The sequence below is a fragment of the Phenylobacterium ferrooxidans genome, from assembly GCF_042714595.1.
Taxonomy (GTDB): domain Bacteria; phylum Pseudomonadota; class Alphaproteobacteria; order Caulobacterales; family Caulobacteraceae; genus Phenylobacterium; species Phenylobacterium ferrooxidans.
The window spans coordinates 1-55,988 of the sequence record NZ_JAOTJD010000025.1; the positions used below are offsets into that span (position 1 = coordinate 1).

At 68.7% G+C, this 55,988-nt stretch carries 54 protein-coding genes and 1 pseudogene (1 of these 55 running past the window's edge); 34 read left to right on the plus strand and 21 right to left on the minus strand.

The features are described from left to right. Positions 1-192 precede the first annotated feature (192 nt). A complete protein-coding gene (locus OCL97_RS13495) occupies positions 193-933 on the plus strand; it encodes a TlyA family RNA methyltransferase (RefSeq protein ID WP_377370487.1) in 741 nt (246 codons plus the stop codon). A gap of 33 nt (positions 934-966) precedes the next feature. Here OCL97_RS13495 and OCL97_RS13500 read toward each other — a convergent pair whose 3' ends face one another. After that, positions 967-1,602, minus strand: a complete 636-nt coding sequence (locus tag OCL97_RS13500; protein ID WP_377370488.1) for a glycine zipper 2TM domain-containing protein — start codon at positions 1,600-1,602, stop codon at positions 967-969. 42 nt (positions 1,603-1,644) lie between these two features. Then, a complete protein-coding gene (locus tag OCL97_RS13505; RefSeq protein WP_377370489.1) occupies positions 1,645-2,073 on the minus strand; it encodes a glycine zipper 2TM domain-containing protein in 429 nt (142 codons plus the stop codon). Between the two features lie 169 nt (positions 2,074-2,242). Here OCL97_RS13505 and OCL97_RS13510 point away from each other — a divergent pair, with 169 nt between their 5' ends. After that, complete coding sequence (locus OCL97_RS13510) at positions 2,243-3,523, plus strand: class I SAM-dependent RNA methyltransferase (protein WP_377370490.1); 1,281 nt, start codon at positions 2,243-2,245, stop codon at positions 3,521-3,523. A 73-nt stretch (positions 3,524-3,596) separates the two neighbouring features. On the opposite strand, the gene OCL97_RS13515 is transcribed toward OCL97_RS13510, so the two are convergent. Next, positions 3,597-4,691: a PA0069 family radical SAM protein gene (locus OCL97_RS13515; RefSeq protein ID WP_377370491.1), complete on the minus strand. Its 1,095-nt coding sequence runs from the start codon at positions 4,689-4,691 to the stop codon at positions 3,597-3,599. 111 nt (positions 4,692-4,802) lie between these two features. Here OCL97_RS13515 and OCL97_RS13520 point away from each other — a divergent pair, with 111 nt between their 5' ends. Then, on the plus strand, positions 4,803-5,261 hold the full coding sequence (locus tag OCL97_RS13520; RefSeq protein WP_304776611.1) for a glycosyltransferase: 459 nt from the start codon (positions 4,803-4,805) through the stop codon (positions 5,259-5,261). A 2-nt stretch (positions 5,262-5,263) separates the two neighbouring features. On the opposite strand, the gene OCL97_RS13525 is transcribed toward OCL97_RS13520, so the two are convergent. The 4 genes from OCL97_RS13525 to OCL97_RS13540 all read right to left on the minus strand — a co-directional run bounded on the left by OCL97_RS13525 (position 5,264) and on the right by OCL97_RS13540 (position 9,053). Continuing rightward, complete coding sequence (locus OCL97_RS13525; RefSeq protein WP_377370492.1) at positions 5,264-5,707, minus strand: glutathione S-transferase family protein; 444 nt, start codon at positions 5,705-5,707, stop codon at positions 5,264-5,266. Between the two features lie 38 nt (positions 5,708-5,745). Continuing rightward, the gene (locus OCL97_RS13530) at positions 5,746-6,342 is read right to left on the minus strand and encodes a hypothetical protein (RefSeq protein ID WP_377370493.1); all 597 of its coding nucleotides are present in this window, start codon (positions 6,340-6,342) and stop codon (positions 5,746-5,748) included. An 87-nt stretch (positions 6,343-6,429) separates the two neighbouring features. Beyond that, positions 6,430-8,118: a lytic transglycosylase domain-containing protein gene (locus OCL97_RS13535; protein WP_377370494.1), complete on the minus strand. Its 1,689-nt coding sequence runs from the start codon at positions 8,116-8,118 to the stop codon at positions 6,430-6,432. 119 nt (positions 8,119-8,237) lie between these two features. After that, a complete protein-coding gene (locus OCL97_RS13540) occupies positions 8,238-9,053 on the minus strand; it encodes a uracil-DNA glycosylase (protein ID WP_377370495.1) in 816 nt (271 codons plus the stop codon). 143 nt (positions 9,054-9,196) lie between these two features. On the opposite strand from OCL97_RS13540, the gene OCL97_RS13545 reads away from it, so the two are divergent. The 4 genes from OCL97_RS13545 to OCL97_RS13560 all read left to right on the plus strand — a co-directional run bounded on the left by OCL97_RS13545 (position 9,197) and on the right by OCL97_RS13560 (position 14,015). Then, the gene (locus tag OCL97_RS13545; RefSeq protein WP_377370496.1) at positions 9,197-10,870 is read left to right on the plus strand and encodes an electron transfer flavoprotein-ubiquinone oxidoreductase; all 1,674 of its coding nucleotides are present in this window, start codon (positions 9,197-9,199) and stop codon (positions 10,868-10,870) included. A 66-nt stretch (positions 10,871-10,936) separates the two neighbouring features. Further along, positions 10,937-12,628 (plus strand): tetratricopeptide repeat protein, encoded by a 1,692-nt coding sequence (locus OCL97_RS13550; protein ID WP_377370497.1) that lies wholly within the window; start codon positions 10,937-10,939, stop codon positions 12,626-12,628. 4 nt (positions 12,629-12,632) lie between these two features. Continuing rightward, on the plus strand, positions 12,633-13,514 hold the full coding sequence (locus OCL97_RS13555) for a 4-(cytidine 5'-diphospho)-2-C-methyl-D-erythritol kinase (protein ID WP_377370498.1): 882 nt from the start codon (positions 12,633-12,635) through the stop codon (positions 13,512-13,514). Positions 13,515-13,517: 3 nt separating this feature from the next. Continuing rightward, on the plus strand, positions 13,518-14,015 hold the full coding sequence (locus tag OCL97_RS13560; protein WP_377370499.1) for a GNAT family N-acetyltransferase: 498 nt from the start codon (positions 13,518-13,520) through the stop codon (positions 14,013-14,015). A 60-nt stretch (positions 14,016-14,075) separates the two neighbouring features. On the opposite strand, the gene OCL97_RS13565 is transcribed toward OCL97_RS13560, so the two are convergent. Both OCL97_RS13565 and OCL97_RS13570 read right to left on the minus strand, forming a co-directional pair. Continuing rightward, complete coding sequence (locus tag OCL97_RS13565; RefSeq protein ID WP_377370500.1) at positions 14,076-15,518, minus strand: ammonium transporter; 1,443 nt, start codon at positions 15,516-15,518, stop codon at positions 14,076-14,078. A 37-nt stretch (positions 15,519-15,555) separates the two neighbouring features. Further along, entirely contained in the window at positions 15,556-15,894 is a 339-nt protein-coding gene (locus OCL97_RS13570) for a P-II family nitrogen regulator (protein ID WP_215339866.1), read from the minus strand. 384 nt (positions 15,895-16,278) lie between these two features. Between OCL97_RS13570 and OCL97_RS13575 the strand changes: the two genes are divergently transcribed. The 9 genes and pseudogenes from OCL97_RS13575 (at position 16,279) to OCL97_RS13615 (ending at position 24,468) form a co-directional block, all read left to right on the plus strand. Continuing rightward, the gene (locus OCL97_RS13575; protein ID WP_377370501.1) at positions 16,279-17,001 is read left to right on the plus strand and encodes a fasciclin domain-containing protein; all 723 of its coding nucleotides are present in this window, start codon (positions 16,279-16,281) and stop codon (positions 16,999-17,001) included. A 59-nt stretch (positions 17,002-17,060) separates the two neighbouring features. Beyond that, complete coding sequence (locus tag OCL97_RS13580) at positions 17,061-17,411, plus strand: hypothetical protein (protein ID WP_377370502.1); 351 nt, start codon at positions 17,061-17,063, stop codon at positions 17,409-17,411. 81 nt (positions 17,412-17,492) lie between these two features. Beyond that, positions 17,493-18,422, plus strand: a complete 930-nt coding sequence (locus OCL97_RS13585) for a glycine--tRNA ligase subunit alpha (RefSeq protein ID WP_377370503.1) — start codon at positions 17,493-17,495, stop codon at positions 18,420-18,422. 4 nt (positions 18,423-18,426) lie between these two features. Further along, the gene (glyS, locus tag OCL97_RS13590; protein ID WP_377370504.1) at positions 18,427-20,703 is read left to right on the plus strand and encodes a glycine--tRNA ligase subunit beta; all 2,277 of its coding nucleotides are present in this window, start codon (positions 18,427-18,429) and stop codon (positions 20,701-20,703) included. 12 nt (positions 20,704-20,715) lie between these two features. After that, the gene (ppdK, locus tag OCL97_RS13595) at positions 20,716-23,412 is read left to right on the plus strand and encodes a pyruvate, phosphate dikinase (RefSeq protein WP_377370505.1); all 2,697 of its coding nucleotides are present in this window, start codon (positions 20,716-20,718) and stop codon (positions 23,410-23,412) included. An 83-nt stretch (positions 23,413-23,495) separates the two neighbouring features. Next, positions 23,496-23,693 (plus strand): hypothetical protein, encoded by a 198-nt coding sequence (locus tag OCL97_RS13600; RefSeq protein WP_305703694.1) that lies wholly within the window; start codon positions 23,496-23,498, stop codon positions 23,691-23,693. After that, positions 23,690-23,917 carry a hypothetical protein gene (locus OCL97_RS13605; RefSeq protein ID WP_377370506.1) on the plus strand — a complete coding sequence of 76 codons (228 nt, stop codon included), beginning with the start codon at positions 23,690-23,692 and terminating at the stop codon, positions 23,915-23,917. Before OCL97_RS13600 ends, OCL97_RS13605 begins: the two co-directional genes overlap by 4 nt. A gap of 114 nt (positions 23,918-24,031) precedes the next feature. Beyond that, positions 24,032-24,211 (plus strand): annotated as a pseudogene (locus tag OCL97_RS13610) (DUF488 family protein); the annotation flags it as partial. A gap of 92 nt (positions 24,212-24,303) precedes the next feature. Next, positions 24,304-24,468 carry a DUF488 family protein, N3 subclade gene (locus tag OCL97_RS13615; protein WP_377370507.1) on the plus strand — a complete coding sequence of 55 codons (165 nt, stop codon included), beginning with the start codon at positions 24,304-24,306 and terminating at the stop codon, positions 24,466-24,468. A gap of 98 nt (positions 24,469-24,566) precedes the next feature. Here the strand turns inward: OCL97_RS13615 and OCL97_RS13620 are convergent, their stop codons facing one another. Both OCL97_RS13620 and OCL97_RS13625 read right to left on the minus strand, forming a co-directional pair. Further along, on the minus strand, positions 24,567-25,211 hold the full coding sequence (locus OCL97_RS13620; protein WP_377370508.1) for a YceI family protein: 645 nt from the start codon (positions 25,209-25,211) through the stop codon (positions 24,567-24,569). 82 nt (positions 25,212-25,293) lie between these two features. Then, a complete protein-coding gene (locus tag OCL97_RS13625) occupies positions 25,294-26,055 on the minus strand; it encodes a PIG-L deacetylase family protein (RefSeq protein ID WP_377370509.1) in 762 nt (253 codons plus the stop codon). A 108-nt stretch (positions 26,056-26,163) separates the two neighbouring features. On the opposite strand from OCL97_RS13625, the gene OCL97_RS13630 reads away from it, so the two are divergent. Next, positions 26,164-27,357: a M48 family metalloprotease gene (locus OCL97_RS13630; RefSeq protein WP_377370510.1), complete on the plus strand. Its 1,194-nt coding sequence runs from the start codon at positions 26,164-26,166 to the stop codon at positions 27,355-27,357. Positions 27,358-27,422: 65 nt separating this feature from the next. Continuing rightward, on the plus strand, positions 27,423-28,520 hold the full coding sequence (locus OCL97_RS13635) for a 2OG-Fe(II) oxygenase (RefSeq protein ID WP_377370511.1): 1,098 nt from the start codon (positions 27,423-27,425) through the stop codon (positions 28,518-28,520). Here the strand turns inward: OCL97_RS13635 and OCL97_RS13640 are convergent. Continuing rightward, the gene (locus OCL97_RS13640) at positions 28,507-29,628 is read right to left on the minus strand and encodes a beta-ketoacyl-ACP synthase III (protein WP_377370512.1); all 1,122 of its coding nucleotides are present in this window, start codon (positions 29,626-29,628) and stop codon (positions 28,507-28,509) included. The genes OCL97_RS13635 and OCL97_RS13640 overlap by 14 nt on opposite strands. Before the next feature lie 222 nt (positions 29,629-29,850). Here OCL97_RS13640 and OCL97_RS13645 point away from each other — a divergent pair, with 222 nt between their 5' ends. From OCL97_RS13645 to OCL97_RS13685, 9 genes are all read left to right on the plus strand, one after another. Beyond that, a complete protein-coding gene (locus tag OCL97_RS13645; RefSeq protein ID WP_305337141.1) occupies positions 29,851-30,387 on the plus strand; it encodes a porin family protein in 537 nt (178 codons plus the stop codon). A gap of 89 nt (positions 30,388-30,476) precedes the next feature. Beyond that, on the plus strand, positions 30,477-30,911 hold the full coding sequence (locus OCL97_RS13650; protein WP_377370513.1) for a glycine zipper domain-containing protein: 435 nt from the start codon (positions 30,477-30,479) through the stop codon (positions 30,909-30,911). A 178-nt stretch (positions 30,912-31,089) separates the two neighbouring features. Further along, positions 31,090-31,386, plus strand: a complete 297-nt coding sequence (locus OCL97_RS13655; RefSeq protein WP_304776681.1) for an HU family DNA-binding protein — start codon at positions 31,090-31,092, stop codon at positions 31,384-31,386. A 197-nt stretch (positions 31,387-31,583) separates the two neighbouring features. After that, on the plus strand, positions 31,584-31,763 hold the full coding sequence (locus OCL97_RS13660) for a hypothetical protein (protein ID WP_377370514.1): 180 nt from the start codon (positions 31,584-31,586) through the stop codon (positions 31,761-31,763). A gap of 130 nt (positions 31,764-31,893) precedes the next feature. Further along, positions 31,894-32,163: a response regulator gene (locus OCL97_RS13665; RefSeq protein ID WP_377370533.1), complete on the plus strand. Its 270-nt coding sequence runs from the start codon at positions 31,894-31,896 to the stop codon at positions 32,161-32,163. Positions 32,164-32,231: 68 nt separating this feature from the next. Next, the gene (locus OCL97_RS13670) at positions 32,232-32,618 is read left to right on the plus strand and encodes a hypothetical protein (RefSeq protein ID WP_377370515.1); all 387 of its coding nucleotides are present in this window, start codon (positions 32,232-32,234) and stop codon (positions 32,616-32,618) included. Continuing rightward, a complete protein-coding gene (locus tag OCL97_RS13675) occupies positions 32,618-33,547 on the plus strand; it encodes a sterol desaturase family protein (RefSeq protein WP_377370516.1) in 930 nt (309 codons plus the stop codon). Before OCL97_RS13670 ends, OCL97_RS13675 begins: the two co-directional genes overlap by 1 nt. Before the next feature lie 62 nt (positions 33,548-33,609). Continuing rightward, entirely contained in the window at positions 33,610-33,789 is a 180-nt protein-coding gene (locus OCL97_RS13680) for a hypothetical protein (protein WP_377370517.1), read from the plus strand. A 116-nt stretch (positions 33,790-33,905) separates the two neighbouring features. Continuing rightward, complete coding sequence (locus OCL97_RS13685) at positions 33,906-34,361, plus strand: hypothetical protein (RefSeq protein WP_377370518.1); 456 nt, start codon at positions 33,906-33,908, stop codon at positions 34,359-34,361. A gap of 7 nt (positions 34,362-34,368) precedes the next feature. Here OCL97_RS13685 and OCL97_RS13690 read toward each other — a convergent pair whose 3' ends face one another. From OCL97_RS13690 to OCL97_RS13700, 3 genes are read right to left on the minus strand one after another with little or no spacing between them, the layout of a single operon-like run. After that, on the minus strand, positions 34,369-35,334 hold the full coding sequence (locus OCL97_RS13690) for an NUDIX hydrolase (protein WP_304776698.1): 966 nt from the start codon (positions 35,332-35,334) through the stop codon (positions 34,369-34,371). Between the two features lies 1 nt (position 35,335). Next, a complete protein-coding gene (locus tag OCL97_RS13695; RefSeq protein ID WP_377370519.1) occupies positions 35,336-35,845 on the minus strand; it encodes a tyrosine phosphatase family protein in 510 nt (169 codons plus the stop codon). A gap of 2 nt (positions 35,846-35,847) precedes the next feature. Beyond that, positions 35,848-36,492, minus strand: coding sequence for a YfbR-like 5'-deoxynucleotidase (locus OCL97_RS13700; RefSeq protein ID WP_377370520.1), 645 nt, complete (start codon positions 36,490-36,492; stop codon positions 35,848-35,850). A gap of 109 nt (positions 36,493-36,601) precedes the next feature. Between OCL97_RS13700 and OCL97_RS13705 the strand changes: the two genes are divergently transcribed. Together OCL97_RS13705 and OCL97_RS13710 are read left to right on the plus strand one after the other, a co-directional pair. Then, positions 36,602-37,414, plus strand: coding sequence for a universal stress protein (locus OCL97_RS13705; RefSeq protein WP_305337132.1), 813 nt, complete (start codon positions 36,602-36,604; stop codon positions 37,412-37,414). 17 nt (positions 37,415-37,431) lie between these two features. After that, the gene (locus OCL97_RS13710; RefSeq protein WP_304776707.1) at positions 37,432-37,803 is read left to right on the plus strand and encodes a hypothetical protein; all 372 of its coding nucleotides are present in this window, start codon (positions 37,432-37,434) and stop codon (positions 37,801-37,803) included. Positions 37,804-37,818: 15 nt separating this feature from the next. On the opposite strand, the gene OCL97_RS13715 is transcribed toward OCL97_RS13710, so the two are convergent. From OCL97_RS13715 to OCL97_RS13740, 6 genes are all read right to left on the minus strand, one after another. Continuing rightward, on the minus strand, positions 37,819-38,595 hold the full coding sequence (locus tag OCL97_RS13715) for a hypothetical protein (protein WP_377370521.1): 777 nt from the start codon (positions 38,593-38,595) through the stop codon (positions 37,819-37,821). Positions 38,596-38,673: 78 nt separating this feature from the next. Continuing rightward, complete coding sequence (locus OCL97_RS13720; RefSeq protein ID WP_304698282.1) at positions 38,674-39,549, minus strand: AAA family ATPase; 876 nt, start codon at positions 39,547-39,549, stop codon at positions 38,674-38,676. Between the two features lie 135 nt (positions 39,550-39,684). Further along, positions 39,685-40,014: a hypothetical protein gene (locus OCL97_RS13725; RefSeq protein WP_305337131.1), complete on the minus strand. Its 330-nt coding sequence runs from the start codon at positions 40,012-40,014 to the stop codon at positions 39,685-39,687. A gap of 84 nt (positions 40,015-40,098) precedes the next feature. Continuing rightward, a complete protein-coding gene (locus tag OCL97_RS13730; protein ID WP_377370522.1) occupies positions 40,099-40,827 on the minus strand; it encodes an SDR family NAD(P)-dependent oxidoreductase in 729 nt (242 codons plus the stop codon). 1 nt (position 40,828) lies between these two features. Beyond that, entirely contained in the window at positions 40,829-41,290 is a 462-nt protein-coding gene (locus tag OCL97_RS13735; protein ID WP_377370523.1) for a DUF3429 domain-containing protein, read from the minus strand. Beyond that, positions 41,287-43,077 carry a tetratricopeptide repeat protein gene (locus OCL97_RS13740; RefSeq protein ID WP_377370524.1) on the minus strand — a complete coding sequence of 597 codons (1,791 nt, stop codon included), beginning with the start codon at positions 43,075-43,077 and terminating at the stop codon, positions 41,287-41,289. The genes OCL97_RS13735 and OCL97_RS13740 overlap by 4 nt, the downstream gene beginning before the upstream one ends. 242 nt (positions 43,078-43,319) lie before the next feature. On the opposite strand from OCL97_RS13740, the gene flbT reads away from it, so the two are divergent. The 5 genes from flbT to OCL97_RS13765 all read left to right on the plus strand — a co-directional run. Continuing rightward, positions 43,320-43,742, plus strand: a complete 423-nt coding sequence (gene flbT, locus OCL97_RS13745) for a flagellar biosynthesis repressor FlbT (RefSeq protein WP_304776721.1) — start codon at positions 43,320-43,322, stop codon at positions 43,740-43,742. After that, complete coding sequence (gene flaF, locus OCL97_RS13750) at positions 43,708-44,073, plus strand: flagellar biosynthesis regulator FlaF (RefSeq protein ID WP_377370525.1); 366 nt, start codon at positions 43,708-43,710, stop codon at positions 44,071-44,073. The genes flbT and flaF overlap by 35 nt, the downstream gene beginning before the upstream one ends. Positions 44,074-44,715: 642 nt before the next feature. Then, the gene (locus OCL97_RS13755; protein ID WP_377370526.1) at positions 44,716-52,206 is read left to right on the plus strand and encodes an ice nucleation protein; all 7,491 of its coding nucleotides are present in this window, start codon (positions 44,716-44,718) and stop codon (positions 52,204-52,206) included. Positions 52,207-52,382: 176 nt separating this feature from the next. After that, positions 52,383-54,467 (plus strand): O-linked N-acetylglucosamine transferase, SPINDLY family protein, encoded by a 2,085-nt coding sequence (locus OCL97_RS13760; RefSeq protein ID WP_377370527.1) that lies wholly within the window; start codon positions 52,383-52,385, stop codon positions 54,465-54,467. 37 nt (positions 54,468-54,504) lie between these two features. Then, positions 54,505-55,988 carry the 5' portion of an FkbM family methyltransferase gene (locus OCL97_RS13765; protein ID WP_377370528.1) on the plus strand. 808 nt of this gene lie beyond the right edge of the window, so only the first 1,484 of its 2,292 coding nucleotides appear in the window; the start codon lies at positions 54,505-54,507; its stop codon lies beyond the right edge, outside the window.

Below are 55,988 nucleotides of genomic sequence, written 5' to 3' on the forward strand. Positions count from 1 at the left end.
ACTGAGCTGCTCGTAGAGCCGTCCCATGACAACACCTCCGCCAATGCAGGGTGTTGCACTTCGTTTGAGAACTCAGGGGACCCAGGTCGCAGAGCGCCTGATGTTTCAAGCAGAGGATCGGGTGACCTCTTCGGGATTCCGGAGCCTTATGATCTGGGCCCCGGCCTTCGCCGGGGTGAGCGGGGTTTTGTAGTGGCCAAGGTCCGCGCCGACCTGCTGCTGGTCTCACGCGGTCTCGCGGAGAGCCGCGCCAAGGCCCAGGCGGCTATCGCGGCGGGCGGGGTCACCGCCGATGGTCGGGTGGTGGCCAAGGCCTCCGAGGCGCTCGACGAGGCCTGCGACCTGAAGGCGGAGGCGGCCCACCCCTATGTGGGGCGAGGGGCTCTGAAGCTGAGCCATGCCCTGGATCTCTGGCCGGTCGCGGTCACCGGCGCGGTGGTGCTGGACGTTGGAGCCTCCACGGGCGGCTTCACCGAGGTCTGCCTGCGGCGCGGCGCGTCGCGGGTCTATGCGGTCGATGTGGGCCGGGGCCAGCTGCACGCCCGGCTCGCCGGCGACCCGCGGGTGGTGGCCCTGGAGGGGCTTGATGCGCGCGCCCTGACGGCCGATCTGATCCCGCTACCGCCCAGCCTGGTGGTCTGTGACGCCAGCTTCATCGGCCTGGCCAAGGTGCTGCCGGCCGCCCTCTCGCTGGCAGCGCGCGACGCCGAGCTCATCGCCCTGGTGAAGCCGCAGTTCGAAGTGGGCCCCGATCTGGTGGGGAAGGGCGGCTTGGTTCGCGACCCGGAGGCCCGGGCTCGGGCCTTGGCCGACGTCTGCAGCTTCCTGACCGCCTCAGGCTGGGCACTGCTGGCCACCGCTGACAGCCCGATCCTGGGCGGCGACGGGAACGCCGAGTATCTGCTGCGCGCACGAAAAAGCCGCCCGGACTGACCGGGCGGCTTTCTCAATTCTCAAGCTCAGGTCTTAGTCGACGACCTGATAGCGGCCCTGGTTGTCGCGGCAGACGCGGACGAAACGCTTCTGCACCTGACCGTCAGGCAGATAGATCGGGCTCTCGGCCAGGGTGCAGCCGTCCGAACCGACGCTGCCCTGGGTCGACACGGCGTAGCTGGCGCCCCGACGATCATAGGCCTGATCGTAATAGCCGGACCGGTCATAGTCGTAGGTGCGGTCGGCGTAGCCGCCGCCATAGTTGCTGCCGTAGTAGCCGCTGTCGCCGTTGTAATAGCCGTTCGATCCGTACTGGCTGCCGCCGTTGTAGTAGCCGCTCTGGCGGCTGGGGGTGCAGGCTGCGGAGTCCTTGCCGATCTTGGAGCCGGCCACCGCGCCCACCAGGCCGCCCAGCACCGCGCCCTCGGTCCGCGCATTGCGGGCCGCGACGTTGGAGCCGATGGCGGCGCCGGCCAGCGCACCGAGCAGGCCGCCGGTGGTGCTGCGGTTCGAGGACGAACGGCGGCAGGGATCGTAGTAGCCGCTGTCATAACTCTGGCCGTAATAGCCGGACTGAGCCGAGGCGAAACTCGGGATCGCGGCGGCGGCGCTGAGCGCCATGATGCCGGCGGCGCAGGCCAGGGCGGTCTTGGCGAAGATCTTGGTCATGGGAACTCTCCCCCTCGGGATTTGATGAAAGACGTGCCGGCCTTAGGCGCGGCCGCTCGGCCGCCAGACGCCATCGCGCCCACGGCAAACTTCGAAGTTGTGATTGCGGCCGCCGTAGTACTCGCTGACCCACTGGCAGTTCTTGCGGCTGTAGTTGGTTTGGGCGACGCGCTTGGGATAGCCCTTGCAGTTGATGCGATTGCGGCCGACCTGGTTGCCGGCGGCGGCGCCCACGACGCCGCCGAGCACGGCGCCTTCGGTCTTCGCGCCCTTGCCGGCGACCTGCGAGCCAAGCACAGCGCCCAGCACACCGCCGACGACCGCACCCTTGTGGCCGGACTCCCGGCGAGCTTCGCGGCAGATGTCACCGCTGCCATAGGACCGGTTCGCCTGAGCCGCGGCGAATTGGGGAACCGCCATGCCCGTCATCAGGACGGCGGTGGCGGCGGCGATGGCGAATGTACGCTTCATGGTCTCTTCCTTCGCAGGCTCAAGCGGCGCCATGGCCCCGCTTTCGGAGATGAGGTTTGACGGATCGAACCTGAACGGGTCTTGAACAGACCCAGAAACGTTCTTTCCCGACTCCGGGGCGTGAATGGTGAAGCTACCATCCGCCTCCAAACCGTAAATGATCCCGACCATGCGAAGTTCCAACCGCCGTCCCGAGCCCCCCAAGCCTTCGGGTCCGCCCATCGAGGTGGTCATCGAGACCATCGGCGGCGAGGGGGATGGTGTGGCGCCCGGGCCCATCTACGTGCCCTTCACCCTGCCAGGTGAGACCGTCCGGGCGACCGGGGCCGGCGAGCGGCGGGACCTGGACGCGGTGCTCGTCGCCAGTCCCGAACGCGTGACCCCGCCGTGTCCGCACTTCGGCGTGTGCGGCGGCTGCGCCCTGCAGCACTGGGAACACGCCGCCTATCTCGCCTGGAAGGTCGAGCGCCTGCGCAAGACGCTCGGCCTGCAGCACATCGAAACCGAGATCCTCGCCCCCTTCGCCTCGCCCCCGGCGTCGCGCCGGCGCCTGGCCCTGCACGCGCGTCCCGGCAAACGGGGCGAGGCCCGGCTGGGCTACAAGACCCGCAAGTCCTGGGACGTCATCGACATCGCCGTCTGCCCTATCGCCGATCCGCGGCTGGAGGCGGCCCTGCCGGCCCTGCGCCGCCTGGCCGCCCCCTTGCTGCAGCATCCCAAGTCCGCGCCGACCCTGCATGTCACCCTGACGACCGAGGGCCTCGACGTTGAGATCACGGGCGTGGAACGCAAGAGCGGCGGCCTCAGCGCCGACGCCCGCATGCAACTGGGCCAGATCGCCGCCGAGGCCGGCTTCGCCCGCGTGACCATGGACGGGGAGGTTCAATACGGCGCGCGCCAGCCGCTGATCCGGGTGGGACCAGCCGTGGTCGCCCTGCCGGCCGGGGCCTTCCTGCAGGCCGTGCCCGCCGCCGAGGCGATGATGGCGGCCTTCGCGGTCGAGCAGGTGGCCGGCGCCGAGCGGATCGCCGACCTCTATTGCGGCGTAGGGACCTTCACCTTCCGCCTGGCCCAGGTCGCTCCGGTCTACGCCGCCGACGGCCATGCGCCCGCCATCCGGGCCCTGACCCAAGCCATCGCGACGGCGCCGGGGCTGAAGGGGGTGACCGCCGAGACCCGCGACCTGGCGCGGCGTCCGGTCCTGGCGGTTGAGTTCAAGAAGATCGACACCGTGCTCTTCGACCCGCCCCGCGCCGGCGCCTTGGAACAGACCGCCGAGATCGCGGCCTCCAAGGTGGCCAAGGTGATCGGCGTATCCTGCAACCCGGCCACCTTCGCCCGCGACGCACGCGTGCTGATCGACGCGGGCTTCAGCCTGGATCGGGTCCTGCCGGTGGATCAGTTCCTGTGGTCGCCCCACGTGGAGCTGGTGGGGGTGTTCACGCGCTGAGGCGCACCTCAGCCTCGGCCGGCGTCGCCAGGCGGCCAGTTAAGCTTTGTCGGACCCGACGATTCACCGCACCTCAGCCGAACAGGTCGCCTTGATCTCCGGCCCTGGTGGGGACCTTGAACTTCTCCAGGTCCAGCCCGTCGAAGGAAAAATCCAGGCAGTAACGCCGCCGCGCCGCCTGGAAGCGCACGCGCATCAGGTCGGCAAGCGGCCCCTGGCCCTTCATGCGGGTCCCCCAGTCGGCGTCATAGTCCTTGCCGCCCCGCATCTGCCGGACCAGGGACATCACCCGGCTGGCGCGGTCGGGGTGGTCGGTGGCGAGCCACTCGCGAAACAGGTCCTTGATCTCCAGGGGCAGGCGCAGGGCGACATAGCCGGCGCCTCGCGCGCCTGCCTGGCTCGCGCGCTCCAGCACGGCCTCCATCTCATGATCGTTGAGGCCGGGAATGATGGGCGCGAACATGACGATGACCGGCACGCCGGCGTTGGCCAGGCCCTTGACGGCGGCGATGCGTTTTTCCGGGGTGGCGGCGCGGGGCTCCATGCTGCGGGCGAGCTTGCGGTCCAGGGTGGTGATCGAGATGGCCACCCGCACCAGGTTGGCCTGCGCCAGGGGCGCCAGCAGGTCCAGGTCCCGCAGGATCAGGGCCGACTTGGTGATGATGGAAAAGGGGTGCTGGAACCGGCCCATGACCTCGATGATCGACCGGGTGATGCGGAGGGTCTTTTCCTGTGGCTGGTAGGGGTCGGTGTTGCCGCCGATATGGATGGCGATGGGCTGGTAGCGCGGCTTGGAAAGCTCGGCTTCCAGCAGGCGCGCCGCCTCCGGCTTGAAGAACAGCTTGCTCTCGAAATCCAGGCCCGGGGACAGGCCCATATAGGCGTGCGCAGGCCGCGCGTAGCAGTAGATGCAGCCGTGCTCGCAGCCTCGGTAGGGGTTGATCGAGCGGCTGAAGCCCACGTCCGGACTGGTGTTCTTGGAGATGATCACCCGCGCCTTCTCAGCCGTAAGGGTGGTCTTCAGCTTCACCGGCTCGAGATCGTCGGGCGTCCAGCCGTCATCGAAGGCCTCCCGCCCTTGCGCTTCATAACGTCCCGAGGCGTTGGACCGCGCGCCGCGCCCGCGGACCTGGGGCTGCGGGTGGACTTGCTGGGTGAAGGTGGCCATGGCTCATCCAAGCCGGCGCGGGAGAACAAAGCAAGAACTATTCGTCGCGATCGCTGCGCAGGGAGAGCAGGGCAGCTTGACCACCACGCCCGACGCGTCGCTTGTGGCGCCATGCTCAGCGTGATCATTCCGACCTTCAATTCGTCGACCGAACTGCAGGATCTGCTGCCGGTCCTGGTGCCGGCCGCGGTCGATGGGCTTGTGCGGGAGGTGATGGCGGCCGACGAGGGCTCCACCGACCCCACCCTGATGATCTGTGACGACGCGGGGGTGGAGGTGGTCACTGACGGCATCGCCCAGGCCATGAAGCGGGCGAAACAGGACTGGATCCTGCTGTTGCCCCCCGACATCCGCCTGACCCACGACTGGGCCGATCGCGTGGCGCGTGGGATCAAGCAGGGGCGATCGGCGGGCCTGAAGGGCCAGAGCGATGGCGGCTCGCTGCTGGACCGGCTGAAGCCCGGACCCTGGGGCCTGCTGGTGCGCAAGAGCGAGCTGGGCAACCTTGCGCCCAACGCCGACCTCGCGGGCCTGCGCCGGCAGTTCGGGCGCCTCGCGACCCTGAAATAGGCTCAGTCGCGGTCGGGGGCGCCGAGCGGGAAGTGGGGCCGGAAGTAGCGCGCTTCGTCCACCGCTCGGGCGAAGGACGGCCGGGCCAGCAGGCGGGCGCGGTAGGCGCGCAGGTTGGGATAGGCCTGCGGAATCGGGTGGACCCAGTCAGCATAGAACAGGGACGGGGAGGCCGCGGCGTCGGCCAGGCTATAGGTCTCGCCCGCCGCCCAGGTCTTGCCGGCCAGATGACCTTCGAGCCAGGAATAGGCGCGGTCCAGCCGCTCACCGGCCAAGGCCAGGCCGTCCTCACTCTTCATCGGGATCCGACCCAGCTTGCTGCTGACCGCCACCTGCATGGCGTCCATCACGTGCAGGTCGAAGAAGCGGTCGAGGAAGCGGACATTCAGGGCGTCCAGCGGGGCACCGGCAGCCTCCGGATCGGGCGCTGGATCTTGTAGGTTCAAGCCTACCCAGACCAATTGCATAATGCAACCGGTAAGCTCTAGCGGGCCGCCCACAGATTGTCGGCTGCGGCCTGCAGGTCCCCGGTGACGCCGCGCCGGGCCAGGGACAGGCCGTCCAGGTCCACCTCGTCTGGCCGAAGGGTCCGGCCGTGCAGGCTGTAGCCCACCTGGTAGACAGCCCGGTCGGTCTTGGTGACGCCGTCCTCGATGAACACGGTCAGCACGCCGACGGGGACCCTTCCGGTCTCGGCCTTGGTCTTGCGCAGACCGTCCTCGACCCAGCTCACCTCCAGGCGCGGATTGCCGGTGGTCTCGACGCTGCTGGCGCGCACCTGCCTGGGAAACCAGATGGTCTGGGTCTGGATCACCTGCTCGGGCCGCTGGGAGGCCAGGCGGATGCGGTCGCCCGAGCCTTCCAGGGTTCCGGTCATCAGGAAGGTCTGCTTCAGCGCATTGGCGCGGGCCTCCACCTGGCGCTCACGCGCGGCGAGGGCCTTTTCCCGGGAGGTCTGGGTCCGTTCCCGATGGCTGTCCCAGTAGCCGAGGACGGCCACGACCACGGCCACCACGCCAACGATCTCCGCCAGGCTCAGCCAGCGCAGGGGCAGGCGCTTCTTGCGGGGTGCGTCGCTCAATCTGGTCTCCATTGGCCGCATGCGTCGGATCCGGCCGCTCGAGCCGGTCGCAAGGAGCTAAAGGCGGATTGAGGACGAAGCGAGGCGTCAGCCGCGTTTTGAGCGCCTGGCCTTCTTGTCGGACTTGCCGGAGTCTTTGACGTCCTCGTCTTCCGCCACCTCGACCTTGGCCGCGGCCAAGGGCGCGTCCCAGCGGGCGTCGATGTATTTCTGGCCGGTGGCCAGGGCGTCCAGGGTGCGGGACTCCTGGCCGAACTTCTTCTGGTAGGTCCAGTAGGCGGCCATGACGTGTTCGACGTAGTTGCGGGTCTCCGGCGCCGGCATGCACTCGATGACCATCAGGCTCTCATCGTCGTCGCCGAGCATCCGGGCGGTCTTCTGCAGGGTGGCCGGCCCGCCGTTATAGGCGGCCACCGTGCGCAGGATGTCGTAGCCGACCCCTTCGCCCATCAGCCAGGTGACATAGTCCTGGCCGACCTTGAGGTTGTAGCTTGCGTCGAACAACGGGCTCATGTCGTCGCGCAGCCGGGCGTTGCCAGTGGCGTGGGCCGCGGTGTCGGGCATCAGCTGCATCAGGCCGACCGCGCCGGCCGGCGATACGACGCCGGGATTGAAGCGGCTCTCCTGGCGCACGATGGCGTAGACCAGCGCCTTGCTGATCTTGAAGCCCTCGCGCGGGTTCAGGTTCGGGGTCGGATAGTCGGGCTGGACCCGGCGGCGCGCGGGTCCGGCGGCGGCCATGTCCTGGGCCAGGCCCTCGTTGATGACGGCCGCCAGTTGCATCCAGCGCGCCCGGTCTTCCGGGGTGCGGGCCAGCGCCAGGCCGGCGCGGAGCTCCTGGCCGGCCTCGGGCACGCGCCCGATCTGGGCCAGGGCGGCGGCGCGGTGAGCCCGGGCGTCGTCCCGCATCATCCTGGTCACGTCGGCGGTGGGGCCGCCGTAGGAGGCCTTGAGAACATTGCGGGCTCGCGGCTGATAGGCCCGGGCCTCCGACAGCGGCGTTGCGGGACCGAGGCCGCGCAGGGCCACCTGACGCTCGGCGATCATGCCGTAGAAGGTGTGGGGCGACCCGGCCGCCTGGCGCAGATGGGTCGCGGCCCGGTCGGAATGGCCGCCGGCCTCGGCGGCGCGGGCCGCCCAATAGGCGCCGCCGGCGCGGACCCAGATATCTTCCTCGGTGTCCTGGGCCAGCTGCGACAGATAGGTCTCGGCATGGTCGTAGCGGCGCAGGCGATAGGCGGCCATGCCGGCGATCCAGCGTTCGCCGACCGCCCGGGCCAGCTCCAGGGCGCGCTTGGAGTCGCCGGAATAGAAGGCCTCGCGGGCAAGGCGGGCGTTGTCGGCGTCGAAGGGGCCGCCGGAGCCCGGAGGCACCAGTTCGATCTTGCTCCAGTCGGTCCCGATCAGGCCGGGCACGGCGGGGGCGGCCAGGTCCGGCGTCTTGCGCTTGCTGGCCAGGGTGTAGATGCGCTCAGCCACCGGCAGGTCGGCGTAGCGCGACAGCCAGCCCGACAGCTCGTCGAAGTTCGACTTGTGCGCCGTCGGGTGCATCAGGCCGCGATAGGTGACGTAGCCCGAGAGCGACGGGTCGCTGATCTCGATGGCCTGCATGGTGGCGTCGATGAAGTCGCCGCGGTCGACCGCCTCGAAGGCCCGGGCGTAGGCCTGGGCGTCGGCTGGCGTCAGGACTTGCGGGCTGCCGGCCAGCGCCTTTCCCGCGATCGTGGCGCAGATCAGGGCCAGGGCCGCGATCCGCACGCGCTTGGTCTGCGTCATGCCCACTCTCACGCCGCCGCGTCTTCGCTGGTCTGGCGTGACCCTTTTTCTCAACGACCTGGGAGGTTTAGAGCCCTTATTGATGAAGAGAAAGTGCGTTCGCGCCGCAGGAGGCGCCGTTAAGGACGTTCCGGCCGATTCAGGCGCTCGGTGAGCGTCAGCAGATCACTCCACGCCTTCTTCTTGGCCGCCGGTTGGCGCAGCAGGAAGGCGGGGTGCAGGGTGGGCATGGCCGGCAGCTCGATGGCGCCGTCGGCGGACTTCCATTCAAACCAGCGGCCGCGCAGGGAAAGGATGCCTTCCTCCCGCTTGAGCATGGACTTCGCCGACGGCCCGCCCACCAGCAGCAGCATGCGCGGCTTCAGCAGTTCGATGGCCCGCTCGAGGAACGGCGCGCAGACCAGCTGCTCCCCGGGGGAGGGATTGCGGTTGCCGGGCGGGCGCCAGAACACCGAATTGGTGATGAAGACCTGGTCGGTCAGGCCGGCGGCGGCGAACATCCGGTCCAGGAGCTGGCCGGCGCGGCCCACGAAGGGCTGACCCTGGATGTCCTCCTCCTGTCCCGGTCCCTCGCCGATCACCATCAGGGGTGCGGTGAGCGAGCCGCGATAGAAGACCGACTGGCGCGCGGCGCCTTCGAACTTCAGCGGACAGCCATCGAAGGCCTCGATGGCGGCCTTCAGGGCCTCCAGGTCCGGCGCGGCGGCGGCCAGGCGTTTCGCCTCGGCGACGGCGCTGGAAACGTCGGGACCGGCGACCGGGGCTGCGCGGGCGGCGATCGGGGCGGCCACCGGCTTCTCCGGCAGGCGGATCGGGGCGATCTTGCCGGCCTCGATGCGGTCGTAGGGCTCGTCCAGCAGCATGGCGTCGACGCCGGCCTCGGCCCAGAAGGCGAGCAGGCTTTCGGCGGCGATGTCACGGGAGGCGGGGATCATGCGTCCTTGTAATCGTTGTTGCGACGGAGTTCACCCTTGACCGGCGACCGGCAAGCTTCCGATAAGTCGGCGAACGGATCAACGCCGCGCGGCGTAAGGGGAGGGGAACCCCTGACGCGTGGCCCAGAGGAGTTGAGGGGATCATGAGCGACGTCATCGAACGCGAGGCCATGGAGTACGACGTGGTGATCGTCGGCGCCGGCCCCTCGGGGCTCTCGGCCGCCATCCGCCTCAAGCAACTGGCCGAGAAGGCGGGCGTGGAGCTCACCGTGGCCGTTCTCGAAAAGGGCTCCGAGGTCGGCGCCCATATCCTGTCCGGTGCGGTCATCGATCCCAGCGGCATCAACGAACTGCTGCCGAACTGGCAAGAGCTGGGCGTTCCGCTGGAGACCAAGGTCACCCGCGACAAGTTCGTGATGCTCGGCCCGCAGGGCGAGCTGGACATCAGCTTCCTGCCCTTCCCCAAGTGGATGCTGAACCACGGCAACTACATCGCCAGCCTTGGCAACGTCTGCCGCTGGCTGGGCCAGCACGCTGAGAGCCTTGGCGTCGAGATCTATCCCGGCATGGCCGCCTCCGAGGTGGTCTATAACGAGGACGGCTCGGTGAAGGGCGTCGTCGCGGGCGTCTTCGGCGTCGGCAAGGACGGCCAGCCCGGCCCGGACTACCAGCCCGGCATTGAACTGCACGCCAAGTACACCTTCATCGGCGAGGGCGTCCGCGGCTCCCTGGCCAAGCAGCTGCAGGCCAAGTTCGGCCTGACCGAGGGCCGCGATCCGCAGAAGTTCGGCATCGGCATCAAGGAACTCTGGCAGGTCCCAGACGACAAGTTCGAGGCGGGCCTGACCCAGCACACCTTCGGCTGGCCGCTGGACAACGCCACCGGTGGCGGGTCCTTCATGTACCACTTCGGGGACAACTACGTGGCCATCGGCTTCGTGCTGCACCTGAACTACAAGAACCCCTGGCTCTCGCCCTTCGACGAGTTCCAGCGCTTCAAGACCCACCCGACGATCCGTGGTTATCTGGAAGGCGGCAAGCGCATCTCGTACGGCGCGCGCGCCATCACCGAGGGCGGTTCGCAGTCGCTGCCGCAGCTCTACTTCCCGGGCGGCGTGCTGCTGGGCTGCTCGGCCGGCATGGTCAATGTCCCGCGCATCAAGGGCAGCCACAACGCGGTCAAGAGCGGCATGCTGGCCGCCGAGGCCGCCTTCGCCGCCATCAGCGAGGGCCGTTCGGGCGACGCGCTCACCAGCTACGAAGAGGCCTACAAGAAGTCCTCGATCCACAAGGAGCTGTGGAACGTCCGCAACTTCAAGCCGCTGTGGTCGAAGTTCGGCACCATCCCGGGCCTGGTCCTGGGCGGCGCTGACGCCATGATCGCCACCATCTTCGGCGGCTGGTCGCCCTGGGGCACGCTGAAGCACGGCAAGTCGGACGCCGAATCCACCGGCCTGGCCAAGGACTACAAGCCGATCGTCTATCCCAAGCCCGACAACGAGTTCAGCTTCGACAAGCTCTCGAGCGTGTTCCTGTCGGCGACCAACCACGACGAGAACCAGCCCGCCCACCTGAAGCTGAAGGACCCCAGCGTCCCGATCGAGGTGAACCTGCCCCGGTTCGCCGAGCCGGCGCGCCTCTACTGCCCGGCGGGCGTCTACGAGGTGCTCTACGACGAGGCCGGCCAGAACCCGAAGTTCCAGATCAACTTCCAGAACTGCGTCCACTGCAAGACCTGCGACATCAAGGATCCGTCGCAGAACATCGTCTGGACCACGCCGCAGGGCGGGGACGGCCCCAACTACCCGAACATGTAGGGCAAAAGGGCGCTGAGGCGCCTGCCAAGCTTGCGGCGCGGACGGAAAGCGGTGAGGTTCTGCCCCATGCGTAAACTGCTCGTCTGTGCCGCCCCGCTCCTCCTGCTGGCCGCCTGCGCCACGCAGCCAGCCGATGATCTCGCCAGTCTCTCCGATCCGGGCGGGTCCTCCTATGGCCTGTTCCTGGCCGGCCAGAGCGCCCTGAACGACGGACGCGGCGCTCAAGCCGCGGCCTATTTCGAACAGGCCCAGGCCGGCGGCGCGGAAGACGAACTGATCTCCGAGCGGGCGTTCACCGCCGCCATCCTGGCCGGGGACATCACCAAGGCCGCGGCGCTTGCGCCCTCCGGCGAGGGGTCTTCTGAATCCGGCAAACGGCTGGGCCGCGTGGTCGAGGCCGTGGAGGCCATGTCCACCAACCAGGGCAAGGCGGCCAGGGCGCTGTTGGCGCCCGAAGGCATGGGGTTCCCGCACAAGGGCGCCGCGGCTCTGCTAGGCCCCTGGGCCTCGGCGATGGCGGGTGACGCCACCGGCGCGGTGGTGCGGCCCGAACTGCGTAACGACAAGGTTGTGGAGTATTTCGGCCTGCTGGGGCAGGCCTTCCTCTATGAGCGCGCCAAGCGCTACGACGAGGCCGAGACCGACTTCAAGGCGCTCACCGGCGGCGAAAATCCCGGCGACCTGGTCCTGCTGGCCTATGGCGGCTTCCTGGAACGGCGCGGCAAGCGCCTCGACGCGATCGCGGTGTACGACAAGGGGCTGGCCGACGAGCCGTCCAACTCCACCCTGCTGGCCGCCAAGGCGCGCGCCGCGGCGGGCAAGTCGGCCCCGCCGGCGCCGACCCTGCGCCAGGGCGCGGCCCAGGCGCTGATGCCCCCGGCGGCCACCATGCTGGCCGCCAAACAGGAACAGATCGGCCTGGCCTATCTGCGCCTGGTCCTGCGGCTGGATCCCAACCGCAACGACGCCTGGCTGATGGTGGGGGACCTGATGGAGACCGCGGGCGACCTCGACGCCGCCCGCGAGGCCTATGCCAAACCCAAGCCTGGTTCTCCGGAATACGCGGCAGGCCGAGCCAAGCTGGCCTGGAGCTACCTCAAGGCCAAGGACAACGAGACAGCCCTGAAGATGGCCCGCGAGGCCGCCGCCTCGGGCGATCTTGACTCCAAGGTCACCCTGGCCGACATGCTGCGGGTCAATGAGCAGTATCCCGAGGCCATCCAGATCCTGACCGAGGTGATGGCGGCCCGGCCCGGCGACTGGCGGCTGCTCTATTCGCGCGGGGTGAACTATGACCGCGCGGGGCGCCCGAAGGAGGGTGAGGCCGATCTGCGCGCCGCCCTCAAGATCCGCCCCGACGACAGCGAGATGCTGAACTATCTCGGCTACACCTGGATCGACCGCGGCGAGCACCTGTCCGAGGCCCTGGGCATGGTCCAGCGGGCCGCGGCCTCGAACCCCAAGTCGGGCGCCATCATCGACAGCCTCGGCTGGGCCTACTACCGGCTCGGCGACTACAAGAAGGCCGTCGAGAAGCTTGAGGAAGCCATTGAGCTGGAGGCCGGCGATCCGGACATCAACAATCACCTGGGCGACGCCTACTGGCGTGTCGGCCGCCGCGACGAGGCGGAATTCCAGTGGAAACGGGTCCTGACCCTCGACCCTGACGCCAAGATGAAGGCCGAGGTGTCGGCCAAGCTGGCCTCTGGTCTGGGCCCCATGGGGCCGGCCCAGAGCCCCCGCGTCGCCGGACCCTAGGCCGATGGCTGGCGACACCCTGGCGCCCGCCAAGATCAATCTCTTCCTGCACGTCGGCGCGCCGGGCGCCGACGGCTATCACCCCATCTGCAGCCTGATGGTCTTCGCCGACGCCGGCGACCGGGTGACCCTGCATGAGGGCGACGCCCTGGCCGTGAAGGTGCGGGGCCCCTTCGCCGGCCAGCTGACGGGGGAGGGCGACAATCTGGTCCTGCGCGCGGCCCGCGCCCTGCTGGCCGAGGCCAGGGGACCGCAGGTCCCAAAGGCCTTCATTCTGGACAAGCGCCTGCCGGTGGCGGCGGGTTTGGGAGGCGGATCCAGCGACGCCGGCGCGGCCCTGCGCCTGATGCGCGAGGACATGACCCCGCGTCTGGATGACGCCGAGCTGGAGGCCGTCGCCGCCCGCCTCGGCGCCGATGGCGCGGCCTGTCTCTGGGGCCGGCCGGTCGTGGCGGAGGGACGGGGCGAGCGGCTGTCACCGGCTCCCGGTCTGCCGATCCTGGAAGCCGTGCTGGTCAATCCTGGCGTCTCGGTCTCGACACCCGCGGTCTACGGCGCCTTCGACGCCGCCAGCGTCTTCGGCGACGTTGAGCCTCCGACCCTGCCCGAGGCCTTCGAGAGCGTCGAGGAGGTGGCGGGCTGGCTCGCCACCACCCGCAATGACCTGGAGGCGGCCGCCGTGGCCCTGGCCCCGGAGATCGGCGATGTGCTGGCCACGCTCTCCGACGAGCCGGAGGCCCTGATCGCCCGCATGTCGGGCTCCGGCGCCACCTGTTTCGCCCTCTGCCAGAGCGAGGTCGAGGCCGAGACCCTGGCCGAGCGGATCATGGCCATGAAGCCCGACTGGTGGGTCCAGCGCTGCCGCCTCGGCGGCCCCTGGACCTGAGTCGTGGAGACCACCCGGCTGCGCCTGCGCCAGCTGACGCCGGATGACCTCGAACACCTGGTCGCTCTACATGGCGACCCAGAGGTCATGGCCTTCATCACTGGTGCGGGCGAGACCCGGGAGATTGTCGAGACACGGAGCCTGCCCGACCTGCTGAGCCGCCGCACCTGGCTCCTGTTCGAGGCGGAGACCTTCCTCGGTTGGGCCTCGTTGCGGCTTGAGGGGGACGAGGCGGAGCTAGGCTATCGGCTGATCCGCGCCGCCTGGGGGCGTGGCTACGCCAGCGAAGTGGCCCGCGCCCTTGTCGATCTGGGTTTCCGCCAACTGGGGCTCGCCCGCATCTGGGGGCAGACCATGGCGGTCAATCTGGGCTCCCGGCGGGTGATGGAGAAGGCGGGCCTGACCTATGTCCGCACCTTCCACCTGGCCTGGGACGATCCCCTGCCGGGCGCGGAGCAGGGCGAGGTGGAGTACGCGCTGCTGCGCGCCGACTGGCGGTAGCCCAAACGAAAACGGGGGCCCCGAAGGACCCCCGTTCCCAACGCTCTGGGTTGACGTGGACTATTCGTGCAGGGCTTCGCCGTGCAGCGAGAGGTCCAGACCCTCGACTTCGCCCTCTTCCGAGACGCGCAGTCCAGTGGTGAACTTGACCACGAACAGGATGATCAGGGTGACCACGCCGGACCAGGCGATGGTCGCGACGATGCCCAGGGCCTGCTTGGCGACGCTGGCGCCTTCACCCAGGCTGTTGATGGCCGGGTCGGCCAGGGCGCCGGTGAGCAGGGCGCCGACGATGCCGGCGATCCCGTGCACGCCGAAGGCGTCGAGGCTGTCGTCATACTTCAGCAGGCGCTTGAGCCAGACCGCGCCGACATAGGCCGCGCCGCCGCCGATGATACCGATGATCAAGGCGCCTTGCGGGTTCACGAAGCCGGCGGCCGGGGTGATGGCGACGAGACCCGCCACCGCACCGGAGGCCAGGCCCAGCATGCCGGGCTTCTTGCGCTCGACCCATTCCACGATCATCCAGGCCAGGGCGGCCGCGGCGGCCGCGATCTGGGTGTTGAGCATGGCGGCGGAAGCGATGCCGTCCGCGGCCCATTCCGAACCGGCGTTGAAGCCGAACCAGCCGACCCACAGCAGGCTGGCGCCGATCATGGTGTAGACTAGGTTGGAAGGCGCCATGTTTTCCGCGCCGTAGCCCCTACGCTTGCCGAGAACCAGGGCGCACATCAGGCCGGCGACGCCCGCATTGATGTGAACGACGGTGCCGCCGGCGAAGTCCAGGACGCCCTCGCCCGAGAGCCAGCCGCCGCCCCAGACCCAGTGACAGACCGGCGCGTAGACGAAGATCGCCCACAGGGCGGTGAAGAGCAGCAGGGCCGAGAACTTCATGCGCTCAGCGAAGGCGCCGGCGATCAGGGCCGGCGTGATGATGGCGAAGGTCATCTGATAGACGATCCACAGCATCTCCGGCAGACCCTTGGCGGCCGAGAAGGCCGTCTCGGTGGTGACGCCGTTGAGGAACAGCACGTCGAAGGAGCCGACGTACTTGTTCAGGTTCTCATCGGGGTTCACGCCGAAGGCCATGCTGTAGGTGATGGCCATCCAGACGATCGTCACCACGCAGGTGACGGCGAAGGACTGGGCCACCGTTGCGATGACATTCTTGCGGCGGACCATGCCGCCGTAGAACAGCGCCAGGCCCGGAATGGTCATCATCAGGACCAGGGCCGTGGAGGTCAGGATCCAGGCCGTGCCGGAGCCGTCCAGTTCGAGCTTGACCTGGTGAGCCAGCAGGGCCGGAGCCGCCTCGGCGGCGGCCGGAGCCTCGGCGGCCGGGGCTTCTTCAGGCGCGGGCGCAGCGGCTTCCGGCGCGGGCGCGGCGGCCTCGGCGGCGGGCGGCGCGGCGTCCTGTGCGAAGGCCGGGAACGCCAAGGGCGCTCCGACCAGGGTGGCGGCGGCCAACAGGCCCGCCAGCCGCTTAAATCCGAGTGTTTTCATTTGCTATCCCCTTGTCCCGATGAGTTCGCGCTGCGCTCTAGAGCGCCGCAGTGCCGGACTCGCCGGTCCGAATGCGAACCGCGTCCTCGACATTGAGGACGAAGATCTTCCCGTCTCCGATCTTGCCGGTGGCGGCGGCGGCCTTGACGGCTTCCACGGCCTTGGCCGCGGCGCTGTCGTCGACGACCGCTTCCAGCTTCACCTTGGGGACGAAGTTCACCTGGTACTCAGCGCCCCGGTAGATCTCCGTCTGCCCCTTCTGCCGGCCGTAGCCCTTAACTTCCGAGACCGTCAGCCCCTCGACGCCGGCGGCGACGAGCGCTTCGCGCACATCGTCCAGCTTGAAGGGTTTGACGATCGCCATGATCAGTTTCATCGCTCGCTCCTGCGCAGCCCCAAAGATCGGCACGCCCGTGGTGAATTCCCGACCCGTCGCGAGTTCAGCCCCCTCGACGGCATGACGACGCTATCGAGACACGCCGGTGACGGCGGACGCCCGGTAACTATTGATCAAGGAAAAGTCGTCGGGCGCCTTATCGGCAGGCACATCGCCCAGGGGGTGATCAATTGTTGCGCAGAAAGCGCCTCCACGCCGCGCTCCGCCCTGGTCAAGCTGCAGGGGACCACCCTTCGCGCGCGGTTCACGAACCCGTGATCTGAGCAACCGCAGGCGGCGCCGTGCGCTGTTTGCCGCGACAGGCCGAGCTTTCCTGCAGGCTCGGTGAGTGGGGGCATCCATTCACCCCGTCATGAGAACCCGATGTATTTGAACCGTATCCTGACCACGACCGCCGCCCTGGCCCTGATGGCCAGCGCCGCGCAGGCGCAAACCGCCACCAAGCCCGCCAAGGCGCCGGCCGCCGCCGTATCGACCGCGAAATCGACAGCCGCTCCCGCAGCCGCGCCGCCGGCCGGCGCGACCGCTGAAACGGCCGCCGCGGGCTCCGCCCAGGTTGTCGCCGCCGGAGACATCGTGGCCACCGCCAAGGCCTCGGGCCAGTTCACGACCTTCCTGAAAGCCGCCGAGGCCACGAACCTCACCAGCCTGCTCAGGGACAACAAGAACCTGACTGTGTTCGCCCCGACCGACGCCGCCTTCGCGGCGCTGCCGGCCGGCGAACTCGACAAGCTGATGCTGCCCGAGAACAAGGCCCAGCTTCAGAAGGTGCTGATCTACCACGTCATCAACGCCAAGGTGCCCGCGAGCGAGTTCAAGGGCGCCACCCGCAAGGCGGCGACCGTCGCCGGCCCCTCCGTCGAACTGGCGGGCGGCGCGACGCTCAAGGTCAATGACGCCGAAATCGTCCAGGCCGACGTGAGGGCCACCAACGGCATCATCCACGTCGTGGACAAGGTCCTGATGCCGCCGGGCGCCATGGCTGCCGTCAATTCCGCCGTCTCCGCCTCGGCCACCACGACGGCGCCGCCGACCAGGGAGCCGAGCACCCTGCCGGCCACCCAGGTGATGCCGAAAACCAAATAGTCGGGGCTACCCGGCGCGTATCGCGCCGGGTTCTTCAGGAACCACCAGGAGCAACGATCATGACTTTCAAGACTCTTCTCGCCGCCGCGGCCGCCACCGCACTGATGGCCGGCGCCGCCCAGGCTCAGACCATGACTCAGCCGGCCGACTCCTCCATGCCGCCCATGACGACGCCGGCCGGTGACCCCGCGCCGACAATGGACAGCGCCACCACCGAAACCTCGGTGGAGGGCACGTCCTCCACCAGCGTCACGACGCCGATGGCAAGCACGGGTGCGACCGCCGATGCATCTGCCACTCTGACCACCACGACGGTGACCAATGGCCCCGTGGCCGACACGCCGGAGAACCGCGCGCTCTACAAGCCCCTGTCGCGCGCCGGCAATCGTACGGCCGCCAAGGGTAACTAAAGACTCCCCTACGTGGGTTGAAGCAGAGGTCGGCGGGCCCTATGGTCCGCCGACTTTTTTTGCGCCTGCGAAACAGCCCATATGCCCACCGACAAGCCGCTTTCATTTCAGGGTCTTATCCTGAAATTGCACGACTATTGGAGCCGTCAGGGCTGCGTGATTCTGCAGCCGCACGACGTGGAGGTCGGCGCTGGGACCCTGCACCCGGCCACGGTCCTGCGCGCGCTCGGTCCCAAGTCCTGGCGGGCGGCCTATGTGCAGCCCTCGCGCCGCCCCGGCGACGGCCGCTATGGCGAGAACCCCAACCGCCTGCAGCACTACTACCAGTACCAGGTGATCCTGAAGCCGAACCCCGACAACCTGCAGGAGCTCTATCTGGGCAGCCTGGAGGCCATCGGGCTGAACACCCGCCTGCACGACATTCGCTTCGTCGAGGACGACTGGGAGAACCCCACGGTCGGGGCCTGGGGCCTGGGCTGGGAGGTCTGGTGCGACGGCATGGAGGTGAGCCAGTACACCTACATGCAGCAGGTGGGCGGCCTGGACGTCTTCCCGGTGGCCGGCGAACTGACCTACGGGCTCGAGCGCCTGGCCATGTACATCCAGGGCGTGGACAACTTCGCCGACCTGGCCTTCAACGATCCCGACGGCCCCGAGCCCAAGACCTATGGCGACGTTTTCCTGGAAAATGAGCGCCAACATTCCGAGGCCAATTTCCACGGCTATGACGTGGAAACCCTGAAGCGCCAGTTCGAGGACATGGAGATCCAGGTCCCGCGCCTGCTGGCCATGACCGGTCCCCAGGGCCAGGCCATCGTCCTGCCGGCCTATGACCACGTGCTGAAAGCCAGCCACCTGTTCAACCTGATGGACGCGCGTGGCGCCATCGCCGTGGCCGAACGCCAGAGCTACATCGGCCGCATCCGCGACCTGACCAAGATGTGCGCCCTGGCCTGGGTGAAGAATGAGGGGGGCAACGGCCTCCCCGACGCCGAGCAGGTTGCGAAGTAGGACCATGCCCCAGCTTCTGATCGAACTGTTCTCCGAAGAGATCCCCGCGCGCATGCAGGCCCAGGCCGCGCGCGACTTCGAACGTCTGGCCCGCGAGCACCTAGCGGGCGAGGGCCTGATCCCGGAGGCCGTGAAGTCCTTCGGCGGCCCCCGCCGCCTGACCCTGGTGGCCGAGGGCCTGCCGGCCACGCAAGGCGACCGCCATGAGGACCGCAAGGGCCCCCGCGTCGGGTCCCCGGACCAGGCCATGGAAGGCTTCCTGCGCTCTACCGGCCTGACCCGCGAGCAACTGGTGGAGAAGGACGGCGTCTGGTTCGCCCACATCCACCGCCAGGGTCGCCCGACGCCTGAGATCATCGCCGAGATGGTCGAGAAGATCGTCCGCGACTTCCCCTGGCCCAAGTCCATGACCTGGGGCCGCGGAACCCTGCGCTGGGTGCGGCCGCTGAAGCGCATCGTCTGCGTCTTCGACGGCGAGGTCGTGCCCTTCACCGTCGACGGCGTCGAGGCCGGCAATATCACCGAGGGCCACCGCTTCATGGGCTCGGGTCAGCCCTTCAAGGTGCGCGACTTCGACGAATACGCCGAGAAGCTGGCCAAGCACTTCGTGATCCTGGATCCCGAGGAACGCAAGGACCGCATCCTGGACGGCGCCAAGACCCTCTGCTTCGCGCGCAATCTGGACCTGGTGGACGACGAGGGCCTGCTGGACGAGGTGGCGGGCCTGGCCGAGTGGCCGACCCCGGTGCTGGGCGACATGGAGCCGGCGTTCCTGGACCTGCCGCCGGAGGTCATCCGCACCTCCATGCGCACCCACCAGAAGTATTTCGCGGTCCGCGATCCCTCCACCGGCAAGCTGGCGCCGCACTTCCTGACCGTGGCCAATATCGAGGCCGCCGACGGTGGCAAGGTGATCGCGGCGGGCAACGCCAAGGTGCTGTCGGCGCGCCTGTCGGACGCCCGCTTCTTCTGGGATGAGGACCGCAAGACCGCCCTGGAAGACCGCCTGGAGAAGCTGAAGGGCGTCACCTTCCACGCCAAGCTGGGCAGCCTCTATGAGCGGGTCGAGCGGCTGGAGCTGCTTTCCAAGGCCATTGCGCCCCGGGTAGGCGCCGATGTCGCCAAGGCCGTGCTGGCCGCGCGCCTGGCCAAGGCCGACCTCGGCACAGGCATGGTCGGCGAGTTCCCCGAACTGCAGGGCCTGATGGGCGGCTACTACGCCCGTGAGGAAAAGATCAGCGGCGTCGTCGCCGACGCCATCCGCGATCACTACCGCCCGGTCGGCGCCAATGACGAGGCGCCCGACACGCCGGTCACCATGGCCGTGGCCCTGGCCGAAAAGCTCGACACGCTGACGGCCTTCTTCGCCATCAACGAGAAGCCCACCGGCTCCCGCGACCCCTACGCCCTGCGCCGCGCGGCGCTAGGCGTGATCCGCATCCTGCTGGGCTCCGAAGCCCGCGCCCCGGTCCGTGAGCTGGTGGGGGACTGGTACCGGTCCCTGCGCTGCTTCGTCGATCCGGGCCGCGCCCTCTACGTCTCCACCAAGCGCACCACCGGTTATCTGGGTCCGCTGTCGCGCAGTCCCTCGGAGGTCTTCGAGACCTATGTCGAGGAGTTCGAGGACGCCCTGCTTGAGGGCAAGCCCTATGTCGTGGTCACCGAGGAAGACTTCGACATCCGCTTTGATCGTTCGGCCGCGGCCGGCGACGCGCCCGAGGGCGAGGTGATCTACGAATTCCGCCCCTACGGCGTGGTGGCCGACGAGGTCATGGCCTTCTTCGCCGACCGCCTGAAGGTGGTGCTTCGCGACCAGGGCAAGCGCCACGACCTGGTGGACACGGTCTTCGCCCTCGGCGACGACGACCTGGTGCGGATCGTGGCCCGTGTCGAGGCCCTCGACGGCTTCCTCAAGACCGAGGACGGCAAGAACCTGCTGGCCGGCGAGAAGCGGGCCCGCCAGCTGCTGCAGGCCGAGGAAAAGAAGGGCCCGCTGCCAGCTGGGCCGGCGGTCGGCATGGCCGGCGCCTCGCCCGAGGAGACCGCCCTGGTCGGGGCGATTTCCCTTGCGGAACCCGCGGTGGCGCGTGCATTGCACAACGAAGATTTCGCGGGCGCGATGCGTGCTCTGTCGGGACTTCGCGGGCCTGTGGACGCCTTCTTCGAGAAGGTTCTGGTGAACTCTGAAGTCGCGGCGGAACGTGAGAACCGTCTACGGCTTCTGGCACAGGTGCGGGACGCGATGGGTCGCGTCGCGGACTTCTCTTTGGTGACGGGTTAGGAGACCTCAAGGATGCCGACCGATACGCTGACGAAGTCGCGCTGGGTCTATTCCTTCGGCGGAGGCGGCGCCGATGGCGACGCGTCCATGAAGAACCTGCTGGGCGGGAAGGGGGCCAATCTCGCCGAGATGTCCTCCCTGGGCCTGCCTGTCCCTCCCGGCTTCACCATCACCACCGAAGCCTGCGTCCACTACTATTCCAACGACAAGACCTATCCCGAGGGCTTGAAGGAACAGGTGATCGCGGGCCTGGCCAAGGTGGAGACGATCACCGGCAAGGTGTTCGGCGACGCCGCCAACCCGCTGCTGGTTTCGGTGCGCTCGGGCGCCCGGGCCTCCATGCCCGGCATGATGGACACCGTCCTCAACCTGGGCCTCAACGACCAGACTGTGGAGGGGCTGGCCAAGCTGGCCGGTGACCGCCGCTTCGCCTTCGACAGCTACCGCCGCTTCATCCAGATGTACTCGGCCGTGGTCCTGGACCTGGACCACCACATGTTCGAGGACATCCTCGACGAGCAGAAGGAGCGCCTCGACGTCACCGTCGACACCGCCCTTTCCGCCGAGGACTGGGAAAAGGTCGTCGGCGCCTACAAGGCCGCCGTCGAGCGCGAGCTGGGCCACCCGTTCCCGCAGGATCCGCAGGCCCAGCTCTGGGGCGCCATCAGCGCGGTGTTCGCCAGCTGGATGAACGATCGGGCCAAGTTCTATCGCCGCATGCACGACATCCCCGAAAGCTGGGGAACCGCCGTCAATGTCCAGTCGATGGTGTTCGGCAATATGGGCGACTCTTCGGCCACCGGCGTCGCCTTCACCCGCAACCCCTCCACCGGCGAGGCCCGCCTCTACGGCGAGTTCCTCATCAACGCCCAGGGTGAGGACGTCGTGGCCGGCATCCGCACGCCCCAGGCCCTGACGCGGGCCGCCCGCGAGGAGATGGGCGAGAAGTCGCCGTCCATGGAGGAAGCCCTCCCGGACGTCTTCAAGGAGTTCAAGTCCGTCGTCGAGAAGCTGGAACAGCACTATCGCGACATGCAGGACATCGAGTTCACCGTGGAGAAGGGGCGCCTCTACATGCTCCAGACCCGCAACGGCAAGCGCACCGCCAAGGCGGCGCTGAAGGTCGCGGTGGATCTGGCCAACGAGGGCCTGATCACCAAGGAAGAGGCGGTGATGCGCATCGAGCCTGGTTCGCTCGACCAGCTGCTGCACCCCACCATCGATCCCGCGAGCCCGCGCGACGTCATCACCTCGGGCCTGCCGGCCTCGCCGGGCGCGGCCACCGGCAAGGTGGTCTTCGACGCCGACGAGGCCGAGAAGATGGCCGCCGCCGGCGAGTCCGTGATCCTGGTCCGCGAGGAAACCTCGCCGGAAGACATCCACGGCATGCATGCCGCCAAGGCGATCCTGACGGCCCGGGGCGGCATGACCAGCCACGCCGCCGTGGTGGCGCGCGGCATGGGCCGGCCCTGCGTCTCCGGCGCCAGCGAGCTCTATATCGACGATGCGGCCCAGACCTTCCGGGCCCGCAACCGCACCTTCAAGGCCGGTGACATCATCACCATCGACGGCTCCAAGGGCGAGGTGCTCTCAGGCGCCGTGCAGATGATCGAGCCGGAGCTGACGGGCGACTTCGCCGCCCTGATGGTCTGGGCCGACGCGATCCGCCGCCTGAAGGTCCGCGCCAACGCCGAGACCGCCACCGACGCCGCCGCCGCCCGCCAGTTCGGCGCCGAGGGCATCGGCCTGGTCCGCTCCGAGCACATGTTCTTCGACGCCGTGCGCATCGCCGCGGTGCGCGAGATGATCCTGGCCGACGACCGGGCCGGGCGGGAACAGGCCCTGGCCAAGATGCTGGTCATGCAGCGCGAGGACTTCGTCCAGCTGTTCTCCATCATGGAGGGCCTGCCGGTCACCTTCCGCCTGCTCGACCCGCCCCTGCACGAGTTCCTGCCCCACACCGCCGAGGATGTGGAGGCCGTTTCCAAGGCCACCGGCCTGGACGCCGCCAAGCTGCTGGCGCGCGCCAAGGAGCTGCACGAGGTGAACCCGATGCTGGGCCACCGCGGCTGCCGCCTGGGCGTGGCTTACCCTGAGATCTACGAGATGCAGGTCCGCGCCATCCTGGAGGCCGCCATCGAGGTGGTCGCCTCCGGCAAGGCCGCCCCGATCCCGGAGATCATGCACCCCCTGGTCTCCAAGGGCCTGGAGATGAAGTTCCTGCGCGAGCTCACCGACCGGGTCGCGAAACAGGTGATGGCCGAGAAAGGCGTCACCATCGACTACCGCGTCGGCACCATGGTGGAGCTGCCCCGCGCCGCCATCCGCGCCGACGACCTGGCCGAGCACGCCGAATTCTTCTCCTTCGGCACCAACGACCTGACCCAGACGACCTTCGGCATCAGCCGTGACGACTCCGGCCGCTTCCTGGGCGCCTATATCGACAAGGGCATCTTCGAGCGCGATCCCTTCGTGACCCTCGACCAGGAAGGCGTCGGCGACCTGATCCGCATCGCCGTGGAGCGCGGCCGCAAGACCCGCCCCGACATCAAGCTCGGCATCTGCGGCGAGCACGGCGGCGACCCGGCCTCCATCGACTTCTGCGAAAAGGTCGGCCTGGACTACGTCAGCTGCTCGCCGTTCCGGGTGCCGATCGCCCGTCTCGCGGCGGCCCAGGCCGCCATTGGCGAGCGCGAGAAAGACCGGTGAGGCGAGACCCCTCCGCAGCCCGGGCGCGCCTCGCCAGGGCCGCCCCCAAGGCGCTGCCGGCCGGGGCGATGGGAGCTGGCGCGATGGGCGCCGGAGCCGTGGGCGCGGTGGCCTTCGGCGCCTTCGCGGTCGGGGCCCTGGCCCTGGGCGTGTTGTCCATCGGCTACCTGGCCGTCGGCGGCCTGGCGCTGGGCCGCGGCCGCATCAAGCATCTCGAGATCGACGACCTCGTCGTCCGCAAACTGACCATAGTCGACGGCAAGCCTGGGGACCCGACATGACCGCACGCATTCACGGCGCGCTCTATCCCGCCCCCTCCGAGGGCCTGCCGCTGATCATCGCCATCTTCAAGGACGGCGAACTGGCCGGCTGCAACATCGCCGCCGACGAGGCCCAGGGCGAGGCGATGATCAAGACCGCCGTCGCCGAGCTGCAGCGCCTGGAAGTGATGTCCAACCTGCCCACCAACACCATCACCGTGCGCCGGCCGGTGCAGCCAAGGTAGGGATGGCCTCGCCGCGGCCTTGCCGCAGCGCCTGCCCGACCAGACAAGCCGAGCAGGGCCTGCCTCGATCACGGCCGCGCTGGTTATTTGATGACCCGCGCCTATCTTGCGGAAATGCCTAGTCTAATCCCGCTGGCCACCATCGGCTACGAGAGCCAGACTCAGGACGCGGTGATCGCCCGCCTGAAAGCCGCGAAGGTGTCAGTGCTGATCGACGTTCGGGCGGTGGCGGCGTCCCGTCGCGCCGGCTTCTCAAAGACCCTGCTGGCCGCCAGCCTCGCCGAGGCCGGGATCGAATACCTCCACCTGCGCCAGCTGGGCGCCCCCAAGCCCGGCCGCGACGCCGCGCGCATGGGGCGGGTGGCGGAGAGATCTTCGAGGCGCACATGGCCGAACCGGCCGCCCAGCTCGAACTCGCCCGGGCAACCGCCATCGCCGCCGAGCGAAAGACGGCGCTGCTCTGTTACGAGGCCGATCATTGCGGGTGCCATCGCAAGATCTTGGCCGACACGATCGCCGAGGACCTAGGCTGCGAGATCGAGAATCTGTAGCGCGCTGGTCGTTGATGCTCGGAGGGCGCTGGTCCAGACGCCCGTGAACACCTTCGGCGGTTCGGGCGAGTCCATGTGGCGCCCAGTCGCGCCAGGGCTCACTGGCTTTCGAACTCGGCGTCGATCACCAGCTCGATGGGGTCGGCGAACACGGGCGGCATGCCGAAGTCGGCCGGCTTGATCCTGGTGGTGGCGGTCATCCCGATGCGCGGTTTGCCGAAGCCCTTGCCGGCCCCCACCAGCACCACATCAAAGGTGATCGGCCTGGTCTTGCCCATCAGGGTGAGATCGCCGTCGACCTGGCCGTGGGTCGCGTCGGTCTTGCGGAAGGCTGTGGAGACGAAGGTCGCCGTCGGATTGATCTTGGCGCCCAGGTACTTGCTGGAGATGTCGGCGCCGAAGCCCGCGACATTGGTGACCACGGTTCCGGTCTCCACCGTTGCGGTGACCGAGGACTTGGCCGGCGAGGCGGGATCCCAGACCAGGGAGCCTGCCACCTTGTCGAAGCGGAAGACGCTGATCGAGTAGCCCATGTGAGGCACGCGGGCGAGAACCGACGCGTGGTCCTTGTCCAGCTTGTAGGTCCCGACAGGCGCCAGGCTGGCGTCGGGCTCACCGCAGAAAATTCCCGCCGGCACGCCGGGCGGGCAGGCGCCGTTGGCCGCCAGGGCCTGGCCGGCGAAGGCCTGGGAGATCGCCAGACTGGCGCTCACGGCCAGCAACGACTTCAGAAGATTGGTCATACCCAAGCACCCTTGTTTCCGGTGGTCCTGCCTCAAGGACGAACCGCCGAACGCACGCCCGACAATGGGCCTGACCCTTTTGTCAGGCGCCCGGGACCAGGACCAGGGACTCTCCGAGCAGCTCCTGCAGCAGCGCCGTCCGCGGATAGGGATGGTGCCGGTACTGGCGGAACCCCTCGGCCAGGGCCACGCCGAAATCGCGGCCCCGCCTGCGGGTCCAGGCCTCCATCGAAGCCTGGTGATCGCTGATGTCGTGCTGCTTGGAGACCCAGCTGTCCTGGCTCTTGTGGGCCGCGAGCATGGCCTGCTTGGTGGCGAAGTGGCTGCCCACGTCGACGCCGAAATCGGGGATCACCTTCACCCCCTCGCGGTCGCGGCCGCCGATGGGGTCCATGAAATAGAGGTGCGGGATGCCTGCGAGGATGGGCGCGTCGCCGGTCCTGTAGTTGGGGACTGAGGCGGCGAAACAGGCGTCGCGGACCAGCACGCTCACCGCCTCGTGGTCGGGGTGGTAGTCGGCCGGTGAGGCCGTCAGCACGATGTCCGGCGCGGCCCAGCGGATCATCTCGGTCACCCGACGCCGGCAGGGATCGTCGTTGAAGACGCAGAGGTCGGGGATGTCCGCGCAGCGATAGGCCGCCCCGATCAGCCCGGCCGCCGTGGCGGCCTCGGCCTTGCGGATCCGGGCGGTCTCGGCGGGCTCGGTCTCGTTGGAGCCGCAGTCCCCCGCCGTCACCGTGACGATCTTCAGGTCATGCCCACGGGCGGCCAGGACCGCCATCGTGCCTGCGGCCAAGGTCTCGATGTCATCGGGATGAGCGTGGATGGCGAGGATCGTGGTCATGGCGCACTTATCTCCCGACATCCGCCGCGCGGAAAGCCTGGACAAAAATCACCTGACAAGCCCGGGGTTATCTGGCTTTTTCCACCCCATATTCGGGAGGGTAGGGGCATGGCCCAATTCGATGCGGCCGCGGCGACGCAGGCCTATCTCGCCACATTGCCGCCGGAGGCCCACGCCAAGGCCACGGCCTATACGCAGGGCGGGCACTGGGTGCTGCTGTGGGCCGCCGTGGTGGCGGTGGTGGTCGCCTGGCTGGTGCTGAAGTCCGGCGTCCTGGTGAAGGTCCGCAACGGCGTGGAGGCCGGAAGGAGCCGCCCCTGGCTGGCGGTGGTCGCGGTCGTCGTCGTCGACATGGTGATCGAGGGCCTGCTGACCCTGCCCTGGGCGGCCTATGAGGACTGGTGGCGGCAGAAGTCCTACGGCCTCACCGACCAGGCCTTCGGCGGCTGGGCCGGCGAGACCCTGCTCATGCTGGCGATCTCCCTGGTCATGACCGTGGCCCTGGCATCCGGCGTCTACGCCTTGATGCGCAAGGCCCCCAAGACCTGGTGGGCCTGGGGCGGCGGCCTGGTGGCCGTGGCCTTCATGGTGATCATGGTGGTGTCCCCGGTGTTCATCGAGCCGCTGTTCAACACCTACACGCCCGCGCCTCCCGGTCCGGTTCGCGACACGGTGGTGACGATGGCCAACGCCAACGGCGTGCCCTCCGACAAGATCTATGTCTATGACGGCTCCAAGCAGTCCAACCGCTACACCGCCAATGTCTCGGGACTGTTCGGCACCGCCCGGATCGCCATGAGCGACACGATGTTCAAGCAGGGCGCCGACCTCGCCGAGGTTAAGGGCGTGGTGGGGCACGAGATGGGCCACTACGTCCACATGCACTCCATCTGGCTGGCCTCGGCCTTCGGCGCCCTTGCCCTGGTGCTGTTCTTCCTGGTGGACCGGTTGTTCGCGCCGGTCGCGCGGCTGCTGGGCGCCAGGGACATCAGCGGGGTTTCCGACCCCGCCGGCCTGCCGGTGGTCTGGATCATCATGGCCGTGCTGGGCCTGCTGGCGACGCCCATCACCTCGTCCCTGATCCGGGTGGCCGAGACCGACGCCGACCGGTTCTCGCTGGAACGCTTCAACGAGCCGGACGGACTGGCCAAGGCCCTGGTAAAGACGATCGAATATCGCGCCGCCACCCCGTCGAAGCTGGAGGAGGTGCTGTTCTACGACCATCCTTCCGTCGGCAGCCGTGTCCGCATGGCGATGGACTGGAAGGCCGCCCATCCCCCCAAGAGTGAGCCGATCTACTGACCCAGCGCATCCTTTCCTACGACGAGGCCAGCCGCGCGGCGCTGGCTGGCGACACCGAGGCCCAGATGGCCCTGGCCGAGGCCCTGGACAGCCAGGGCCAGGGCAAGGCCGCCCTCGACTGGATGGTCCGCGCCGCCCAGGGCGGCTGGATGCCGGCGGTCTCACGGCTGGGACTGTGGCAGTTGGTGGGGCATATCACCCCCCAGGCCCCGGCGCTTGGCGTCGGCCGCATCATCCAGGCCGCCCAGGCCGGCGATCCCTTCGGCCTGCACCTTGCCGCCATCGTCGATTCCGGCGCCATCGGCACGCCGCGCAATATCGGCCGCGCCCTCTATTGGCTGGCCCGCGCCGCGGCGCTTGGGGACGGCCGCGCCGCCTGCCAGCTTGGCCTGCTTTGCGGTGACGAGCCCTTGGCCCACGCCGCCCTGTCGGCCGCCGCCATCACCGGCTTCGAGCCGGCCATCGCCGCCCTGGGCGCCCGGGGCGTCGTGCCCGCGCCCACCGACTGGGACGCCGTGGCTGCGGCCGCCGACCTTTCCGATTTCGCCGCGCCGGTCAGTCGCGTGGTGGAGAGCGAGAGCCCGCGCATCCTGTCGGTCCCCGGCCTGCTGCCGCTCTGGATGTGCGACTACGCCATGGCTCTGGCCGAGCCGGCCCTGGGCCGCGCCCTGGTGCTCACCGACGACGGGTCTGAACAGGAGCGTGGCGAGCGCTCCAACCGGGTCATGCACTTTGGCCTGGTGGACTCAGACGTCGTCCTGGAGCTGATGAACCTGCGCATCAGCCAGGCCGCCGAGATGCCGCCGGAGAACGCCGAGGGGCTGGGCGTGCTGCACTACGCGCCCGGCGAACGCTACCGGCCGCACATGGACTACATTCCCGACACGCCGGAGAACGCGCGCCAACTGGCGGTGATGGGACAGCGGGTCCGCACCCTGCTGGTCTATCTCAACGACGGCTATGAGGGCGGGGCGACCCTGTTCCCGCGCCTGGAGGCGGCTTTCCGGCCGGCGCCTGGCGGGGCGCTGATCTTCGACAGCGTCACCGACGAGGGCGAGATGGACCCCCGCACCCTGCACGAGGGCTCCCCCACCACCTCCGGCGAGAAGTGGATCATCTCCAAGTGGTTCCGGACCAAGGCCCTGCGGCCTACCGCTTCCTGACGAAGACCGTGCCGGCGGAGTAGCCCGCGCCGAAGGAGCAGATCAGGCCGGTCTCGCCGGCCTTGAAATCCTCATTGGCGCTGTGGAAGGCGATGATCGAACCGGCCGACGAGGTGTTGGCGTAGGTGTCGAGGATAATGACGTTCTCGCCCGGTGCGGGATCGCGGCCCAGCACCCGCTTGCCGATCATGACGTTCATGTTGATGTTGGCCTGGTGCAGCCACAGGCGCTTCAGCCCCGTGGGATCCACCCCCAGGTCGCCGGCGTGCTGGACGATCATTTCGGAGACCATCGGCACCACCTCGCGGAACACCTTGCGGCCCTCCTGGACGAAGAGTTTGTCCGCCGCCCCGACGCCCTCGGGCGCCGCGCGGTTCAGGAAGCCGAAGTTGTTGCGGATATTGTTGGAGAACTCGGTCTTCAGCCGGGTGCCCAGGATTTCCCAGCCCTGACCGGGCTTGGCGAGGTCTTCCCGTTCGACGATCACGGCGGTGGCCACGTCGCCGAAGATGAAGTGGCTGTCGCGGTCGCGGAAGTTCAGGTGGCCCGAGGTGATCTCCGGATTGACCACCAGCACCGCTCGGGCCGAGCCCGTGGCGATGTAGTCGGCTGCCGTCTTGATGCCGAAGGTGGCCGAGGAGCAGGCGACGTTCATGTCGAAGCCGAAGCCCTCGATGCCCAGGGCCTGCTGGATCTCGATGGCCATGGCCGGATAGGCGCGCTGCATGTTCGAGGCCGCGCAGATCACCGCGTCGATCTGGCTGGCGTCCTTGCCCCAGCGCGCGATGGCGTCGCGGGCCGCGGCCACGCCGATCTCGGCCATCACGGAAAGCTCGTCGTTGGAGCGCTCGGGGATGGAGGGCGTCATCACGGCCGGGTCGATGACGCCGGCCTTGTCCACCACGAACCGCGACTTGATTCCCGAGGCCTTCTCGATGAACTCGACGGAGGAGGGGGTCAGGGCCTCCACCTCGCCGGCCTCGATGGCCGCGGCGTGCTCGGTGTTGAAGTTGGCGACGTAGGTATTGAAGGCCTCCACCAGCTCGGCGTTCGAGACGCTCTGAGGCGGGGTGTAGAGGCCGGTGGCCGCGATCACGGCTGAGTGCAAGGCGTCGTCTCCCGGTACGCGCGTTCGGCGAACCGGCCAACGCATTTGAGGGCACACTGATAGCACGTCGAGCCTGTTCGTCAGCCGTCTTGTGTCTTCGCCGTCACAGACGAGGCCCGCCACATTGTTTCCGCCGAATGTCGAGGAACCGACCTAGGTCCGCCGTGTTTGGGGTCGACTTGGGCGCGGCTGGGGAGCTGAACCAACGAGTTGGAGTAACCTATGAAGTCTCTCATCACCCTGGCGGCCGCGGCCGCCATGACCCTCGCCGTCCCCGCCATCGCCTCGGCCCAGTCGCTCTCTCCCACCACCGTCTACGGCTCGCTTGGCTATGCGAACGCCAACATCGACGACGTGAACCTGGGCGCGGTCCAGGGCCGCGTCGGCGCCCGCTTTGGCCAATACCTCGGTGTCGAGGGTGAACTGGCCGCCGGCGTCAAGGAAGACAGCGTCAATGTCGCCGGGACCTCGGTGGACGTGAAGCTGCAGCACCAGGCCGCCATCTACGGCGTGGGCTACCTGCCAGTCTCGCCCCAGGCCGACCTCTTCGCCCGCGTCGGCTACGGCACGTCCAAGATCAAGGCGTCCGCGGCCGGGGCCTCGGCGGCCGATGACGGCGAGAGCTGGAACTACGGCGTCGGGGGCCAGTACTTCCTGGACGACAAGAACGGTGTCCGCCTCGACTACACCCGCCATGACTTCAAGGACGCCAGCGAGAACGCCGACGTCTGGGCCATCGGCTACACGCGCAAGTTCTAGGTTCGGAACCTTGGCCGGGCCGACATCGTTGATGTCGCGCCCGGCTCCCCGCCCTTGGGGGCCTGATCCCCTATCCGAAGAGAAAAATCATGGCCGACCCGATGACCTCCTCCGCCAACGGAACCACGGCTAACGCTACAGCCGCCAATCTGGCGGACGCCACCGCCGCCCTCGATCCGGTCGCCGCCTCGGCCAGGAACGCCAAGGTCAGCGCCGCCGACTCCCTCAACGAGGCCGCCGACGCCGTTGGCAAGGCGCCCGCCGCCCTCAACGAAGCCGCCCACAGCCTGCTGAGCGCCGCCCGCACCTTGCTGGAAGGCAAGACCGAGGTGGTCGTCGCCAAGGGCCAGGAGGTCTATGGCAAGGTGAAGGAACGCGCCGTCGAACGCTTCGGCGACACCGACGTCCTGGTGCGTGAGAAGCCCTATGTGGCCCTCGGCATCGCGGCCGCCGCCGGCTTCCTGCTGGGTCACCTGATCAGCTCAGGTCGCAGCCAGGTGGTGTACCTGCGCGACGACCGCTGACGTCCTGGAGGGGTTCATACGCCTCTCCTCCGCGACGAATGCGCGCTATTTTGCCCAAAAACGGGGTCTCTAGGCCCCGTTTCCCTTGCGTCAAGGTCGCCATAGCCTGCGAATCTGCGCAAACCCTTGCCTCCCTTGCGTCGATACGCGAGGCGCAACAAAGACAACCGGAGGTCACATGACCCAATCTGAATTTATCGAACAGGTCGCCACTGCCGCCGGGACCACTCAGGCCGAAGTCGGCCGCGTGCTGGAAGCCATGGTCGCCACCGTCTCGGGCGCTCTGACCGGCGGCGGCGATGTCCGTCTGTCGGGTCTCGGCGTGTTCGACGTCGGCGCCCGCGCCGCCCGTGAAGGCCGCAACCCCTCCACCGGCGAAGCGATCAAGATCCCGGCCTCCAAGGCCGTGCGCTTCCGCGCCGCCAAGGGCCTCAAGGACGCCGTCAACGGCGTCGCGCCCGCCAAGAAGAAGTAAGTCCCGCGCGGGTCACCCGCGCGACCGATTGCAGGCAGGGCCGTCCCCATGGGGCGGCCCTGTTCTGTTTCCGCCGCCTGTCACGGGCAAGGCCAGGTGAACCTGAACGCCAGCCAACGGGCCGCTTCCATGCCCGTTCAGGCGGGCAGGCGCTTCATGCCGGCCATCGCGGCGAAAGCCGCAACAGAGGTGACGCCATGCTGACCGAGGTCCCCGACACCACCCCCGCCGAAGCTCTTGAGCCAAGCGCCGAGATCATCACCTACGCCCAGTTCCTCAGCGCCAAGGCGCGCCGCGACCTGGACCGGATCGCGGCGGGCGAAACCGCGCCGCATGGCTATCCGTGGGCCCATCTGTTCGAACCGCCTGCGGACTGATCGCAAAAGGCGGGACCTCCGCCAATCCTGCAAGTTGCTCCACCATGTCGCCCTTGGTGCTCTTGGTTGAAGACGAAATCCTGGTCCGGCTCACGGTCGCTGTTGGGTTAGAGGAGGCGGGTTCACGGTCATCGAGGCCGATGACGCCGAGCAGGCCCTGGAACTTCTCAGCAATCACGATGACATCTGCGCGGTGTTCACCGATGTGGACATGCCCGGCTCCATGGACGGGATCGACCTGGCGCAGCTCGTCCACACCCGTTGGCCGGACGTCCGCATCCTGGTGACAACGGGGGGCGCGGACCTCTCGGGCGGCCTGCCCGACGGCCGCGAGTTCGTGGCCAAGCCGTGTCACGCCGAGCAGATCGTCAGCTATCTGCGGCGCGCCCTGGCGGCTTAGCTTGCGGCGTCCGCCCCTCTTGACGCTGGTCCGCCCACGGCGGACTTTCCCGTCAGGGAGAACACGCCTTGGACAAACAATTCGCGATCCAGTTCGCTGGATCCTTCGCGGCGGTGGCCCTCCTGGTGGCCCTGGCCGCCTGGGCCAAGATCGCCAAGCCGATGTCGCCGCTCAGCGAGGCCCGCGCCCGGGCCCTGTTCGCCGATGAGTTCCCGGGCAGGGCCCTCGACGCTCTCTGGGTCACCAATGACGGTCGCGGCGCCCTGGCCCGCTCCGGCGCCTCGGCCCTGGTGCTCTGCGAGGTGGGCGACGGCTACGCCGCCCGCCACATCCCCTGGGCCCAGGCCGTGGCCGCCAGCTTCCGCGACGGGGTGTTGAAGCTCGACCTGAAGGACGTCTCGGCGCCCAGGGCTCGCCTGGCCTTTGACTCCTGGCCTCCCGCGGGCGCGGCGTGATGGATCCGCTCAAGGCGCCCTTCGACCCGGTCACCCTGGCGGTCCCTTTCTTCGTCCTGACCATCATTCTCGAGATCGCGCTCACCCGCTTCAAGGCGGTGAAGAGCCACTACGAGACCAAGGACACCATGGCCTCGCTGGGCATGGGCCTGGGGAGCAATGTGGCGGGCCTGCTCACCGGCGGCGCGGCCGTGGCCGCCACGGTCTGGGTCTGGCAGCACCGGGTCTTCGACATCCCCATGACCGCCATCTGGGCCTGGGTGGCGATCTTCTTCCTGGAGGACCTGACCTACTACTGGTTCCACCGCCTCAGCCATGAGCGGCGGTTCTGGTGGGCGGCCCACGTCAATCACCACTCGTCCCAGCACTACAACCTGTCCACCGCCCTGCGTCAGACCTGGACCGGCGGCCTGGCCGGCACCTGGGCGCTCTGGCTGCCCCTGGCCTTCCTGGGCTTCCCGCCCGCCATGTTGGCGATCCAGAAGGGGATCAGCCTCGTCTACCAGTTCTGGATTCACACGGAGGCCATCGGCCGGATGCCGAAATGGTTCGAGGCGGTGTTCAACACGCCCTCGCACCACCGGGTCCACCACGCCCGCAATCCCCGCTACCTCGACAGCAACTACGCCGGCATCCTGATCATCTGGGACAGGCTGTTTGGCACCTTCCAGCCGGAGCTGGACGAGGAGACGCCGCGTTACGGCATCGTCAAGAACCTCAGCAGCTTCAATATCTTGCGCGTCGCGTTTCATGAATGGGCTGGAATCGCCAGGGACCTGGCAGGGTCGCGCTCCCTTCGTGAGGTCGCGGGCTACCTGTTCGGGCCCCCCGGCTGGAGCCCCGATGGCTCCCGCGACACCTCGGCCACCCTGAAGGCCCGGTGGGCCGCCGACCAGGCCAAGCCCAACTCCCCCGACGTCGCCGCCTAGGCTCGAGGCAGCCCGTTCGCGCCAAGCGGGAACCTTCGCCATGGCGTCCCCGTTGATGGTGCATGGAGCTTCACCCAAGCGACAAGATCGTGCTCATCGACGACGATCCGATGGTGCGCCTGCTGCAGGTCCTGGCGGAATTCGCCGAGGAGCGCCGGCTCGGCGAGACTCCGGACCGCCAGTACGCCCGCTGCGCCTTCCCCGGCTCGCGCTTCTCCTCGATTTTCGACCCGCGCCACTGACCCCCGCGGACCCCCGCCCGCGCGCGCGCCGATTCGGCCTCCGCGCCGGACAGGCGTATCCTTTCCCGTGGGCGGAGGCCGCGTTCGGCGCGCCTTCGCCAAACGGGGGGTGCGTGATGAGCATGAGAGTTCCGATCCTGTCGGCCCTTGCGGCGAGCGCCTTCCTGGCGGCTGGTCCGCCGGCCTCGGCCCAGCCGGTGACCCAACACGTGGAGGACGCCAGGCTCCACTACCTGCGCAAGGACCATCTTTGCGAGCTGCGTCTGGGGGGCTTCATTGGGCTCACCAAGCCCGAGAACAATCCGACCCAGGCCGACCTCGACCTGATGCGCGAAATCTACGCGGTCGCCGACCGCATCATCTATGACGCCGAGATCCTGGCCAAACAGGTGGGGCCGGAGGCGGACAAACGCGTCATCGACGAACTGCTGCCGGGCTGGTACGCGGCCCTGAAACACGGTGACGGCCAGCCCGACAAGGCCGCTATCCTGCGCGCCGACCTGACGCCGGGCCTGCGGGACTGCGTCGAACACGCCCAGACCCTGCCCAAGCCGCCCGCGTCCTGGTATTAGCGGCTGCCTAGTCGCGCAGCAGCAGCGGCAGGCTGAGGCCCGAGACTGGCCGCGCGCCCAGGATCTCACGGCGGAAGCGGAACAATTCGGCGGGCCGCCCGCCCGTGTCGGTATCCATCCGGCCCAGTCCTTCCACCATGTCGGCGCGCTCCAGCGCCCGGCGGAAGTTCTGCTTGTGGAGCGGCACGCCGGCGATGGCCTCCACCGCCCTTTGCAGGAAGGACAGGGTGAAGGCCTCGGGCATCAGTTCGAACACCACCGGCCGATACTTCAGCTTCCCCCGCAGGCGCGACAGGGCCGTCGCCAGGATCCGCCTGTGGTCGGAGAACATCGGCTCGCCCATGGCCGCCGCCAGGGCGGGGGAGGGCGCCCCTTCGCCCCGGTCGCGGGCGGCTTCCGGCGCCAGGCCCGCCTCATAGAGAAGTTCGTAGCGCTCCAGCACCCGCTCCTCGTTCCAGGGCGCGTCGTCCAGGGCGAACAGCAGGCGGGCGGCCGAGCGGCGGCGGCTGGCCTCCGGGCCCGGCGCCGCGCCCGCCCACTGCCGCAGGGCGGGTTCGAGGGCCGACAGGGCGGCGGGGCGGCCCTCGCGCCAGTCCTCATAGGGGAAGAACCGGCTCCAGTCGGCCCAGGTGGTGTCGGGGGCGTGGGTGTCCACCGCCTGGGGGGTCAGGGCGAGATAGCCAACCGAGATCACCCGCGCGGCCCCTGTCCCGACGCCCATGTCGGCCAGGGGCGCGTCACGGCCCTTGTCGCCGAAGGTGTAGAGCTGTTCGACATAGCCGAGATCGAACCGGGTCTGGGCCGTCACGAAGGCGCGCAGGGCCAGCTCGAAGGTCCGGTGGCCGTCAGGGTCAAAGGGGCCGAAGGGCAGGCCGGCATGCTGCCCCCGGGGCCGGACCGTCAGCACCACGGCCTGGCCGTCGCGGATGGCCACCACCACCGCCGACAGCCCGATGATCACCGCGCGATCCATCCTAGTGCCGGGCCGGGAAATCGAAGGGCTGGGCGCGCTGGTAGTCGTAGTCGCCCATCGCCGCCACGGCGTCGGCCATCCGGCCCCGCCGGCCCATGATGTCGTCGGCGAGCGCGATGATCCGGCGGTTGGGGGAAGCGTGGCCGGCGGCGCGGCGCATGACCAGCGCGATCGCCCGCTCATCGGCCTCGGGGTTGCGTTCGCAGGCCAGGACGAAGGCGCTGGCGGTGGACCGGCTGATGCCGGCCCAGCAGTGGATCAGCATGGGGGCGTCCCCCTTCCAACGGCTTCCGAAGGCCAGCAGGTCATGGACCAGCTGCTCGTCGGGCGGGATCATGCCCTCCATGGGCTCGGCGATGTCGTTGACCCCCAGGCGCAGATGGTTGGCGGCCTCGATCCCCGCCGGCGTGGCGATCATGCTGGCCGGATCCAGCAGGGTCACCATGTGCGAAGGCCGTCGCGCCTTGATCACGGCGGGAACCTCGGCCAGCCCGCAGATGATGAAGGGCACGCTCACTCCGTATCGAACGCGGCTGGGCCGACGGAGAAGCCAGCCGCCTCCGACAGCACCTGGTATCGCTGCACGTAGCGGAGCTGGGCCTGGGCGGCCGACAACGGCTCGATGTGCAGGTCGTAGCCCTCCGGCGGCGGGTCGAAGAACTCAACGGATTCGTCGAACCCGAAACCGGCCAGCTGGGTCGCTTCGAAGAAGGCGCAGGCCCGGTCGGCCCGCTTGATCAGCTTCTTCACGCTCAGCGGGACCTTGGCCGGCAAGCCGAAGCGCGTGTGGATCGCATGCTCCAGCCGTTCCTCAAACAGCTTGTAGTCGTAGCCGAGCGCCGCCTTGAACGGGCTGATCATGTCCCCGATGACGTATTCCGAGGCGTCGTGCAGCAGGGCCGCCAGCCGCCAGCGCGGTTCCAGATCGGGCTGGATGTGGGCGCAGATCTCCTCCACCACCACAGAGTGCTGGGCCACGGAAAAGGCGTGCTCGCCGATCGTCTGGCCGTTCCAGCGCGCGACGCGGGCCAGTCCGTGGGCGATGTCCTCGATCTCGATATCCATCGGCGAGGGGTCAAGCAGGTCCAATCGCCGACCCGAAAGCATCCGTTGCCACGCCCGGGGTTCTTTGGCGGTCTTATGCAGCCCTTTCCTCACCGACGCGTTCCTCTCACACTCAAGCTCGTGACCTGAACCAGGACTTGAGAAAGATCAATGTGCTGGTCCATCGTCGTCACCACTGTGCACCAACGTGAAGGGGAAACACATGAGCTGGGCTAGAATCATGACGCCGCTGTCCGGCGGCGAGGGCGACAAGGCCGCCGTAAAGGCCGCCGCCCTGCTGGCCGAACCGTTCGGCGCCGAGCTTGCCTGTGTCTACACCCCCGCCGATGTCGCCGATGTGATGCCCTGGATGGGCGAGGGCTTTCTGGGCGGGGTTCAGTCCACCGCCCTGGAATCCCTGAAGGAGGCCGCGGCCGCCGGCGAGATCAAGGCCCGCGCCGCCGTGGACGCCTGCGCCTATGCCAAGGCCGAGTTCATCTCCCTGCAGACCCCGGTCTGGGCGGGGCTCTCCGCCGAGAGCCGCCTTTCCGACGTGGTGGTCTTCACCAATGATCCGCCGCGCGGGCGTGGCCCCCTGGCCGAGGCCTTCCAGCAGATGGTGGCCGACGAGCAGCGCCCGGTGCTGATCGCGCGCGAGGGCTTCAAGACCGGCGGCGTCATCGCCGTGGCCTGGGATGGCGGCAAGGAAGCCTCCCGCGCCGCGCGCCTAGCCATGCCGCTTTTGGAAAAGGCCTCCCGCGTGGTGATCCTCGCCGCGCCCAAAGCCAGCTCCCGCAGCTTTGATCCCGCGCGTCTGCAGGCCTATTTCGCCGCCCGCAACGTCGTGGCCGATGTCGATATCCTGCCGGACTCCGGCGACGCCGCCCCGCTGCTGCTCTACGCCACCAAGAAGGCCGGCGCCGACATCCTGGTGGCCGGCGCCTTCGGGCACCCGCGCCTGCAGGAGTTCATCTTCGGCGGCACGACCCGTTCGCTGCTGGCGGCCGACCAGCCGTCCCTGTTCCTTTCCCACTAGACCGAAAGCGTACCGTCATGAGCCTCTCGCGCATCGTCATGCGGCTTGCCCGCAATCCGGGCACCGAGTTTGCGGGAGGCGACGACCACCGTGGCTACTCGCTGACCGCGCCGCTCACCTCCGACGGCCACATCGACGAAGCGGCCTACGCCAAGGCCAAGGCGCAGTGCACCGTGCGCCGCTTCACGCCCGATGAGGAGGCCACCGACGGTCGCCTGGCCAAGCGTGGCGCCCGCTGGTTCTTCGACTATGAGGCCGACGACACCGCCGACGACGAGCCGGTCCACCGCCTGGGCGACCATCGGTTCGCCGTGGGCGAATATGTCACCGTCGCCGACGAGGACGGCCGGCCCCTGACCTACAAGGTCGTGGAAGTCCAGCCGGCCTAGAGCGGTTCTGGGCGATCAGGTCCCGCCATTGCGGCGGACCAGGGTCTTGACGTCGTCGTACATGTCGTCGTGCCGGCTGTTGGCGGTCGACTTCACCACCGCGACGACGATCGGGCCCTTCTTTGGGCCAGACGCCTCATAGCCCAGGTACTTGTACCCGCCGGTGAGGTCGTCGCCGGCGTAGATGAAGGTGGCGCGCAGGCCGCGCTTCTCCCGCGACAACGCCTCGCCGCGCATGCGGACGTCCCGGTACATCTTGATCGTGGCCGTCGAGCTGTCGCCGTCGGCCTTGATGTGGATCGGGCCGACCTGGACGTTGGCCTTGTCGCCCTCGGCCTTGATGTGCAGGCCCGGCAGGTCGACCTGGGTGTGTTCCTCGCCGGTCTCGGTGTCGACCTTGGCCTGAATCCTGGGGCGACCCTCAACGGCCTCGTCGACCGCGGGGTCGATGGCCGCGTCGATCTTGGCGTCCGCCCGGGCCTCGGCCACGACGCGCGCGGCTTCGGCGGCCGTGTCGGCGCCGGAGGCGACAGGCGAGCCGCCAAGGGTCTTGAGTTCAGCCTCGAGCGTGGCCAGCGTCGCCACGGCGTCGCCCTTCACCGGCATGCGGGTCAGGGTGATCTCCGCGCCGTCGCTCTCGCGATAGACGCAGCTCTGCCCATCGGAGGCGGCGCTGACCCGGGTCAGGCTGCCTTCGGTCGGGGGGCATTCCAGCTTGGCCTTCAGGGTGGCGGGCCTCTGGCAGGCGGTGAGCGCCAGGGCCGAGGCGGCCAGCAACAGCAGGGTCTTCATAAGAAAAAGGGCTCCGATCCCGTTCGTATCAACGGTGACCGGAGCCCTCGATCAGGTCGAGTGAATTCGTCGTAAGCGTTATTGACCGGGACGCGAGCCCGCGCCTTCGCGGCGGGCCAGGAAGGCCAGGCGTTCAAACAGGTGCACGTCCTGCTCGTTCTTCAGCAGGGCGCCGTGCAGCGGCGGGATCAGCTTGGTGGGATCCTTCTCGGCCAGAGACGCGGCGTCGATGTCCTCGACCATCAGCAGCTTCAGCCAGTCCAGCAGTTCCGAGGTGGAGGGCTTCTTCTTCAGGCCCGGCACCTTGCGCATGTCGTAGAAGATGCGCAGCGCCTCGGCGACCAGCTTCTGCTTGATGCCGGGATAGTGGACTTCAACGATCTCGTTCATCGTCTCGGCTTCCGGGAAGCGGATGTAGTGGAAGAAGCAGCGGCGCAGGAAGGCGTCCGGCAGTTCCTTCTCGTTGTTGGAGGTGATGATCACGATCGGGCGGACCTCGGCCTTGATCGTCTCATTGGTCTCGTAGACGTAGAACTCCATCCGATCGAGCTCCTGCAACAGGTCGTTCGGGAACTCGATGTCGGCCTTGTCGATCTCGTCGATCAGGAGGACCGGGCGCTTGTCGGCGGTGAACGCCTCCCAGAGCTTGCCCTTCTTGATGTAGTTCTTCACGTCCTTGACGCGCTCGTCGCCGAGCTGGCTGTCGCGCAGGCGGGTGACGGCGTCGTATTCGTACAGGCCCTGGTGCGCCTTGGTGGTGGACTTGATGTGCCAGGTGATCATCTCGGCGCCCAGCGCCTTGGCGATTTCAAAGGCCAGGACGGTCTTGCCGGTCCCCGGCTCGCCCTTGATCAGCAGCGGACGCTCAAGCGCGATGGCGGCGTTGACGGCCACCTTGAGGTCTTCGGTGGCGACGTAATTGTCGGTGCCTTCAAAACGCTGACGCTCGCTCATAATAGGGCTCTCCAGGGGCGGGCGTAAAAAGACGCTCGCGCTCGAACAAATGTTTCAACCTGGACCCAACCTAAAGGCACAGCCGCGACATTCAAGCGGCATGAACGTCGCGCCAGGACCTAAGTTGAGGAACGCCTAGTCCTCACGCCGCGTCACCGAAACCGGATCAGAGGCCGGGAAGCTCTCCTTCAGACCTTCGTCGAGCCGCTTGTCGAGGTCGGCGTCGGACTCGCCAGCGTGCACGACGAAGGGCCCCTCGACATCGTCCGGGCCCGGCTCGTCGTCATTGTCGGCCAACAGCTCATCGTCGCCGTCATCCTCTGGCTCGTGGGTGACGTCGAGCACCTCGGGCAGCTCCTCGAAGGTGCGCATCTCTCCGACCTGCTCGCGATCGTCCAGAATCGTTTCGTCCAGGGCCTCGGCCTGGTCCTGGCCGTCGGCTTCGTTCTCGAACTCGCCGGGCATGTGTGAACTCCTGAATACGAGGCCCGCGGAGCGGCGCCGGTCAGGAGGTAACCCACGGCCCGCCAGCCTGTTCCTCTGTCGCCATCACCAGGGAATGGACGTTCCGTCCCAGGCGAAGAAGCCGCCGGTGTCCTCAGGCCTCAGCCTGTCCAGGACCTCCAGCAGGTTCTGCGCCGAGCGCTGTGGGGACGAGAGGCGGTCCGGGGCCACGCCGCCCTGGAAAGGCGCGCTCAGGGTGGTGTCGACCGTGCCGGGGTGCAGGGCGACGCACAGGCCCAGTGGCCGGGTGCGCCGGTGTTCGATCGCCAGGGTGTGGATCAGCATGTTCAGGGCGGCCTTGGAGGCGCGATAGCCATACCAACCGCCCAGGCGATTGTCCCCGATGCTGCCCACACGGGCGGAGAGCGCGGCGAAGACGCTCGGCCTGTCTCGCGGCGTGAGGGGCAGGAAGTGCTTGGCCGCCAGCGCCGGCCCCGCCGCATTGGTGGCGAACAGCGCGGTGAGGGCGGCGAGGTCGAGCGAACGCATGGTCTTCTCGGGCGCCAGACCAGGTCCATGTAGCTGCCCCGTGGCCACCAGGACGCGGCTGGGAACGCCAAGGCTGGCCGCATGCGCCGCCGCGCGGACCAGGCTGTCTTCGTCCAGGATGTCGGCTGCGATCCACGCCTGGCGTGCGGTGTCGACCCAGCCCTCGGGCCGCTTGCGCGAGACCGACAGCACGAGATCATGGGCGGGGCTGTCGCTCAGGCGTTGCGCGAGCGCGCGGCCAATCCCGCCGGAGCCGCCGATGACGATCGCCAGGCTGGAGGCCATCTCAGCCCCTCAGCAAGGCCGCCCCGGCGACCAGGCCGACCACGGCCCCGGCGGTCAGCAGGATCCGCAGGGACGGATACCAGGACGGCAGGCCCGGGCTGCGAAGATCCCACACCAGATGCACGCTCAGGGCCGCGGCCAGGCCCGCCAGCTTGGCGGTCTGCGCCGACGGCGGAAGCATCAGCAGGGCGAGGCCCACGAGAGTCGGGATCATGGCCAGGGTGACGACGGCGCCTCGGGGCCGGTCTTCGATGACCGCCATGCCCCATCGCGCGCCGCCGAGGAAGGAGAGGATGAGGCCGCCGTACAGCGCCAGCCCGGTCGCCGCCAGCCCAGAGAGGTGCGGCGCGAGCCGGCCGACCAGAGGGGGCGCCAGGAACGGCGCGAGCCCCAACACCCCATAGATCAGCACGAGGGGCGGGATCGCCGCGGGCGTCCGGCCAGTGTCCGGCGGCGCGATCATGACCCCTGGAACCGCGCCAGAGCCTCGGCCACCTCGTCCATCACCGCCTCCCATTGCCGGAAGCCCGGCGGCAGGAAGACCCGCATCTGCGGATACCAGGGATAGCGGTCGGTCCCGACCCTTGGCCAGGCGCCGGGCGTGGAGATCAGCCAGCAGGGCGCGCCGCAGGCGGCGGCGATATTGGAGGTGGCGTTGGCGAACCCCAGGGTGAGGTCCAGGGCGCAGGTGAGGGCGGCCAGATCGTCGAGATCCTGCTTCAGGTCGATGCCGGGCGGCGTCCAGATCTCGACTCCCAGCTCCCGCCGGGCGTGTTCGATCTCTTCGCTGCAGTCGCCGTACTGCAGGTTGACGAAACAGACGCCGGGGGTGCGGAGGATCGGCGCCCACTGCTCGAAGGGCGAGAAGAAGCGGTGGCGGCCCGCGCTGGCGATGGCGCTCTTCCACAGCAGGCCGACCTTCATGCCGGCTGGTGCGGTCGCTAGCACCTCCCGCCAGTGGGCCACCCGGTCCGGATCGGCGATCAGGAACCGCTCGCGCTGCGGGAAGTCGGCCACCGAGCGGCGGAACTGGCGCAGCAGCGAGCCCATGGGGACCGACAGGTCCACGCTGTCCAGGCGACCCGCCATGAACGGAACCGTCCGCATGGCGCGGCCTTCGTGGCTGAAGGTGGTGTGGCTCCCGACTTCGGCGGTGGGGAAGGAGCGCTGGAACAGCGGGATCAGGCGCCGCTCGACCGCCAGGGTCAGCCGCCCCTCAGGCCCCAGGGACTCTATGACATCGGGCAGCAGGTTGGCGAACAGGATCTCGTCCCCCAGGCCCTGCTCGCCGATCACCAGCAGCGACTTGCCGGCCAGCGCCTCGCCGGGCCGCCAGGACGGGCGGTCGGTGATGAACTGGGTGGAGTCGGCGAACTGCGGATGCAGGCGCGCCTCGTAGTCGTCCCAGCCCTCGCCGATGCGGCCCAGGTTGATGAGGATGGTGGAGCGCGACAGACGCATCATCTGTCGCTCGGACTCCAGGGTCGTCTGGCGCAGCGCCGTCTCGCAGTCGACCAGGGACGCGGCGATCTCGCCCATCGCCATCCGCATGTTGCCGCGGTTGTAGCGCGCCTTGGCGAAGCCCGCGTCCTGGCGCAACGCCTCCTCGAAGAAGACCAGCGCGTTCACCGGATCACCCTGCTCGGACATCACGGTGCCCAGGGTGTTCCAGACAATGGGATGGGCGGGATCCTTGGTCAGGGCGCCCTTGAGCACCTCGATCGCCTCGTCGAACCGGCCCTGGCTGCGCAGGGCGCAGGCCAGGTTGTTGGCCCCCTCGGGGTGGTCGGGGAAGCGGGCCAGGAAGTGCCGGAACAACTGCTCGGCCACCGTGAGCTGCCCCAGGCGGTAGGCCAGGCGGCCCAGGTTGTTCGCCAGTTCGGCATGGTCGGGGAGGAGGGCGAGCGCCGCCTCGTAACAGGTGATGGAGCCCTTGAAGTCGCCGGCCATCTCGCGCGCGATCGCCAGCATGTACCATGCGAAGCCACTGCGCTCGTCCTGCTCCAGCGCCTTCAGCGCCCACTCCGCGCCGCGCTCATGGTCCTGCTTGCGCAGGGCGTTGACGGCGCTCTGCAGTAGCGGCTGGATCGCCAGGGTCTTCAGTTCGCCAATGGCGGCGTTCAGCTTCTTCAGCGCGGTGCGGTCGCCGCCCGACCCCATGGCCTCGGCCGCCAGCCGGATCGGCGTGGGCGCGGTCCGCGATTCCAGCGCCAGGGGCGAGGTGGCGGTAGGCTTGGCCGAACGCGGCATGAACCGGGGTCCTCGTGAGTCGTCTGGGCGAGTATGCCGCCAATACAGGTGGTCATGGTTAACCCCGAGCTAACCATGGGGCGGCCTGAGACTCTCAGCACATACGCCGCAGGTCGTCGCAAGGCGTCGTTAACTAACGTCCGGTTATGCGTCGTATGTACCGGAACGAAGCTTTCGCCCGGGACAGGCCAAGTCAGGAATTCGCGCCGTCTCGGCGCAGGTTATTTTGGGGGAATTGGGTCGTGCCGCTGAAATTGTCGCTGAAACCCGGCGAGAAGTTCGTGCTGAACGGCGCAGTCGTCCAGAATGGCGACCGCCGTGGCGTCCTGATCCTCCAGAACAAGGCCTCGGTCCTTCGCGAGAAGGACATCATGCAGCAAGAAGAGGTCAACACACCGGCACGCCGGATCTACTTCCCGGTGATGATGATGTACCTCGATGAGACCGGCGCCGCCCGCTACTACGACGAGTTCGTTCACCGCTTGACCGAATTCATGGGCGTGATCCGGAACCCCGCCGTGCTCTCGGAGTGCGTGGCGATCTCAAAGCACTGCATGGAAAAGGAATACTACAAGGCGCTGATGCTCTGCCGGAAGCTCATCGAGTACGAAGATCAGAGGTTGGGGACGAATGTCGCTTCGAGCGTACCAGCAGACCGCGGCTAGGGCCGAAACCTCCCGCGAGACGGAGTATCGTCTCTTCGGCCAGGTGACGCGCGCCCTCATGGAGGCGGCCAAGCTCGATCCCTCGGATCTGAGCGGCCGCGCCGATGCGCTCGACTGGAATCGCCGCATGTGGTCGGCCTTCGCCACCGACTGCGGCGCGCCGGAAAACGCCCTGCCGGAGTCCCTGCGCGCCTCGATCATCTCGCTGGCCATCTGGGTCGGCAAACACACCAGCATGGCGATCCGCGGCCAGGAGGACATCCAGGACCTGATCGACATCAATCGCATGATCATGCAGGGCCTGAGCGGCGGCGCGGCCGAGGCCGCCTGAGCCGCTAGCGAATCAGCCGAATCAATCTGAAATCGCGGTGCGTGGTCGGCTTCCGGGCCGGGGCGCGGGCCGATTTTGCTGAAGCTTCACCGTAAATCTGCGGCCTGCGCTCTAAGGTCGCGGGGCCCCGTCCGCGCGGCGTCGCGTACCCGCGATCTCCCGCGTCGCCGGCGCCGAACGGTGCTCCGGACGCCGCCGTCCTGGCGAACTCCGAGCTCGACTAGCGCGGCCCCACTCGTGCGACAGGGCAGGGCGATCGGCGTGTGCGGGACGCCGCAACCCCAAGCCTGGCAACGGGTGCTGATTGTGTCGGCGACGCGGCGGGAAAGTGACGGCCCCCTGGGGAACCCCCAGGCGAACGGGCCGGTTGGAAGGGAAGGCGAGCGATCTCGTAACGCCATTTCTCCGTCCGCTGAAGACCAGCGGGACCGAGCACCTGCGCCCCCGGCTGTAATCTGTCCCAACACTTCGGGCCCCAATGGATAACGGCGTTGGGCCCCAAGAATCATCGTAACACACTGGTAAGTGTTTCTGTTGTGGGTGGGGTCGGGGAAACGCGTCCAGGTAGTATCGCGCTCTCCATATCTATTGCGTTTCGATCGACCTGAACCCGCGCTCAAAATTCTCGACTAGGAAGCTCACATGGCGATTTCCAGCCTCTCGGCGGCTCAGATCGGCGCCCTCTCGGTCACCGTTATTCAGAGTCTCTCCCAGACGGAGATCCAGTCGCTCAGCGCGACCCAGGTCGGGGCGATCAACACCACGGGGATCGCGGCCCTCGACACCACCCAGGTCGGGGCGCTCTCAGCCACCCAGGTCAAGGGGCTCTCCGCCACCCAGATCCCGCACTTCGACACAACCATCGTCTTCGACACCGCGCAGCTTCAGGTCTTCAGCGCCCCCCAGGTCAAGGCGCTCACCTCCACCCAGCTCGGCGCTCTCGACACCTCACACATCGCGGTTCTCAGCGCGACGCAGATCGGCGCGCTCTCGGCCACCAACCTCTCGGGCCTCGACGACACCCAGACCAGCGTGCTCACCGCGACCCAGATCAAGGGGGTGACCACCACCCAGCTGGCGGGCCTGACCACCACCGACATCGGCGAACTCGACGCCACCCAGGTCGGCGCCCTGTCGGCCGGTCAGGTCGCGGCGCTCTCCGCCACCAACATCTCCGCCCTGGACACCACCCAGATCGGGGCCCTGTCCACGACCCAGGTGAAGGGGCTCACCAGCACCCAACTCAAGGGCCTCAGCACCACCGATATCGGTGAGCTTTCCAGCACCCAGATCGGCGCCCTGACGGCGGCGCAGGTTGGCGTTCTGGCCACCACCCAGGTCAGCGCCCTGGATTCGACCCAGGTCGGCGCCCTGAGCTCGACCCAGGTCGGCGCCCTGAGCGCCGCCAGTCTCTCTGCGCTGGACGCCACCCAGACGGGTTCGCTCACCACCACCCAGGTCGGCGGCCTGACCACCACCCAGCTCAAGACCCTGTCGACCACCGACTTCGGCGAGCTGACCTCCACCCAGATCGGCGCCCTGTCGGCCGCCCAACTGGGCTCCCTGTCGGCGACGGCCATCTCGAGCCTGGACGCCACCCAGACGGCGGCTCTCACCACCACCCAGCTCGGTGGCCTGACGACCACCCAGCTCAAGTCGTTCAGCGCCACCGATGTCAGCGAACTGACCACCACCCAGGTCGGCGCCCTTTCCAGCAGCCAGATCGGCGCCCTCACGGCGACCGCGGTCTCCGCCCTCGATGGCTCTCAGGTCGCCGCGCTGTCGACGACCCAGGTCAAGGGCCTGACCACAGGTCAACTGGCCGCCCTGAGCACCACCGACATCGCCGAGTTCGCCGACACCCAGATCGGCGCCCTGACTCCGAGCCAGCTCGGCGCCCTGACGGCCACCAACATCTCGGCGCTCGACGCCACCCAGGTGGCGGCGATCAGCACCACCCAGATCAAGGCGCTCTCGGCGACCCAGGTCCGGGCGCTGGACACCACCGATGTGGCCGAACTGTCCTCGACCCAGGTCGGCGCCATGTCGGCCGCCCAGATCGGCGCCCTGTCCTCCGCCAGCCTGGCCAGCCTGGACTCCACCCAGCTGGGCGCCCTGACGGCCGCCCAGGTCGGCGCCCTGTCGGCCACCAGCCTCTCGGGCCTGGACGGAACCCAGATCGGCTCGCTGACCACCACCCAGGTGGGCGGCCTCACCACCAGCCAGCTCAAGTCCCTGAGCACCACCGACTTCGGCGAGCTCACCTCGACCCAGATCGGCGCCCTGAGCGCCAATCAGCTCGGGGCCTTGTCGGCCACCAACATCTCGGCTCTGGACGCCACCCAGACGGCGGCCTTGTCCACGACCCAGGTCAAGGGCCTGGCCACCACTCAGCTCTCCGCCCTCAACGCCACCGACATCGGCGAATTCACCGCCACCCAGATCGGGGCCCTGTCCAACGCCCAGATCGCGTCGCTGACGGCCACCAACATCTCGGCCCTCGACGCCACCCAGACGGCCGCGCTCTCCACCACCCAGGTCAAGGCGCTGTCGGTCAGCCAGCTGCGGGGCCTCGACGCCACCGACGTCGCTGAGCTCGCCGGCACGCAGATCGCGGCCATGGCCGCGACCCAGATCGCGGCCCTGAGCTCCACCAATATCGGCGCGCTGGACGCCACCCAGCTGGGCGCCCTGACGGCCGCCCAGATCGGCGCCCTGTCGACCACCAGCCTCTCGACCCTGGACGCCACCCAGACCGGCTCGCTGACCACCACCCAGGTCGGCGGCCTCACCACCACCCAGCTCAAGAACCTGTCGACCACCGACTTCGGCGAACTGACCTCGACCCAGATCGGCGCCCTGTCGGCCGCCCAGATCGGGGCCCTGTCGGCCACCAACGTCTCGTCGATGGACGCCACCCAGACGGCGGCCCTGACCACCACCCAGGTGAAGGGCCTGGCGACCACCCAGCTCTCGGGCCTCAACGCCACCGACATTGGCGAACTGACCACCACCCAGATCGGCGCGCTCGGCGGCAGCCAGATCGCGGCGCTCTCGGCCACCAACATCTCGGCCCTCGACGCCACCCAGGTCGCGGCGCTCTCCACCACCCAGGTGAAGTCCCTGACCACCGGCCAGCTCGCCGGCCTGTCCACCACCGACATCGGCGAGTTCGCCGACACCCAGATCGGGGCCCTGGCCACCGGCCAGCTGGCCGCGCTGACCGCCACCAACCTGTCGGCGCTGAACGCCACCCAGGTGGCGGCCATCAGCACCACTCAGATCAAGGCGCTCACCTCCACGCAGCTGAGGGCGCTGGACACCACCGACGTCAGCGAACTGTCCTCGACCCAGGTCGCGGCCATGTCGGCGGCCCAGATCGGCGCCCTGTCCTCCACCAGCCTCGGCAGCCTGGACACCACCCAGCTCGGCGCGCTCTCGGCGGCCCAGATCGGCGCCCTGTCGGCCACCAGCCTCTCGGGGCTGGACGCGACCCAGATCGGCGGCCTGACCACCACCCAGGTGGGCGGTCTGACCACCACCCAGGTGAAGGGTCTCTCCACCACCGATTTCGGCGAGTTGACCCCGACCCAACTGGGCGCGCTCTCGGCCGCCCAGGTCGGCGCCCTGACCACCACCAACATTTCCGGCCTGGACGCCACCCAGACCGCCGCGCTCTCCACGACCCAGGTCAAGGGCCTGGCGACGACCCAGATCTCCGCCCTGAGCGCCACCGATATCGGTGAGTTCACCGCCACCCAGATCGGGGCCCTGGCCGGCACGCAGTTGGCCGCCCTGACGGCGACCAACGTCTCCAACCTCGACGCCACCCAGGTCGGGGCGCTGTCCACGACCCAGATGAAGTCCCTGACCGCCGGCCAGCTCGCCGGTCTCAGCACCACCGACATCGCCGAGTTCGCCGACACCCAGATCGGCGCCCTGACTCCGAGCCAGCTCGGCGCCCTGACGGCCACCAACATCTCCGCCCTCGACGCCACCCAGGTGGCGGCGATCAGCGCCACCCAGATCAAGGCGCTGTCCACCACCCAGCTCAGGGCCCTGGACACCACCGATGTGGCCGAACTGTCCTCGACCCAGATCGGCGCCATGTCGGCGGCGCAGATCGGCGCCCTGTCCTCCACCAGCCTGGGCAGCCTGGACACCACCCAGCTCGGCGCCCTGACGGCCGCCCAGGTCGGCGCCCTGTCCAACACCAGCCTGTCGGGCCTGGACGCCACCCAGATCGGCGGCCTCACCACCACCCAGGTGGGCGGCCTGACCACCAGCCAGCTCAGGTCCCTGAGCACCACCGACTTCGGCGAGCTCACCTCCACCCAGATCGGCGCCCTGAGCGCCAACCAGCTGGCCTCGCTGACCTCGACCAATCTCTCGGCCCTGGACGCCACCCAGGTGTCGGCCCTCTCCACCACCCAGGTGAAGGGTCTGGCCACCACCCAGCTCTCGGCGCTGAGCGCCACCGACATCGGCGAATTCACCGCCACCCAGATCGGGGCGCTGTCCAACGCCCAGATCGCGTCCCTGACAGCCACCAATATCTCGGCCCTCGACGGGACCCAGGTGGCGGCGCTCTCCACCACCCAGGTCAAGGCGCTCACAACGACCCAGCTCAGGGGCCTGGAGGTCACCGACATCGGTGAGTTCTCCGGCCAGCAGATCGGCGCCATGACCGCCACCCAGGTCGGCGCCATCACCTCCACCAATCTGGCGGCGATCGATGCGACCCAGATCGGGGCCCTCACCGCGGCCCAGGTCGGCGCGCTCTCCACCGCCAGCCTCTCGGCCCTGGACGCGACCCAGACCGCCCTGCTCAGCACCACCCAGATCGGCGGCCTGACCACCACCCAGGTGAAGAGCCTCTCGACCACGGACTTCGGGGAACTGACCTCGACCCAGCTGGGCGCGCTCTCGGCCGCCCAGGTCGGCGCCCTCACCGCCACCAACATCTCCAGCCTGGACGCCACCCAGACGGCGGCTCTGACCACGACTCAGGTCAAGGGCCTGGCGACCACCCAACTGTCGGCTCTGACCTCCACCGACATCGGGGAACTCACCTCGACCCAGGTGGGCGCGCTCGGCGGCACCCAGTTGGCGGCCCTGACGGCGACCAATGTCTCGGCCTTGGACGCCACCCAGGTGGCGGCGCTCTCCACCACCCAGATGAAGTCGCTGACCGCCGGCCAGCTCGCCGGCCTCTCCACCACCGACATCGCCGAGTTCGCCGACACCCAGATCGGGGCTCTGACTCCGAGCCAGCTCGGCGCCCTGACCGCCACCAACATCGCCGCGCTCGACGCCACCCAGGTGGCGGCGATCTCCGTGACCCAGGTTAAGGCGCTGTCCACGACCCAGCTCAGGGCCCTGGACACCACCGATGTGGCCGAACTGTCCTCGACCCAGATCGGCGCCATGTCGGCGGCGCAGATCGGCGCCCTGTCCTCCACCAGCCTCGGCAGCCTGGACACCACCCAGCTCGGCGCCCTGACGGCCGCCCAGGTCGGCGCCCTGTCCAACACCAGCCTCTCGGGCCTGGACGCCACCCAGATCGGCGGCCTCACCACCACCCAGGTTGGCGGCCTCACCACCAGCCAGCTCCGGGGCCTGAGCACCACGGACTTCGGTGAACTGACCTCGACCCAGATCGGCGCGCTGTCGGCGGCCCAGCTGGGGGCGCTCACCGCCACCAACCTCGGTTCCCTGGACGCCACCCAGGTCGCGGCGCTCTCGACCACCCAGGTCAAGGGTCTGGCCACCACCCAGCTCAACGCGCTGAGCGGAACCGACGTCGCCGAATTCACCGCCACCCAGATTTCGGCGCTCAGCACCGCCCAGATCGCGGCCGTGACCTCCACCGGCATCGCGGCCCTGGACGCCACCCAGACCGCGGCGCTGTCGACCACCCAGGTCAAGGCCCTGACCACGACCCAGATCCGGGGTCTGGACAGCACCGACATCGGGCAATTCACCAGCACCCAGGTCGGGGTGCTCACCAGCAGCCAGCTAGGCGCCCTGACCACCACCAACATCACCGCCCTGGACGCCACCCAGGTCGGCGCCCTGACGGCGGCCCAGATCGGTTCGCTCTCGGCGACCAACCTCTCGGCCCTGGACGCCACCCAGACCGGCGCCCTGACCACCACCCAGGTGGCCGGCCTGACCGCGACCCAGCTGCGGTCGATGTCCACCACCGACTTCGGTGAGCTGACCTCGACCCAGATCGGCTCGCTCTCGGCGGGTCAGCTCGGCGCCCTGACGGCCACCAACCTGGCCAGCCTGGACGCCACCCTGGTGGGCGGCCTCTCCACCACCCAGGTCAAGGGTCTGGCGACGACCCAGCTCAGCGCGCTGTCGGCGACCGATATCGGCGAATTCACCTCGACCCAGATCGGCGCCCTGGCGGCGAACCAGGTCGGCGCCCTGACGGCCAACGCCTTCTCCGCTCTGGACGCCACTCAGGTCGCGGCCCTCTCCACCACCCAGGTGAAGGGCATGACCACGACCCAGCTCACCGGCCTCAACGTCACCGACATCGGCGAACTCTCCGCGGGTCAGATCGGCGCCCTGAGCCCGACCCAGCTGGGCTCCCTGACCGCCACCAACATCTCGGCCCTCGACCAGACCCAGGTGGCGGCGCTCTCTGTCACCCAGGTCCGCGGCCTGAACGCGACCCAGCTGAGAGGACTCGACACCACTGACCTCGGTGAACTGTCGGCGACCCAGGTCGGCGGCCTGACCGCGGCCCAGATCGGCGCCCTCTCGGCCACCAGCATTCAGAGCCTGGACAACACCCAGATCGCCGCCCTGGCCACCACCCAGATCTCGGCCCTGAGCAACAGCGCCCTGTCGGCCCTCGACGCCACACAGACCGCCTCCCTGACCACCACCCAGGTCGGCGCCCTGACCACCAGCCAGGTGGCCAACCTCTCGGCCACCGACTTCGGCGAGCTGACCTCGACCCAGATCGGGGCGCTGTCGGCCAGCCAGGTCGGCGCCCTGACCAGCACCAACTTCTCCAGCCTCGACGCCACCCAGGTCGCGGCGCTCTCCACCACCCAGGTGAAAGGCCTCACCGCCACCCAGCTGAAGAGCCTGCAGACCACCGACATCGGCGAATTCACCGCGACCCAGGTGGGCGCGATGAGCACGGCGCAGGTCTCGGCCCTGACGGCCACGGGGCTCTCGGCCCTGGACGCCACCCAGGTGGCGGCGCTCTCCACCACCCAGGTGAAGGCGCTGACCACCAGCCAGCTCGCCGGCCTCTCCACCACCGATATCGGCGAGTTCGCCGCCACCCAGATCGGGGCCCTCAGCGCCAGCCAGTTCGCGGCTCTGACCGCCACCAATATCGGAGCCCTGGACACGACCCAGATCGAGGCTCTCTCCGCGGCGCAGATCGGGGCCCTGTCGGCCACCAGCCTCTCGACCCTGGACGCCACCCAGGTGGGTGCGATCTCCACGACCCAGGTCGCGGGCCTGACCACCACCCAGTTGAAGACCTTGAGCACGACGGACTTCGGCGATCTGAACTCGACCCAGATCAACGCCCTGTCGGCGGCGCAACTTGGGGCGCTGACGGCGACGAACATCTCGTCGCTCGACACGACCCAGTTCCAGGCGCTCTCCACCACCCAGGTGAAGGGCCTGACCGCGACCCAGCTTTCGGGCCTGAACGTCACCGACGTGGCCGAGTTCGCCGACACCCAGATCGCGGCCCTGACGGCGGCCCAGATCCCCGGCCTGACGGCGACAGCGGTCTCCGCCCTCGACTCGACCCAGACCGCGGCCCTGAGCACCACCCAGGTCAAGGCCTTGAGCACCACCCAGCTGAGGGGCCTGTCGACCACCGATGTCGGCGAGCTGGCCACCACCCAGTTCGCGGCCCTGACTTCGACCCAGATCGGGGCGCTGTCGGCCACCGTCATCGCCGGCTTCGATGCGACCCAGGCCAACGCGCTGGCGACGACCCAGATCACCGGGCTTACCGCCACCCAGCTCGATGGACTGTCGGCGACCAGCATCTCGGGCATGGACGCCACCCTGCTGAACGCCATGACCGCCACCCAGGTGCAGAGCCTGGATAACGATCAGGTCGCCGCCTACATCGCCTCCACCTGACCAAGGCGGGCGTGATCTTCCGCGCCGGGCCTCCGGGCTCGGCGCGGATGGTCGCATTGCGGTTCCCGGTCTGGAATCCAGGCTCCGGAGGCGCCACAACAGGGTGACGGGATCCCCTGGCCGAGTCGCCGGCCGAGCGGGTCCGGCACGGCTGGAAGGGCAGGCGCGAGACCATAATGTCCCAGGATCTCTTCCTCGCAGCGCTGCAGAAGGCCACGGCGGAGACCCTCGGTCTGGCCGAGCTGATCAATACCGCCAATGCCCTGAGCGGGGCGGGCAGGGGCGACCTGGCCCAGCAGCTCTACAAGGTCTGGGGCGCGCTCAACCCCACCCATCCGCAGCTCTATGTGGCCCATTTCAACCGTGGCTGCCTGCAGACCCAGTCCGGCGACCTGCCCGGCGCCATCGAGGCCCTGACCGCCGCCATCACCCTCGATCCGGACTTCATGCCGGGCTACATCAACCTGGGCGGCGTGCTCGAGCGCAGCGGCCAGCCCGACGAGGCCATCGCCCTGTGGCAGACCGCCCTGCAGAAGGTCTCCGCCATCACCGGCCAGGGGTTCGGCTACAAGCTGTCGACCCTCAAGCAGCTGGCCCGCATCCTCGCCGACACCCAGAAGATCGAGGCCGCCGAACAGGTCCTGCGCGAGACCCTGACCCTCGACCCCACCCAGCGTGACGTGATCGAGCAGTACCTGGCCATGCGGCTGGTCCAGTGCAAATGGCCGGTGGTCGAGCCGCTGCCGGGACTTGAGAGCGCCGACCTGGTCACCAACATCCACCCCCTCTCCATGGCCGCCTATACCGACGACCCCCTGCTGCAGCTGGCCGCCGCCGCGCGCTATGTCGGCCTCACCGCCGAGACGCCCCTGGCCTCGGCGGGCGAGGATCGCCGGCACGCGCCCATCGACGTCCAGGGCCGCCGCCTGCGGGTGGGCTACATCTCCTCGGACCTGCGCGACCACGCGGTGGGCTATCTGATGGCCGAGCTGTGGGAGCTGCACGACAAGGCCAAGGTTGAGGTCTTCGCCTATTACTGCGGCATCCCCTCGGTGGACGCCCTGAGCCTGCGCACCCGCGCCGCCGTGGAGCACTGGACCGACATCCGGCCGATGAGCGACGCCCAGGCGGCCGCGAAGATCGCGGAAGACGGCATCGACATCCTGGTGGACGTCAACGGCCATACCCGCGAGTGCCGCACCGGCGTCTTCGCCCTGCGGCCGGCCCCGATCCAGGTCAACTGGCTGGGCTATCCCGGCACCATGGGCAGCCCCTACCACCACTACATCATCGCCGATGGCTGGATCGTGCCGCCGGGCTCGGAGATCTACTATTCCGAAAAGGTCGTGCGGCTGCCCTGCTACCAGCCCAACGACCGCAAGCGGGTGGTGGCGGCCGAGCGTCCGACCCGGGCCGAGGCCGGCCTGCCCGACGACGCCTTCGTCTTCTGCTGCTTCAACGGCGCCCAGAAGATCAGCCGCGCCACCTTCGAGCGCTGGCTGACCATCCTGAAGCGGGTGGAGGGCAGCGTGCTCTGGCTGCTGGAGAGCACCGCCGAGACCCATGCCCGCTTGCTGGCTTTCGCGGCGGGGCAGGGGGTGGCGCCCGAGCGCCTGATCTTCGCCCCCAAGCTGCACAACGCCCTGCACCTGGCCCGCTACCCCCTGGCCGACCTGTTCCTCGACACCGGAGCCTACGGCGCCCACACCACCGCCTCGGACGCCCTGTGGATGGGGGTGCCGATGGTCACCCTTTCGGGCCGTGGCTTCGCCGCCCGGGTCTGCGGCAGCCTGGTGCGGGCCTCAGGCCTGGTGGACCTGGTCTGCGCCAGCCCTGACGAATACGTCGAGCGCGCCGTCGCCCTGGGTCAGGACCGCGCTCAGATCGCGGCCTACAAGGCCCAGCTCGAGGCCAACCGCGACACCTGCGACCTCTTCAACATGGAGAAGCTGGTGAGCAGCCTGGAGGACCTCTACGCGACCATGGTGGTGGACTATCAGCAGGGCGCCCTGCCGCGCCCCGACCTCACCAATCTCGACGCCTATATGAAGGCCGGCGTCGATCATGATCACGAGGGCCAGGAGGTCCTGGCCATCGAGGATTACCACGGTCTCTACAAGGCCCAGCTGGCCCGGCGGCACCTGGCCCGGCCCATTCCCCCCGACGCGCGCCTCTGGACCCAGCAGGACATCGCCCTGGCCGAGGGCGAACCGCCGGTGTCCGAACCCCAGGCCCGCCTTCGCCGCGCCGCGGCCGACTGACCGCCCAGCGCCCGCGCGCGCCTGAACTGGAAGACGCATGACTCGGAAGGTTCTCGAAGCGCTCCGCGACCAGGGCTATGAGCCGGCCTCGATGCTGGACGTCGGCGCCAACATCGGCGGGTTCACCGAGGGGTTCCTGCAGGTCTATCCCGACTGCGTCCCGACCCTGGTGGAGCCCAATCCCTATTGTGAGCCCGAGCTGGTGAAGCTGGGCTTCGAACGGCACATGGTGGCCGCCTCCGACACGGCGGGCGTGGCCGAGCTGTTCCTCAGCAAGGACTGGCTGCAGTCCACCGGCGTCTCCCTCTACCGCGAGGACACCCACTATTTCAGCGAGGAAAAGGTCCTCAAGCACGCCGTGCCCAAGGTGCGGATCGACGACCTGTTCGCCGGTCGCCGCTTCGACTTTGTGAAGATCGACACCCAGGGCGCCGAGGTCGACGTGCTGAAGGGCGGGGCCACCGTCCTGGCGCAGGCCGACTACATCCTGCTCGAGGTCTCGATGGTCGAGTACAACATCGGCGGCGCCAAGGCCGAGGATGTGTTCGCCCAGCTGGACGCCATGGGCTTCCACTGCGCCGAGATCGTCGAGTTCCATCGCCTGGACGACGTGCGCCAGAACGGCCTGCTGCAGATCGACGTGCTGTTCGAGCGCCGCAGCAAGCGGGCCAGCGCCTCGACCCAGGCCCTGTTCCAGCTGGGCCAGGCCCTGGCGGCCGAGGGCCGAACAGCCGACGCCCAGACGGTCTTCGAAAACCTGATCGCCCTGCGCCCGCACGACGAGCCGGCGCTGTGGGCCCTGATCGAGATCTACACCGCCCAGGACCGGACCCTGGATGTCCTGCGCGCCCTGCGGTTCATCCGGCAGGGCAGGGCCAATCCCAATAGCCTGCTGGAGGAGATCCAGACCCGCGCCATGCCGGCGATCGGCAAGTTCAACGCCCACCTGGAGGCCGGCGAGACCGTCGAGGCCGAGCGCTATGCCGCCGCCCTGGTGGCCCTGATCCCCAACAGCGAACCGATGCTGACCGCCGCGATGAGCTGCAACCAGGTGCTAAAGCGGTGGGGCGAGGTGGAGCGCTACGCCCGCGCCCTGCTGAAGGTCGATCCCTCCAACCATGTCGCCCAGATCGTCATGGCCGCCGCCACCCGCACCTTGCCGCCCCCAGCCGCGCCGCCGGTCGCCGCCGATCCGGCCCTGGCCGAGATCGCCGAGAAGATGGCCCTGGCGCTCGCGCCCGGTGACCTGCACCCGCTGCTGCGTCTGCGCGACATCCACGATGTGGTCAGCCTGATCCTCTGCCGGCCCCTGACCCCCAGCAGCGAGGCGCAGATCGCCGCGCTTCTGGCCGCCGCGGCCGCGCTGGAGGTGGTGGTCGAGCCTGGGTCGGAGTGGGAGGGCTGGCATAAGCACTACCGCCTGCTGCTGGACGCCGTGGACCTGGCGGCCGTCAACGCCCCGACCCCAGCCCCGGCCCCGGAATCCGAGCTCGCCTTCGTGTCCTCCACCGGCGCCGCCCT

Coding starts and splice junctions, on each gene's coding strand:
- OCL97_RS13500 (WP_377370488.1), bottom strand. CDS start 1,602: ATGACCAAGATCTTCGCCAAGACCGCCCTGGCCTGCGCCGCCGGCATC.
- OCL97_RS13505 (WP_377370489.1), bottom strand. CDS start 2,073: ATGAAGCGTACATTCGCCATCGCCGCCGCCACCGCCGTCCTGATGACG.
- OCL97_RS13510 (WP_377370490.1), top strand. CDS start 2,243: ATGCGAAGTTCCAACCGCCGTCCCGAGCCCCCCAAGCCTTCGGGTCCG.
- OCL97_RS13515 (WP_377370491.1), bottom strand. CDS start 4,691: ATGGCCACCTTCACCCAGCAAGTCCACCCGCAGCCCCAGGTCCGCGGG.
- OCL97_RS13520 (WP_304776611.1), top strand. CDS start 4,803: ATGCTCAGCGTGATCATTCCGACCTTCAATTCGTCGACCGAACTGCAG.
- OCL97_RS13535 (WP_377370494.1), bottom strand. CDS start 8,118: ATGACGCAGACCAAGCGCGTGCGGATCGCGGCCCTGGCCCTGATCTGC.
- OCL97_RS13540 (WP_377370495.1), bottom strand. CDS start 9,053: ATGATCCCCGCCTCCCGTGACATCGCCGCCGAAAGCCTGCTCGCCTTC.
- OCL97_RS13545 (WP_377370496.1), top strand. CDS start 9,197: ATGAGCGACGTCATCGAACGCGAGGCCATGGAGTACGACGTGGTGATC.
- OCL97_RS13550 (WP_377370497.1), top strand. CDS start 10,937: ATGCGTAAACTGCTCGTCTGTGCCGCCCCGCTCCTCCTGCTGGCCGCC.
- OCL97_RS13555 (WP_377370498.1), top strand. CDS start 12,633: ATGGCTGGCGACACCCTGGCGCCCGCCAAGATCAATCTCTTCCTGCAC.
- OCL97_RS13565 (WP_377370500.1), bottom strand. CDS start 15,518: ATGAAAACACTCGGATTTAAGCGGCTGGCGGGCCTGTTGGCCGCCGCC.
- OCL97_RS13570 (WP_215339866.1), bottom strand. CDS start 15,894: ATGAAACTGATCATGGCGATCGTCAAACCCTTCAAGCTGGACGATGTG.
- OCL97_RS13575 (WP_377370501.1), top strand. CDS start 16,279: ATGTATTTGAACCGTATCCTGACCACGACCGCCGCCCTGGCCCTGATG.
- OCL97_RS13580 (WP_377370502.1), top strand. CDS start 17,061: ATGACTTTCAAGACTCTTCTCGCCGCCGCGGCCGCCACCGCACTGATG.
- OCL97_RS13585 (WP_377370503.1), top strand. CDS start 17,493: ATGCCCACCGACAAGCCGCTTTCATTTCAGGGTCTTATCCTGAAATTG.
- glyS (WP_377370504.1), top strand. CDS start 18,427: ATGCCCCAGCTTCTGATCGAACTGTTCTCCGAAGAGATCCCCGCGCGC.
- ppdK (WP_377370505.1), top strand. CDS start 20,716: ATGCCGACCGATACGCTGACGAAGTCGCGCTGGGTCTATTCCTTCGGC.
- OCL97_RS13600 (WP_305703694.1), top strand. CDS start 23,496: ATGGGCGCCGGAGCCGTGGGCGCGGTGGCCTTCGGCGCCTTCGCGGTC.
- OCL97_RS13605 (WP_377370506.1), top strand. CDS start 23,690: ATGACCGCACGCATTCACGGCGCGCTCTATCCCGCCCCCTCCGAGGGC.
- OCL97_RS13615 (WP_377370507.1), top strand. CDS start 24,304: ATGGCCGAACCGGCCGCCCAGCTCGAACTCGCCCGGGCAACCGCCATC.
- OCL97_RS13620 (WP_377370508.1), bottom strand. CDS start 25,211: ATGACCAATCTTCTGAAGTCGTTGCTGGCCGTGAGCGCCAGTCTGGCG.
- OCL97_RS13625 (WP_377370509.1), bottom strand. CDS start 26,055: ATGACCACGATCCTCGCCATCCACGCTCATCCCGATGACATCGAGACC.
- OCL97_RS13630 (WP_377370510.1), top strand. CDS start 26,164: ATGGCCCAATTCGATGCGGCCGCGGCGACGCAGGCCTATCTCGCCACA.
- OCL97_RS13635 (WP_377370511.1), top strand. CDS start 27,423: ATGGCCCTGGCCGAGGCCCTGGACAGCCAGGGCCAGGGCAAGGCCGCC.
- OCL97_RS13645 (WP_305337141.1), top strand. CDS start 29,851: ATGAAGTCTCTCATCACCCTGGCGGCCGCGGCCGCCATGACCCTCGCC.
- OCL97_RS13650 (WP_377370513.1), top strand. CDS start 30,477: ATGGCCGACCCGATGACCTCCTCCGCCAACGGAACCACGGCTAACGCT.
- OCL97_RS13655 (WP_304776681.1), top strand. CDS start 31,090: ATGACCCAATCTGAATTTATCGAACAGGTCGCCACTGCCGCCGGGACC.
- OCL97_RS13660 (WP_377370514.1), top strand. CDS start 31,584: ATGCTGACCGAGGTCCCCGACACCACCCCCGCCGAAGCTCTTGAGCCA.
- OCL97_RS13675 (WP_377370516.1), top strand. CDS start 32,618: ATGGATCCGCTCAAGGCGCCCTTCGACCCGGTCACCCTGGCGGTCCCT.
- OCL97_RS13680 (WP_377370517.1), top strand. CDS start 33,610: ATGGAGCTTCACCCAAGCGACAAGATCGTGCTCATCGACGACGATCCG.
- OCL97_RS13685 (WP_377370518.1), top strand. CDS start 33,906: ATGAGCATGAGAGTTCCGATCCTGTCGGCCCTTGCGGCGAGCGCCTTC.
- OCL97_RS13690 (WP_304776698.1), bottom strand. CDS start 35,334: ATGGATCGCGCGGTGATCATCGGGCTGTCGGCGGTGGTGGTGGCCATC.
- OCL97_RS13705 (WP_305337132.1), top strand. CDS start 36,602: ATGAGCTGGGCTAGAATCATGACGCCGCTGTCCGGCGGCGAGGGCGAC.
- OCL97_RS13710 (WP_304776707.1), top strand. CDS start 37,432: ATGAGCCTCTCGCGCATCGTCATGCGGCTTGCCCGCAATCCGGGCACC.
- OCL97_RS13715 (WP_377370521.1), bottom strand. CDS start 38,595: ATGAAGACCCTGCTGTTGCTGGCCGCCTCGGCCCTGGCGCTCACCGCC.
- OCL97_RS13720 (WP_304698282.1), bottom strand. CDS start 39,549: ATGAGCGAGCGTCAGCGTTTTGAAGGCACCGACAATTACGTCGCCACC.
- OCL97_RS13725 (WP_305337131.1), bottom strand. CDS start 40,014: ATGCCCGGCGAGTTCGAGAACGAAGCCGACGGCCAGGACCAGGCCGAG.
- OCL97_RS13730 (WP_377370522.1), bottom strand. CDS start 40,827: ATGGCCTCCAGCCTGGCGATCGTCATCGGCGGCTCCGGCGGGATTGGC.
- OCL97_RS13735 (WP_377370523.1), bottom strand. CDS start 41,290: ATGATCGCGCCGCCGGACACTGGCCGGACGCCCGCGGCGATCCCGCCC.
- OCL97_RS13740 (WP_377370524.1), bottom strand. CDS start 43,077: ATGCCGCGTTCGGCCAAGCCTACCGCCACCTCGCCCCTGGCGCTGGAA.
- flaF (WP_377370525.1), top strand. CDS start 43,708: ATGTCGCTTCGAGCGTACCAGCAGACCGCGGCTAGGGCCGAAACCTCC.
- OCL97_RS13755 (WP_377370526.1), top strand. CDS start 44,716: ATGGCGATTTCCAGCCTCTCGGCGGCTCAGATCGGCGCCCTCTCGGTC.
- OCL97_RS13760 (WP_377370527.1), top strand. CDS start 52,383: ATGTCCCAGGATCTCTTCCTCGCAGCGCTGCAGAAGGCCACGGCGGAG.